This is a genomic window from Aurantibrevibacter litoralis (genome assembly GCF_034651555.1).
GTDB lineage: Bacteria > Bacteroidota > Bacteroidia > Flavobacteriales > Flavobacteriaceae > Aurantibrevibacter > Aurantibrevibacter litoralis.
On the sequence record NZ_JAYEEQ010000012.1, the window covers coordinates 1 to 57,671 of the forward strand.

General features: G+C 40.2%; 45 protein-coding genes and 1 pseudogene. 24 read left to right on the forward strand and 22 right to left on the reverse strand.

Annotation, left to right across the window (positions count from 1 at the left end):
• Positions 1 to 230, forward strand: a pseudogene (locus U1E44_RS10745) (hypothetical protein); the annotation flags it as partial.
• A 225-nt stretch (positions 231 to 455) separates the two neighbouring features.
• Here U1E44_RS10745 and U1E44_RS10750 read toward each other — a convergent pair.
• From U1E44_RS10750 to U1E44_RS10760, 3 genes are all read right to left on the reverse strand, one after another.
• The gene (locus tag U1E44_RS10750; protein ID WP_322931088.1) at positions 456 to 698 is read right to left on the reverse strand and encodes a hypothetical protein; all 243 of its coding nucleotides are present in this window, start codon (positions 696 to 698) and stop codon (positions 456 to 458) included.
• Positions 699 to 793: 95 nt separating this feature from the next.
• Positions 794 to 3,208: an outer membrane beta-barrel family protein gene (locus U1E44_RS10755; RefSeq protein WP_322931089.1), complete on the reverse strand. Its 2,415-nt coding sequence runs from the start codon at positions 3,206 to 3,208 to the stop codon at positions 794 to 796.
• Between the two features lie 96 nt (positions 3,209 to 3,304).
• Positions 3,305 to 5,707 carry a TonB-dependent receptor gene (locus U1E44_RS10760; RefSeq protein ID WP_322931090.1) on the reverse strand — a complete coding sequence of 801 codons (2,403 nt, stop codon included), beginning with the start codon at positions 5,705 to 5,707 and terminating at the stop codon, positions 3,305 to 3,307.
• 197 nt (positions 5,708 to 5,904) lie between these two features.
• Between U1E44_RS10760 and lepA the strand changes: the two genes are divergently transcribed.
• Positions 5,905 to 7,701 carry a translation elongation factor 4 gene (gene lepA / locus U1E44_RS10765; protein ID WP_322931091.1) on the forward strand — a complete coding sequence of 599 codons (1,797 nt, stop codon included), beginning with the start codon at positions 5,905 to 5,907 and terminating at the stop codon, positions 7,699 to 7,701.
• A 114-nt stretch (positions 7,702 to 7,815) separates the two neighbouring features.
• Complete coding sequence (locus U1E44_RS10770) at positions 7,816 to 8,049, forward strand: hypothetical protein (protein WP_322931092.1); 234 nt, start codon at positions 7,816 to 7,818, stop codon at positions 8,047 to 8,049.
• 33 nt (positions 8,050 to 8,082) lie between these two features.
• Here U1E44_RS10770 and U1E44_RS10775 read toward each other — a convergent pair whose 3' ends face one another.
• Entirely contained in the window at positions 8,083 to 10,233 is a 2,151-nt protein-coding gene (locus U1E44_RS10775) for a cation:proton antiporter (RefSeq protein WP_322931093.1), read from the reverse strand.
• Positions 10,234 to 10,404: 171 nt separating this feature from the next.
• A complete protein-coding gene (locus U1E44_RS10780) occupies positions 10,405 to 12,279 on the reverse strand; it encodes a cation:proton antiporter (RefSeq protein WP_322931094.1) in 1,875 nt (624 codons plus the stop codon).
• Between the two features lie 161 nt (positions 12,280 to 12,440).
• On the opposite strand from U1E44_RS10780, the gene U1E44_RS10785 reads away from it, so the two are divergent.
• From U1E44_RS10785 to U1E44_RS10805, 5 genes are all read left to right on the forward strand, one after another.
• Complete coding sequence (locus U1E44_RS10785; protein ID WP_322931095.1) at positions 12,441 to 13,301, forward strand: MBL fold metallo-hydrolase; 861 nt, start codon at positions 12,441 to 12,443, stop codon at positions 13,299 to 13,301.
• 78 nt (positions 13,302 to 13,379) lie between these two features.
• On the forward strand, positions 13,380 to 15,014 hold the full coding sequence (locus U1E44_RS10790; protein ID WP_323673882.1) for a S8 family peptidase: 1,635 nt from the start codon (positions 13,380 to 13,382) through the stop codon (positions 15,012 to 15,014).
• Positions 15,015 to 15,017: 3 nt separating this feature from the next.
• On the forward strand, positions 15,018 to 16,904 hold the full coding sequence (locus U1E44_RS10795) for a M1 family metallopeptidase (protein ID WP_322931097.1): 1,887 nt from the start codon (positions 15,018 to 15,020) through the stop codon (positions 16,902 to 16,904).
• Between the two features lie 502 nt (positions 16,905 to 17,406).
• Positions 17,407 to 17,790, forward strand: coding sequence for a ribonuclease P protein component (rnpA, locus tag U1E44_RS10800; protein WP_322931098.1), 384 nt, complete (start codon positions 17,407 to 17,409; stop codon positions 17,788 to 17,790).
• A 107-nt stretch (positions 17,791 to 17,897) separates the two neighbouring features.
• The gene (locus tag U1E44_RS10805; RefSeq protein WP_322931099.1) at positions 17,898 to 19,526 is read left to right on the forward strand and encodes a S41 family peptidase; all 1,629 of its coding nucleotides are present in this window, start codon (positions 17,898 to 17,900) and stop codon (positions 19,524 to 19,526) included.
• A gap of 109 nt (positions 19,527 to 19,635) precedes the next feature.
• Here U1E44_RS10805 and U1E44_RS10810 read toward each other — a convergent pair whose 3' ends face one another.
• Positions 19,636 to 22,191, reverse strand: a complete 2,556-nt coding sequence (locus U1E44_RS10810; RefSeq protein WP_322931100.1) for a TonB-dependent receptor — start codon at positions 22,189 to 22,191, stop codon at positions 19,636 to 19,638.
• Positions 22,192 to 22,455: 264 nt separating this feature from the next.
• The gene (locus U1E44_RS10815; protein ID WP_322931101.1) at positions 22,456 to 23,298 is read right to left on the reverse strand and encodes an N-acetylmuramoyl-L-alanine amidase-like domain-containing protein; all 843 of its coding nucleotides are present in this window, start codon (positions 23,296 to 23,298) and stop codon (positions 22,456 to 22,458) included.
• Between the two features lie 434 nt (positions 23,299 to 23,732).
• Between U1E44_RS10815 and hemH the strand changes: the two genes are divergently transcribed.
• The 5 genes from hemH to U1E44_RS10840 all read left to right on the forward strand — a co-directional run bounded on the left by hemH (position 23,733) and on the right by U1E44_RS10840 (position 29,829).
• Complete coding sequence (hemH, locus tag U1E44_RS10820; RefSeq protein ID WP_322931102.1) at positions 23,733 to 24,764, forward strand: ferrochelatase; 1,032 nt, start codon at positions 23,733 to 23,735, stop codon at positions 24,762 to 24,764.
• Positions 24,764 to 26,140, forward strand: a complete 1,377-nt coding sequence (locus U1E44_RS10825; protein WP_322931103.1) for an MATE family efflux transporter — start codon at positions 24,764 to 24,766, stop codon at positions 26,138 to 26,140. The genes hemH and U1E44_RS10825 overlap by 1 nt, the downstream gene beginning before the upstream one ends.
• A 544-nt stretch (positions 26,141 to 26,684) precedes the next feature.
• On the forward strand, positions 26,685 to 27,236 hold the full coding sequence (locus U1E44_RS10830; protein WP_322931104.1) for a CopD family protein: 552 nt from the start codon (positions 26,685 to 26,687) through the stop codon (positions 27,234 to 27,236).
• Between the two features lie 152 nt (positions 27,237 to 27,388).
• Positions 27,389 to 28,813, forward strand: a complete 1,425-nt coding sequence (locus U1E44_RS10835; RefSeq protein WP_323673883.1) for a sensor histidine kinase — start codon at positions 27,389 to 27,391, stop codon at positions 28,811 to 28,813.
• 233 nt (positions 28,814 to 29,046) lie between these two features.
• Complete coding sequence (locus U1E44_RS10840) at positions 29,047 to 29,829, forward strand: enoyl-CoA hydratase/isomerase family protein (RefSeq protein ID WP_323673884.1); 783 nt, start codon at positions 29,047 to 29,049, stop codon at positions 29,827 to 29,829.
• Between the two features lie 397 nt (positions 29,830 to 30,226).
• Here U1E44_RS10840 and U1E44_RS10845 read toward each other — a convergent pair whose 3' ends face one another.
• From U1E44_RS10845 to U1E44_RS10860, 4 genes are all read right to left on the reverse strand, one after another.
• Entirely contained in the window at positions 30,227 to 31,363 is a 1,137-nt protein-coding gene (locus U1E44_RS10845) for a Gfo/Idh/MocA family protein (RefSeq protein WP_322931107.1), read from the reverse strand.
• A 95-nt stretch (positions 31,364 to 31,458) separates the two neighbouring features.
• Positions 31,459 to 32,688, reverse strand: coding sequence for a nucleoside permease (locus U1E44_RS10850; protein ID WP_322931108.1), 1,230 nt, complete (start codon positions 32,686 to 32,688; stop codon positions 31,459 to 31,461).
• Positions 32,689 to 32,704: 16 nt separating this feature from the next.
• Complete coding sequence (locus U1E44_RS10855; RefSeq protein ID WP_322931109.1) at positions 32,705 to 32,962, reverse strand: DinB family protein; 258 nt, start codon at positions 32,960 to 32,962, stop codon at positions 32,705 to 32,707.
• A 286-nt stretch (positions 32,963 to 33,248) separates the two neighbouring features.
• Positions 33,249 to 34,247 carry a sugar phosphate isomerase/epimerase family protein gene (locus U1E44_RS10860; protein WP_322931110.1) on the reverse strand — a complete coding sequence of 333 codons (999 nt, stop codon included), beginning with the start codon at positions 34,245 to 34,247 and terminating at the stop codon, positions 33,249 to 33,251.
• Between the two features lie 136 nt (positions 34,248 to 34,383).
• Between U1E44_RS10860 and U1E44_RS10865 the strand changes: the two genes are divergently transcribed.
• The 3 genes from U1E44_RS10865 to U1E44_RS10875 are packed head-to-tail and all read left to right on the forward strand — an operon-like array spanning position 34,384 to position 37,660.
• A complete protein-coding gene (locus tag U1E44_RS10865; protein ID WP_322931111.1) occupies positions 34,384 to 36,096 on the forward strand; it encodes a GMC family oxidoreductase in 1,713 nt (570 codons plus the stop codon).
• Positions 36,096 to 36,746: a gluconate 2-dehydrogenase subunit 3 family protein gene (locus U1E44_RS10870; protein ID WP_322931112.1), complete on the forward strand. Its 651-nt coding sequence runs from the start codon at positions 36,096 to 36,098 to the stop codon at positions 36,744 to 36,746. The genes U1E44_RS10865 and U1E44_RS10870 overlap by 1 nt, the downstream gene beginning before the upstream one ends.
• Positions 36,743 to 37,660 (forward strand): hydroxypyruvate isomerase family protein, encoded by a 918-nt coding sequence (locus U1E44_RS10875; protein ID WP_322931113.1) that lies wholly within the window; start codon positions 36,743 to 36,745, stop codon positions 37,658 to 37,660. The genes U1E44_RS10870 and U1E44_RS10875 overlap by 4 nt, the downstream gene beginning before the upstream one ends.
• 1,768 nt (positions 37,661 to 39,428) lie before the next feature.
• Here U1E44_RS10875 and U1E44_RS10880 read toward each other — a convergent pair.
• The 4 genes from U1E44_RS10880 to U1E44_RS10895 all read right to left on the reverse strand — a co-directional run bounded on the left by U1E44_RS10880 (position 39,429) and on the right by U1E44_RS10895 (position 44,313).
• Positions 39,429 to 41,903, reverse strand: a complete 2,475-nt coding sequence (locus U1E44_RS10880; RefSeq protein ID WP_322931114.1) for a ribonucleoside-diphosphate reductase subunit alpha — start codon at positions 41,901 to 41,903, stop codon at positions 39,429 to 39,431.
• A 119-nt stretch (positions 41,904 to 42,022) separates the two neighbouring features.
• A complete protein-coding gene (locus U1E44_RS10885; protein WP_322931115.1) occupies positions 42,023 to 43,009 on the reverse strand; it encodes a ribonucleotide-diphosphate reductase subunit beta in 987 nt (328 codons plus the stop codon).
• Between the two features lie 549 nt (positions 43,010 to 43,558).
• On the reverse strand, positions 43,559 to 44,116 hold the full coding sequence (locus U1E44_RS10890; protein WP_322931116.1) for a hypothetical protein: 558 nt from the start codon (positions 44,114 to 44,116) through the stop codon (positions 43,559 to 43,561).
• Entirely contained in the window at positions 44,113 to 44,313 is a 201-nt protein-coding gene (locus tag U1E44_RS10895) for a hypothetical protein (RefSeq protein WP_322931117.1), read from the reverse strand. Before U1E44_RS10895 ends, U1E44_RS10890 begins: the two co-directional genes overlap by 4 nt.
• Positions 44,314 to 44,876: 563 nt before the next feature.
• On the opposite strand from U1E44_RS10895, the gene U1E44_RS10900 reads away from it, so the two are divergent.
• Positions 44,877 to 45,611 carry a LytR/AlgR family response regulator transcription factor gene (locus U1E44_RS10900; RefSeq protein ID WP_322931118.1) on the forward strand — a complete coding sequence of 245 codons (735 nt, stop codon included), beginning with the start codon at positions 44,877 to 44,879 and terminating at the stop codon, positions 45,609 to 45,611.
• 9 nt (positions 45,612 to 45,620) lie between these two features.
• Entirely contained in the window at positions 45,621 to 47,588 is a 1,968-nt protein-coding gene (locus tag U1E44_RS10905; RefSeq protein ID WP_322931119.1) for a tetratricopeptide repeat-containing sensor histidine kinase, read from the forward strand.
• Here U1E44_RS10905 and U1E44_RS10910 read toward each other — a convergent pair.
• Positions 47,578 to 48,150 (reverse strand): DUF3109 family protein, encoded by a 573-nt coding sequence (locus U1E44_RS10910; RefSeq protein ID WP_322931120.1) that lies wholly within the window; start codon positions 48,148 to 48,150, stop codon positions 47,578 to 47,580. The two genes, U1E44_RS10905 and U1E44_RS10910, sit on opposite strands and share 11 nt — an antisense overlap.
• 118 nt (positions 48,151 to 48,268) lie before the next feature.
• Here U1E44_RS10910 and U1E44_RS10915 point away from each other — a divergent pair, with 118 nt between their 5' ends.
• On the forward strand, positions 48,269 to 48,844 hold the full coding sequence (locus tag U1E44_RS10915; RefSeq protein WP_323673885.1) for a MarC family protein: 576 nt from the start codon (positions 48,269 to 48,271) through the stop codon (positions 48,842 to 48,844).
• Between the two features lie 31 nt (positions 48,845 to 48,875).
• Entirely contained in the window at positions 48,876 to 49,082 is a 207-nt protein-coding gene (locus U1E44_RS10920) for a hypothetical protein (RefSeq protein WP_322931122.1), read from the forward strand.
• Between the two features lie 8 nt (positions 49,083 to 49,090).
• Here the strand turns inward: U1E44_RS10920 and U1E44_RS10925 are convergent, their stop codons facing one another.
• From U1E44_RS10925 to U1E44_RS10940, 4 genes are all read right to left on the reverse strand, one after another.
• A complete protein-coding gene (locus U1E44_RS10925; protein WP_322931123.1) occupies positions 49,091 to 50,701 on the reverse strand; it encodes a S41 family peptidase in 1,611 nt (536 codons plus the stop codon).
• A 15-nt stretch (positions 50,702 to 50,716) separates the two neighbouring features.
• Positions 50,717 to 51,154, reverse strand: a complete 438-nt coding sequence (locus U1E44_RS10930; RefSeq protein ID WP_322931124.1) for a deoxycytidylate deaminase — start codon at positions 51,152 to 51,154, stop codon at positions 50,717 to 50,719.
• Between the two features lie 138 nt (positions 51,155 to 51,292).
• Positions 51,293 to 51,877 carry a HupE/UreJ family protein gene (locus U1E44_RS10935; protein ID WP_322931125.1) on the reverse strand — a complete coding sequence of 195 codons (585 nt, stop codon included), beginning with the start codon at positions 51,875 to 51,877 and terminating at the stop codon, positions 51,293 to 51,295.
• Positions 51,878 to 51,913: 36 nt separating this feature from the next.
• Positions 51,914 to 52,648: a TerB family tellurite resistance protein gene (locus U1E44_RS10940; RefSeq protein WP_322931126.1), complete on the reverse strand. Its 735-nt coding sequence runs from the start codon at positions 52,646 to 52,648 to the stop codon at positions 51,914 to 51,916.
• A 125-nt stretch (positions 52,649 to 52,773) separates the two neighbouring features.
• Here U1E44_RS10940 and U1E44_RS10945 point away from each other — a divergent pair, with 125 nt between their 5' ends.
• The 4 genes from U1E44_RS10945 (at position 52,774) to U1E44_RS10960 (ending at position 56,230) form a co-directional block, all read left to right on the forward strand.
• A complete protein-coding gene (locus tag U1E44_RS10945) occupies positions 52,774 to 53,184 on the forward strand; it encodes a BrxA/BrxB family bacilliredoxin (protein WP_322931127.1) in 411 nt (136 codons plus the stop codon).
• 75 nt (positions 53,185 to 53,259) lie between these two features.
• Positions 53,260 to 53,997 carry a lysophospholipid acyltransferase family protein gene (locus U1E44_RS10950; RefSeq protein WP_322931128.1) on the forward strand — a complete coding sequence of 246 codons (738 nt, stop codon included), beginning with the start codon at positions 53,260 to 53,262 and terminating at the stop codon, positions 53,995 to 53,997.
• On the forward strand, positions 53,994 to 54,653 hold the full coding sequence (locus U1E44_RS10955) for an HD domain-containing protein (protein WP_322931129.1): 660 nt from the start codon (positions 53,994 to 53,996) through the stop codon (positions 54,651 to 54,653). The genes U1E44_RS10950 and U1E44_RS10955 overlap by 4 nt, the downstream gene beginning before the upstream one ends.
• A gap of 152 nt (positions 54,654 to 54,805) precedes the next feature.
• Entirely contained in the window at positions 54,806 to 56,230 is a 1,425-nt protein-coding gene (locus U1E44_RS10960) for a Gfo/Idh/MocA family protein (protein ID WP_322931130.1), read from the forward strand.
• Between the two features lie 374 nt (positions 56,231 to 56,604).
• Here the strand turns inward: U1E44_RS10960 and U1E44_RS10965 are convergent, their stop codons facing one another.
• Both U1E44_RS10965 and U1E44_RS10970 read right to left on the reverse strand, forming a co-directional pair.
• A complete protein-coding gene (locus U1E44_RS10965) occupies positions 56,605 to 56,796 on the reverse strand; it encodes a cold-shock protein (protein ID WP_322931131.1) in 192 nt (63 codons plus the stop codon).
• 93 nt (positions 56,797 to 56,889) lie between these two features.
• Positions 56,890 to 57,141: a hypothetical protein gene (locus U1E44_RS10970; RefSeq protein ID WP_322931132.1), complete on the reverse strand. Its 252-nt coding sequence runs from the start codon at positions 57,139 to 57,141 to the stop codon at positions 56,890 to 56,892.
• Positions 57,142 to 57,671 lie beyond the last annotated feature (530 nt).

A 57,671-nucleotide genomic window follows, 5' to 3' on the forward strand; every position in this document is an offset into this window, starting at 1 on the left:
ATTTTAATGAAAAAATTAACCGCTTAATTAATAATCGAAATTTAAAAGATCACTCTTGTTTTATAGGGGTCAAAACAAAAGGCTACGAAGTTGAAATAATTGACCAATCTGAAAATGAATTAATTAAAGAGTTACTCGAAGCAGAGAATGATTTAATTAATTTAAATTTAGAATTAAAAACCTTTATGTCGTTTGACAAAAATTTAGACATTAAATTATTAATTTATTAAAAACACTATTGCCAACAATGGCTATAAGTAATTGCTTGTTCTCGCCTACTTCTGAAAATCCTCGCGGATTTTCAGTTTGGTGTGTACTTGCTAAATTAGTAACTTTAATACGCAACTACTCATAGCCGAGACCGTTGCCCACAAGTTAACCAAACCCGAACGCAAGTTATTTGACATCATAATTATCGGCTGATTAAGAATAAAAACCAATCAAAAAAGGGAAGCCTACAAGTCAATAATTGCTTTTTTAGCATCTTCAATGCCTCTCCATTCTACACTGGTTAGATAATGACAAACAAAATCTGAAGTTAATATAGTATTTAAATTGTCTATTTCACCTTCATTCCAAACCTTATGATATTCCAAAACAACTTCTTTGTTTTTCTCTAAAATCGAATTCTTATCAGTTAATTGGCAACCATAGAATAGTAATATTGTAGTTAGAAATAATGAAAATGCTTTATTCATTTGTCTCTAATTTGAAAGGTTATTCTTTTTTATACTTCTGACTAACGTGGCAATCTTTGCTAATGTCATGAATATGAAGCGCCAACGTTAGCTGCTTACTGCGCCAACCGATCCCTTTCTTTGTTGTCAATACGCCTTTGGTTGTCTTGCAATCTAAAGTTGCCAAAATTATAGGTAAAACCAAAGCGGACAAACCTTGTTTCCGGCTGCGAAAAATAGGCATTGTCCTGATTAAGATATCGGGCGGTTTGCCGGGAAACGGCCTTTTTCAACAAATCTTCTGCCGCTACCGAAATTACAGCCCGTTTATTCCACAGCGATTTGCGTAACCCCAGTGTAAGGTCTGTAGACGAACCCAATACATAGTTCCCTTGTAAAAATCGAGAGAAATAGGTAAATGCTACCTCGCCGGTAAAGGTGCCGTCTTTGGAAAGGGTGAGGTAGTTATTTAGGGAAACATAATATCCCTCCACCTTATTGGTGTAGGGCTGGTTGCCGCTTTCTTCGGCCAAAAACGTTTCATCTTCGGCAAACAAAGACATATAACTGTACAAATACCAAAAATTAGTAAGCGATTTACTGTAGGTAAAGTCCAAACCGTAAGAAGTGCTCTCTAACACATTTTGTCGAATTTGGCGCAGTGTAAGGTTTTGATTGTCCTGAAAACTGAGGTCGCTAATATAATTGCCATTGTCTCTGTAGTAGATATCAAAAAAATAAGTGCCTTTAAGGCTATAATTAAGGTTGAAATTATGACTAAACGTGGGCTGCAAGGTAGGATTCCCCACAAAAAAATCGTTTTCATTTACAAAATAGCGAAAAGGGTTTAGGTCCTGATACTTGGGCCGCTGTAATCTGCGGCTATAATCAAAAGAAAAGCTATGAATGTCCGATGGGCTATGCAAGAGATAAATTGTGGGGAAAAGTTTAAAGAAATTCTGAATATTTTCGGTGTCTAGGGTAAGCGATTTTCCTTCCACGTCCGTATATTCACCGCGTACACCACCTTTAATTGACCATTTTTCCCAATCTTTGGACATACTGATATACCCGGCCCACACATTTTCATTGTAAATAAAGTCATCTGAAAATTCCGGATTAAAAACCTGATTACCACCCTGAACATTAAAAAAATCGATGCCGCTTCTGGAACGAATCGAAGAAAATTTAGCTCCGGTTTCCCAAGTAGCACCCTCCAAAGGAGTAACGTAATCCAGTTGTCCCGTAGCTATATCTACATTTTGTCTGGCATTCGTAAAAAACGAAAAATTTCGTATAAAATCACCGGAAGGGTTAAAATAATCTGATGAAACGCGTTGCTTCTGATCTTCAGTAAACGCTGTATAATGGGCATTTATGGTAAGCATACTGACTTCTCGTTTAGGAAGGTATTTATAAGATAGATCCACAGCAATATTGGTGTTATCGTTATCCAATCTGCTATTGGTAGTCAGTGTAGAATCGAGTAGATTTTGTCCATTTCTTATTTCGGTTTGTAGGTTGTTTTGAAACGATTTATCGGGCGAAAAAACCAAATTAGAGGTTACATTAAGGCTATTTCTATCATTAAAAGCATAATCTAAAATAACATTTGCATTTTGAGCTGCCGATCGGGTTAGCTTGTTAAAATCGGTTGTCCATCTCGAAAAAATGGTATTGCTTTCATCTATAAAATTGATGGGGTATTCGTCTTCTTTAAATTCTTTTTTTGGACTTATGGTATAATTGGCAAACACATTTAGCTTATCCGATTTAAAGTAGTGACTGGTTCCTAGCGCATACTTTGGAAAAATAGCCTGTGTAAAAGTACCGGTAACACCACCTTTATAGCCGGCAGCCACATTTCTGGTGGTAATGATATTGAGAATAGGACCGCCCTCGGCTTCATATCGGGCAGGAGGATTAGGTATTACTTCAACAGACTTTATGGCACTACCCGATAATCCTTCGAGCAAATCTTTAACCTCCGACGAAGATAATTGCACTTTTCGGTCATTAAGGTAAATGGTGGCGTTCTGATTGCGTATGAGAAACTCATCTTGCATGGAAATTACCCCCGGTGTATTCTTTAAAATTTGCCATGAACTGCCTTCGGAAACCACTGTATTTTCTACATTAAATACAATTCTATCGGCTTTTCGTTCCATGGTTGGTTGTTTGGCGGTTACCACAACCTCATCTAACATTTCTGCCTCAATAGTGATAATTAGAGTGCCTACATGGGTGTCTTTAGAAATATCTAAGGGAATGCGTGGAGAGAATTTACCCATATAACTTGCCTGCATAAAATAGAGATCGGACACTACATTCTCTATCTGAAAAAATCCATTTTCATCTGTAGAAACTCCTTTAATCATAGTAGTATCCGCAATCCGAAGCAGGTACACATTAGCAAATGGAATAGGTTCATTGGTTTGGTCCTTGACCCATCCGGACAACGTAAATTCTTGCCCTATGAGCACCATAGGCATCAAAAAAAAACATAGCCCTAACGGTATTAGATACTTCACTTCGGTTTGGGGTTATCCTTCAAATCTAACTAAAAAAAATGAGGTGTTTTTAATACTGATGCTATAATCTAATTCTGTTACCTACTGTAAGAGGCATTATAATCGTTTTCTTTCCTCTAAATTTTTTGATTTATAATTGTCTTTAATTCGAGTATTTCCAAATTTGTAACGAAGCCCAAAGGTAAATAATCGATTCTCGGGACGGTATAAGGTACTGTTATCTTGATTTAAAAATTGGCGGGTATTCAGTAGATTTCCTTGGTTAAAGATATCTTGAAGCCCCATGGAGATTACAAAATTATTATTCCAGAACGATTTTCGAAAGGTGATGCCTAATTCGCTATAGCTGTCCTGCACAGAATTTCCGATGGCTAAGGGTGAAAAATACGTAAATCCCACATCGGCCATAAGACTTTTGTTTGATAAAAAAGTAAAGCTGTTATACGTTTGTAAAAACCAAGTAAACTGTTGGTTATCAACAAAAAGTCCGGAATCGGCATCCTGAAATTTAAACCGGTTTTGATAAAAACTGGTCAACATATACACATCCCAAAATGGAGTTAGCATTCTGTTCACTACCGCATCTACACCATACGAAATTTGATGTTCCATATTTAAATTAATGAAACGCAATATGCGCGAATCGTTGTCTTGAAACATAAGAGGCGTAAAAGGATCTTGTTCATTTCTATAAAAGAATTCTAGCGTATATTTTTTATCATAGGTATAGCCTAAAGCCACATAATTTCGAGTGGCAGGCAACAGTTCCGGATTGCCCTCTACCACCACATTGTTGCTTTGAAACAATTGAAAAGGATTGATGCTATTATAACGCGGCCGTGTAATTCTACGGTAATAATACAGATTAAGATCGTGCTTGTCTGCCATGGTATACAATGCCGAAAAGTTTGGAAAAACCTCAAAATAATCAATCTCATTGGCCGTGGCTGCGATATCTAAATTACCCGTAGCTTCGGTATATTCGGCACGTAACCCCAAGGTAAGGCTTAATTTTTCCCACTTTCCCTTGGCTCCTATATACGCGGCGTAGATCGTTTCATCATAATCAAATGTGCCTGCTTCGGTAGGATTAATTCCGGGCTGGTTTCTATCAAAACCTTCTTGGGTAATGGTGCTGGTAGAGGTAATGCCTGTATACCGAAGACCGGATTCAAACGTAGTCTTCTCACCCCAAGGGGTAACATAATCGGCTTGAACACTAAACAAATTAATGATTTGATTGGATGTAGTACTAAAGTCATTGTTTCCGACACTGTTGCCATCGACATCAAAAAAATCGGTATCCAAATTTTGATCCAATTCGTAGTCGTAATAGGTATAATGCCCCCCAACAGTTATAGACGCTCCTTCTTTTTTTAATTGATGTATAAAATCCATATAAAAGGAAAGGTTTGCAAAAGGCGCATCGGCATTAATTTGGGTGGTAAAAAAGGAGTCCGGATTGCCCAATGCGTCCACAATATCGGTTCTAGTGTTGTAATTTCTGCTCCGCCAAGGATTGATGGCATTTATGGAAGAAAGACTTATACTGCTCTTTTCATTAAGTTCCCAATCAAAAAAAGCACTGAGATTGTGAATAATTTGCCGTTCAATATTGGTTTGATTGGCCGTCCAGATGGCGGCTTCCGTATCAAAAAATTGGGTAATATCGGTATACTTGGTGAGGTCTTTTTTGCTGCCAAGGCTGTAATTTATAGAAAAATCGGTCTTTGCGCTTTTAAAATACTGATCGGTACCTAGCGTATGTTTAGCAAACACGCCTTGGGTATAGCGGTTATATACCGCCCCATTGTAACCGGCAAGCAATCCTTTTTTCATTTTAATATTGATGATCATGCCCCCTTCGGCACTAAATTTGGCGGGCGGACTGGTAATGACTTCTATCGCTTCAATGCTTCCTGCTGAAGTGCCGGACAATAGGTTGATGATATCTTCCTTGGGAAGGTTTACTCTTCGCTCGTTTATCATCACCTGTATATCGCTATTGCCCTTTATGGTGAGCTCATTATTAGCGATGACCACACCCGGTGTGCGTTTTAAGGCATCCCACATATTCGATTCCGAGATTGGCGTATTCTCTATATGAAACACCAAACGATCTGCCTTTCGCTCTAGCGTAGGGTTTTTGAACGTTACAACGGCTTCATTGAGCGCAAAAGTCGTCTCAGAAATTTGTAACACACCCAAATCTTCATCCGCATTAACTATAATCCCTAAAGGATTAGAACGATTGCCCAAATAACTGGCGGTAACTAAGTACCTTCCTTTAGGCACATCTGCCATCACATACACACCAAACTCATCACTAGAAGTGCCCTTTATAAACACAGAATCTTTTTCGGAAAGTAAAAGCACATTGGCAAAAGCGATTTCATTACCCTCAGCATCAGCAACAGATCCGGAGAGGGTATAACCTTGTGCACCGGCGAAAAACACAAAAAACAAGAAGCAATAGGTTACGTATACTGATTTTTTCACCAAATGAATCGGATTTGTTACAAACCTAAATAATTAATATGAATTTACTCACACAAAAAAAGACAAAACCGATACTTGTATGATATTTCTCAATTTTTTAAAAACACACCGCCTTATAAAACACATCCAAATTAAGCTATATTTGCAGTTGCAATATACAGTGCTGAAAGCACCCATGATATTGAAGAATCTAGTATATGAAGAACATTAGAAATTTTTGCATTATTGCACATATAGACCATGGAAAGAGCACCTTGGCCGATCGTCTATTAGACTTTACCGGATCGGTAACCGATAGGGAAAAGCAGGATCAGCTTTTGGATAATATGGATCTTGAAAGAGAGCGCGGGATTACCATAAAAAGCCACGCCATACAAATGGATTACACCTATAAGGGCGAAAAATATATCTTGAACCTTATAGACACTCCCGGCCATGTAGATTTCTCTTATGAAGTGTCTAGAGCCATTGCGGCCTGCGAAGGGGCGCTTTTAGTAGTAGATGCTGCACAAAGCATACAAGCGCAAACAATTTCTAATCTGTACTTAGCCTTAGAAAATGACTTGGAAATTATTCCGGTTCTTAATAAAGTAGATCTGCCAAGCGCCAATCCGGAAGAAGTTACTGATGACATTGTAGATCTTTTAGGATGTCAAGCCGAGGAAGTAATTCCCGCAAGTGCCAAAACTGGCTTGGGTATAGATGCCATTCTAAGTGCTATTATTGAACGAATACCACCTCCCAAAGGCAAAGAGAACGACCCGCTACAGGCGTTGGTGTTCGACTCGGTCTATAATCCCTTTAGAGGTGTTGAAACCTATTTTAGAGTAATTCATGGGGAAATTAAAAAAGGGCAAAAGATAAAATTTGTAGCTACCGGAAAAAACTATTATGCCGATGAAATTGGAACCTTAAAATTGACCCAATTTCCCAAACAAGTAGTAAAAACAGGCGATGTGGGGTATCTTATTACGGGAATAAAGGATGCCAGAGAGGTAAAAGTGGGCGATACCATAACAGATGCCGAAAACCCAACTAAAAACGCCATAGAGGGCTTTGAAGATGTAAAACCCATGGTTTTTGCCGGCATTTACCCGGTAGATACGGAAGATTTTGAAGAACTACGATCTTCCATGGAAAAATTACAACTCAACGATGCCTCCTTGGTCTTTAGTCCCGAAAGTAGCGCCGCCTTAGGTTTTGGCTTTCGATGTGGATTTTTGGGGATGTTGCACATGGAAATTATCCAAGAACGCTTAGAGCGGGAATTTGATATGACCGTGATTACCACGGTACCCAATGTAAGTTACCACGCCTTTACACGCAAATATCCCGAAACCGCAATAACTGTAAACAACCCTACCGATTTGCCCAATCCTTCTACACTAGACCGTGTAGAGGAACCTTATATAAAGGCTACCATTATCACAAAATCAGACTTTGTAGGGAACGTGATGTCGCTATGTATCGAAAAAAGAGGCTTAATCACCAATCAAACCTACCTCACTACGGAACGCGTAGAACTTACCTTTGATATGCCTTTGGCAGAAATTGTGTTCGACTTTTATGACCGCCTAAAAACAGTATCCAAAGGATATGCTTCCTTTGATTATGCCCCTATTGGTATGCGGGTTTCTAAATTGGTTCGTGTTGATATCTTACTGAATTCTCAGCCTGTAGACGCTTTATCTGCGCTTATACATATGGACAACGCACAAAACATCGGTAAAAAAATGTGCGAAAAATTAAAGGAACTTATTCCGCGTCAGCAATTTGATATTCCCATCCAAGCAGCAATAGGCGCAAAAATTATCTCAAGAGAAACCATAAAAGCGCTCCGAAAAGACGTTACTGCAAAATGTTATGGAGGCGATATTTCGCGAAAACGAAAATTACTCGAAAAACAGAAAAAAGGCAAAAAGCGCATGCGTCAGGTGGGTAATGTAGAAATACCACAAGAGGCATTTATGGCAGTGCTTAAATTGAATGATTAAAAGTAAGGCCGTCTTACTTTGTGTTTTTAACATTCGTTGCCTAGGGGTACTGCGTTTTTTTCCTACATTTGCTGAGAAAAAATCCAAGGTCAGCGGTGAGCTGCGTTATCTAAAATGAATACGTATATAGCCCGATTTTCTGCTACACATAACATTGTGATTGTAGAGCAACATTCCATATTTATCTGGCAGCAAGAAAGTGGCGAAGTAGATATAGACATGCTTAAAGGAAAAATTGCCAGAGAATCGGCGGTACATTTTTTCCGTTTGCTTATTGGTGATAATTACCAAATCTCCCCGCAAGACATTCAAGTTAAAATTTTAAAAACAGAAGCTTTTAGGGGGTAGTAAAAAATAATGGCCGGTGGTACAGGACGCTACTTATACGGAAATGTCCTTTCCTTTCTTAAAAATACCTGCTATGGTTTTCCCTATGACATCGATACCCGCTATGGCCTTTAATAGCGAGGGGTTGGTCAAATCTACTTTTCCATCTGTCGTGAACATCGACTGCGACGGATAGATCAGCAAAAAGTTACGACCCCGAAAATGCCTGTTGAGATAGGTAGGTATTTCTTCCATATTTTCTTTATACGAGAGGAGGTTTTTTCTACTAAGTACAATAACCAAGTTATCGTCTATACCAACTTCTTTGGAAAATTCAGGGAAATGATCCCAATTGTTAAAATGGACATACGCTAAGTCTATAGGATGTTTTATTTGAATAGCTTTAACGAGGTCTATGGTTTGTTTATTGGCGTAAATAAGGATTTTAGCTCCGGTATGTAGGGCTAAATTCCAGATTTTAGAGAGCCAAAACGAAAAGCCGCTTTCATATTCGGCTTTATCCGGAATTACGACCAAGTGTCGTTTTATGGTAGCAATAGGTTGTTGCGAATTGTAGATAAACGTGGTAATGTTGGTTTTCTCTAAAATTCCGCTGGTAAGATCGCCCAAAAAAGAGTCAGAATCGCCTCTTTTCAAATGCAGCCCTAACACCAAATCTGTACTATTCTCCTCCATAATCACATTGGTTAAACCTTGGATTAGATTGGTATCATACCGTAAGGTGGTTTTCATTTTGGTGTCTGTGGCTGCGGCAATACGCTTCGCTCTATCCAATAATTTCCTTGCCGATTTCTCCGCCTCAACCGAAATAATATCATTCCGTATAATGTTAATGGCGTGTAATCCTTTGACATTGTGTTTCGATTTAATAAGAATACTCAAGTTTACTAAAGCGTCAATAGTGTCTGGATTACTAAGGGGCAGTAATATTCTTTCCTCGTTCCGCTCCGCCCTTTGGTCGGCCGACTGTACTTTGAGTGCAATACGATTGGCTCCTTTTTGAGTGGCAAATGAAGCTATGGTACACGTTGCCAAAATCATGATGATGGTTCCGTTAAGTATACTGTCATTTAATAACCGTATCGGCGCTCCGCTTTCTGTGTGCCCCAAAACAATATTGTAGCCCACTAAAACTGCCGCCAAAGTGGCCGCAGCTTGTGCATTAGTAAGTCCAAAAATCAAAAGGCGTTCGTCTGCACTAAATTTAAAATTTTTCTGGATTATCCAAGCCGCCAAAAACTTAGACACCGTAGCAATTACAGACATCACTACAGCCACTTTAAGCGTTTCCAAACTGCTAAATGCCCGGTAATCTATTAGCATCCCTACCCCTATTAAAAAAAAAGGGATAAAAATGGCATTCCCCACAAAATCGATTCTATTCATGAGTGGCGAGGTAAGCGGAATAAGTCGGTTTAATGCCAATCCTGCCATGAACGCCCCTATAATAGCTTCTATGCCTGCCAATTGAGAAAGTACTGCACCCAAAAAAACCATGACTAACACAAAAATGTATTGGGAGACATTGTCTTTAAATCTTTTAAAAAACCAGCGGGCGATAATCGGAAATAGATACGTAATAATTAAGGTAAATACGATAAAAGATACCGACAGTATTATCCAGAAGTTTTTGTCCATTTCTCCGGAGGTCATGCCCACCACTATAGCTAACACCAAAAGGGATAGCACATTAGTAATTAAGGTGCTGCCAACGGATAGGTTAACCGCCAAATTTTTGGCAATTCCCAGTTTACTCACAATAGGGTAGGTAATGAGCGTATGCGAGGCAAACATACTGGCCAAAAGCACCGATGTAATCCATGTAAAGTTTAACACATACATGCCTGCCAATATGCCCAATAGCATTGGAATTAGAAAACCGTAGAGCCCTAAAAGCGTACTTTTCCCTGCGTTGGTCTTAAAATCGTTCATGTCTATTTCTAGACCCGCGAGGAACATTATGTAGAGCAGACCCGCCGTGCCAGACAAAATAATACTGCTGTCGCGAGCCAAGAGATGTAGTCCGTGCGGCCCAATGATAACCCCGGCAATAATCATCCCCAAAAGGTGGGGTAGCTTCAGTTTATCTGAAAGTATAGGAATCCCCAAAATAATAAGAAGAATAACCAGAAATTTTAAAACCGGCTCTTCTATAGGAAGTTCTATGGCTGTGGCTAGTGTCATTCAACAGATTATACATTGAAACGAATATAAGCATATTGCCTCATATTCTCGTACCCCGCAAAATCTTTAAAGCTATAGGTCTCAATATCAAACTACAAAAACCGATGACGGAGACAAGAAGCACCTTCGCCTTCATAAGCACACTTTAAGAACTGTAATGTAGCGTTGTACCTAGGTAACCCCTTCTTCGCTTTCAGTAGCCTCAAGGGCTGCCTCTTCACCGCTACCCTCTAACTGCTTCCCAAGATATACCAATTTATATCCTTTGGTAATATCCATAAAATCTTTACTGTAAGACGATATAATTAGGAGTTCGCCTTCTGGTGTCTTTAAAAAAATGGGAACCACATCGCCATCGGCTTTGGTGATTTCGATAAGTCCCTCGTAATGCTCCTTATCATTTAAGTCAATTTCATGAATTGTTGGATTTTTCCGTGCGGCTTCGGTAAGCTTTATAAAGTCGTCGGTATGAGAAAACAGCCCTTCTTTTGGGTTTTTCTCAGGATCGCCCATCTCGTCTGAAGTAACCAACCGAAAAGAACCATTTTCTCCAAATTCATCTTTATACGTGTCTATGGCATATTGATTAATATCTGAATTTCCCGTGAGTGCCATAAGATAACCTACATCATTCAATTCTATATTATCGGTTAGTGTATCGGCATAAATGTTGGAATTAATGGCTTCCAAGCCCAAATTTTTCGCCTTTTCCACATTGGTTTGGTTATTGTCTATCAATACCACATGCCTGCCGTTTTCCTGCAAATAGGCGCCAATGAGCCTAGAAGCCAACGAGGATCCGATAATGACAATGCCTTCGGACTTCTTTAAAAAAACACCTATTATTTTGGCAAATATGCGTGCCGTGGTGGCGTTTAATAAGACCGTTCCTAGCACAATCATAAATACCAAAGGTGTAATGTATTCGGCACCCGTTTCACCTCTTGCCAATAGTTTAGACCCAAATAGCGACGCAATACCGGCAGCAACAATTCCCCTTGGACCTACCCAACTAATAAAAATTCTTTCATTCCATTTTAGGCTAGATCCTTGCGTGCATAAGAGCACCCCAATGGGTCGGATTAAAAAAACAATAATTGCAAAAAGTGCTATCGTTTGCCAAGTTAGCAAAAGCTGTAGGTCTGCGATGTTGATGTTGGCCGATAGCAAAATAAACAGAATAGAGATCAAAAGTACACTAAGCGATTCTTTAAAATAGAGGAGTTCTTTGATGTTTGGAAGATTAATGTTACCCATAACCATTCCCATCACCACGACCGCTAATAGCCCCGACTCGTGGGCGAATACTTCCGATTCTACAAAAACCAGCAACACGGCAGAAAGAGAAACCACATTTAACAAATAATGCGGAATAAAATTCTTTTTAATCACAAAGACCAAGGCATGCGCAAAAGTGAATCCAAAAGAGAACCCGAAAAGCAAAATTTTTCCAAACTCCGTCAATGCTTTTAAAGTATAGCCTTCTACCTCGCCAACGCTTATAAACTCGAATACCAAAACGGCTGCTAAAGCCCCTATGGGATCAATCAAAATGCCTTCCCATTTAAGAACGGTAGATACATCCTTTTTTAGTGGAATGTTTCGCAAAATGGGGGTTATTACCGTAGGTCCGGTAACAATTATCAATGCAGAAAATAAAAAGGAAATTTGCCAACTCAGGCCAAAAATAAAATGTGCTGCCGCTCCCGCCGCAAAGAAGGTAACTAAACTGCCCAGCGTAATAAGCTTTGTTATTACAGGGCCCACATTTTTTATCTCGGATCGTTTTAAGGTAAGACCTCCCTCAAAAAGAATGATACTAATAGCCAACGATACAAAGTAATACAGGCTTTCACCGGGGAATAAGCCTTTACTGCCATTCCATATAGGTTCTATTAATTTGCTTCCATCTTGGGTATAAAGTGTTGCTATAGGACCTACAATAAGACCAATTAAGATTAAAGGTAAAATGGCGGGTAATTTTAGCCTCCAAGCTACCCACTGCGCTATAATTCCCAAGATAATAATTCCTGCCAGTTCTATCATGCAACGATATTTTTTGAAAAATAACCATTTTATTTAATTTTTCAAGGATTATCTTTAGATATGAAGCCATTTAGATTTCGTTAAAAATTAGCGAAATAGAACGCACTGCAACGTGTAACTAAACTGCTTTTAGTATTTTGCAGCATATTAGAATTTTTTTCATGACCTTATATCCTGTTGAAACGGGTAATTTTAAATTAGATGGTGGTGCCATGTTTGGGGTAGTTCCTAAATCCCTTTGGCAAAAAACCAACCCGGCAGATGCCCGTAATATGATTGATATTGCCGCCCGCAGTCTTCTAATTGAGGATGGCAACCGGCTTATTTTGATAGATACAGGTATGGGTACAAAACAATCTGAAACTTTTTTTAGTTATTATTACCGCTGGGGCAATTTTACTTTAGAGAAATCCTTACACCAAATCGGGTTTCATCCCAACGACATAACCGATGTGTTTCTGACGCACCTCCACTTTGACCATTGCGGGGGCAGTGTGCAATGGAACCCTGCCCGAACCGGATTGGTTCCTTCGTTTAAAAATGCCACCTACTGGAGTAATGAAGCCCATTGGCAATGGGCTACACAACCAAATGCGCGTGAAAAAGCATCTTTCCTGACCGAAAATATTATCCCATTACAAGAAAGTGGCCAACTAAAATTTATACCAACACCGCAAACAGATTACTTAAAAAATTCGGAACTTAATTTTGATGTGCTCTTTATCGATGGGCATACCGAAAAGCAAATGATACCGCACCTACAGTATAAAGGAAAAACAATAGTGTTTATGGCAGACCTCATCCCCACGGCAGGGCACATTCCGCTACCCTATGTTATGGGATACGACACAAGACCCTTACAAACACTTGCTGAAAAAGAAACCTTTTTACAGAACGCCGTAAAGGAAAAGTACTATTTGTTTTTTGAACACGATGCTCATAATGAAATTTGTACCCTTCAACGTACTGAAAAAGGTGTACGCCTTGATAAAATTTTTACTTTTGACGAGATTTTTGCCTAAAACAAAAAAATGGCTGTTTCATCATGGCCAGACAGCTATTGTATTTTATAACGCAAACACTAATTTTATACCTATATGATGAATTTTAAATTTTACAAACTTTGTATGCTGCCCGGTGCTTTGGCTCTTTTGCTTATGGGTTGCGGCGCTACGCAATTAATATCAACGCCTATAGCGAATATTGATACCATTCCGCTTAAAATATCGGAACTTACGGAAACCGAGAAAAAAAATTGGGGCCATTTGGATCTATTTACAGACACCATACCCGGAATGAGTATTAACAGAGCCTACACCGAAATAATAGGAACTAAAAAAGGCGAAAAGGTCATTGTGGCCGTTTTAGATTCGGGAATGGATTTAACCCATGAAGACCTAAAAAATGTGCTTTGGAAGAATCCCAAAGAAATACCGGGAAACAATAAAGATGATGATGGCAATGGGTATATAGACGATATTCACGGTTATAATTTTTTGGGCGAATCTTACAACGAACAGTTGGAATATGCCAGAATCCTTCGGTTAAAAATAGGAGATGCTGCCCTCCAAGCCAAGGCCAAAGCTAAGTTAGACAAAGAATACCCCGAAACGTTGCAAAATAAAGAACGTTATGAGCAAATTCTACAAGCAGTGCAAGCCGCCGATGAAGCGGTAAAAAAACATTTAGAAAAGGAAAATTATACCAAAGCGGATGTGCTGGCGATTAAAACCCAAGATGCCGCATTACAGCAGCAGGTGGGTATCCTCTCTCAAATGTTCAGCTTTAAAGACAGTATTCCGGAGGTTCTTTCCGAACTTAAGGATGGCATTACCTATTTCTCAGATCGTCTCAATTACAATCTAAATGTTGATTTTGATGGTCGCAAAGTGGTAGGAGATAACCCCTACGATCTTAATTCTTTGGGCTATGGTAACGGAAACCCGCAAAGCCGTACCGAAGACGAAAGTCATGGTACCCATGTAGCCGGTATTATTGCGGCACAGCGCAATAATGGCAAAGGCATAGATGGTGTGGCAAATAATGTGGCGCTAATGAGTATTAGAGCGGTGCCAAATGGGGACGAATACGACAAAGACATCGCACTAGGCATACGATATGCCGTAGATAACGGTGCAAAAATAATCAATGCAAGTTTTGGAAAATCATTCTCACCCAATGCCGATTGGGTGTACGATGCGCTAAAGTATGCCGCCGAAAAGGACGTGCTTTTTGTGCATGCCGCCGGTAATGAGGGTGCAAATTTAGACGATCCTTCCAATCCTAATTATCCTAACGACCAAATTAACAATGGTGCCGAATTTGCCGATAATGTGATTACAGTAGGAGCCTTGTCTTCCAAATACGGATCCGAAATGGTTGCTACATTTTCTAACTACGGAGCCATTAACGTAGATATTTTTGCGCCGGGCGATGCCATATATTCCAGTATGCCCAACAATAGCTATGATTTTCAGGGGGGCACTTCCATGGCGGCGCCGGCGGTAGCGGGAATTGCGGCTCTAATTCGCTCGTATTACCCTAAACTAACAGCTGCCGAGGTTAAAAAAGTGCTCATGCAATCTGGTCTTTCTTCTAAATCATCGGTACTATTGTCTGGGGATGCAGCCAAAAGCGCATTATTTAATACCATTTCTAAATCGGGAAAAATGGTGAACGCCTACAATGCGTTGATCATGGCCGAAAATCTATCTTCGGGTAAAATTAAATTATAGTCTATGCTATTTTCCTCACATCATTTACGAGGGCTATTTGTTGCCCTCTACTTTAGCGCTAGCTTCATTAATGCGCAAAACAATACGTCCTATTGGCAACAGCATGTGGATTATACCATGGAAGTAGATGTAGATGTTAACACTTATACCTATAAAGGCACCCAAAAATTAGTCTACACCAATAATTCGCCGGATGTTCTTAACAGGGTGTTTTATCACCTTTATTTCAATGCCTTTCAGCCGGGCAGTGAAATGGATGCCCGATTACAAGACATTGCCGATCCGGACAGTCGCATGTTTACAGAGGGTAAAAGCAGGATTGCCGCTTTAACGCCCGAAGAAATTGGGTATCTCCGCATTTCTTCCCTTGCGCAAGACGGGCAAAGCCTATCCTTTAAAGAAGAGGGAACCATTTTAGTGGTAGATTTGGCCAAACCCATCGCTCCGGGTGAAAAATCAACTTTAGATATGGATTTTCAAGGTCAAATACCGGTACAAATACGACGATCTGGACGAAATAATGACGAGAATGTGGCACTATCTATGAGTCAATGGTATCCGAAACTAGCGGAGTACGATTTTGAAGGCTGGCATGCAGACCCCTATATTGCAAGGGAATTTCATGGTGTGTGGGGCAATTTTGATGTAAAAATTACCATTGATCAAAAATACGTTGTAGGCGGAAGCGGTTATCTACAAAACCCGCAGGAAATTGGGCATGGTTATGACACTTCGGGTGCCGAGGGCACTGTCAAAAAAGACAAAAACAAGAAATCAAAAGCAAAAAAAACACTTACCTGGCATTTTAAAGCCCCAATGGTTCACGATTTTATGTGGGCTGCCGATCCGGATTATATCCATGATACGTTGCAGGTTCCTAATGGCCCCATGCTTCACTTCTTTTATAAAAATAAGCCTGAAATTAGGGATAACTGGAAAAATCTACAGCCCAAAACGGCCGAAGCGATGACGTTCTTTAGTAAGAATATTGGGCCTTATCCGTACGATCAATATTCGGTTATTCAAGGCGGAGACGGGGGCATGGAATATGCCATGGCTACTTTAATTACCGGTGAACGAACCTTTGGAAGTTTGGTGGGCGTTATGGTACACGAATTGGCGCACAGCTGGTTTCAGCATGTATTAGCCACCAATGAAGCAAAACATGAGTGGATGGATGAAGGATTTACTTCCTTTATTTCGGCATTGGCCATGAACGAAATTATGACCCCGAAAAAAGAGAATCCTTTTGAAGCTACCTATAACAGCTACTACCGATTGGTGGAGTCCGGAAAAGAACAACCACAGACCACACATGCGGATCGGTATGCCCTAAATTTTGCTTATGGCATTAGTGCCTATAGCAAAGGTGCCCTATTCTTATCGCAATTAGGCTATATTATTGGGCAAGATAAATTGATGGAAAGCGTACGCAACTATTACGAGAATTTTAAATTTAAACACCCTACACCTAACGATGTCAAAAGAACCGCCGAAAAAGTGTCGGGTATGCACTTAGACTGGTATCTTACCGATTGGACGCAGACCACCAACACCATAGATTATGGCATTAAGGAAGTTAGTGCGGCCAATGAAAAAACCAAGATTACGCTAGAGCGAATTGGGCTCATGCCCATGCCTATAGATGTGTTGGTTGTGTACAATGATGGCTCGCAAGAAACGTTTTATGCCCCATTACGAATGATGTATGGCGAAAAAGATAATCCGTATCCCGGTTTGGAAAGGACTGTGTTGCCAAATTGGGCGTGGGCCTATTCAACTTACGATTTTAGTATAGATAAGCCCCTTAGCAGCATACAAGCGGTAGTTATAGATCCTTCCCAGCTCATGGCCGATGTAAACGCCGAAAACAATATTTGGCAACCCTAAAAAACTCTTAGATTAGCAGCGCATGCCCTAAAACTTCTAGTATAGGAGTAGGCGCATTAATTCCATTATGCACAATGAGGCGATCGTGATTTCTGTGGGAAGGCTTAGAGCCTTTTCATAAGTACCTCACAGACGCAACGTAATTAGCGTAAAGAGGAATGATGCCTTCATTTTGCAAAAAATTAGTATCGTAGGAATAAAAAATTTCTTGAAACTGACTATCCCCGAGGCAAGCCATAGGGGTATTTCGCCAGTTTCATTTTGGCCTTTGGGCCAAAAACCGAAATTTTGTATTTCACCTCACCCGGAACTGCAAAAGCCAGTTCCGACCTCTCCAAAGGAGCGATAAATAGGAAACCCCGACCCAAGGGTCGGGGAATCTTTAGATTAAAATGTGTCCATTGAAAAAAATACAGCGTAAATTAGCTTTTTAGTCATTAAAACTTACGTTTAACGCATTGATGGTGTGCACTGCGGCTCATAAATAACCAAATGGTATTCCATGCCTAAAAGATGTACGTTTCCCAAGGAAGAAAAACTGAAAAGTAAAAAAGGTATTGAGCTCCTTTTTTCGGAAGGGAAAAGTATCTCCAGTTTTCCCCTGAAACTTATATATATCCCTACAACCACACCCCAAAAAGCACCGGTGCAAACGGGAGTAGCCGTTTCCAAAAAAAGATTTAAGAGTGCTGTTACGCGCAACCGGATAAAACGCCTTTTAAGAGAAAGCTACCGATTGCACAAACACATTATTTTTAACAACATTGAGGGAAAATTTGCGTTCCTATTTTTATATCTTGGGAAAGAATTACCAACGCAACAACTAGTAACGCAACATATGATAAGACTGTTACAGCAATTTTTGGCGAAACACAAGGATGACTAAACGTCAACCTAGAGCCGCTCAGCGCACTGTAGCATAAGTGCAGCACATATTTTGACGGTTACAACTAAAATGCAATCCCATCGAAACCAAAAAAAAATAAATGCCAAATGCGTACCTCTATTAAAAAAGCAATTGTAATACCCGCAGTAGCCTTAGTGTTATTTGTGGTAAGCAGCAGTTTTAAAAGCGACTTTTTTGAGATTGCAAAACAAATTGAAATTTTCACGACCCTCTTCAAGGAACTCAACATGAATTATGTGGACGAGACCAATCCGGCAGAACTCATGGATTCGGCTATCAAACATATGCTAGACGATTTGGATCCCTACACCAAGTTTATGAACGAACAAGATGTAGAAGCCTATAAAATAAATAATGCCGGCGAATATTCCGGAATAGGGGCAGTAGTACGATCCTATAAGGATAAGTTAGTGGTTGTAGAACCGTATAAAGATTATCCCGCAGATAAAGCCGGATTAAAGGCTGGCGATGAAATTATCAAAATTGGTGATATTACCATCGCAGATTTTAAAGAAGATGCCAGTGAACTGCTAAAAGGTGCCAACCAAACAGACGTAAATCTTACGTTCAAAAGACAGGGACAACTTCAAACAGCAACACTTAAAAGAGATGCTATAGAAGTAGACGCCGTTCCCTATTATAACATGGTAAACGATAATGTGGGCTACATTGTCTTATCCAAATTTAACGAAAAGGCTACCGCACAGACCAAAGCCGCTCTTTTAGACTTGAAAGGCAAAGGTGCCGAAAAATTAATTTTAGATCTAAGAGACAATCCGGGCGGACTCTTATCGGAGGCTATAAATATTACCAATCTCTTCGTAGAAAAAGGGGAACTTATAGTAACGACCAAATCCAAAGTCAAAAAATTTAATAGCGAATACCGCACTAGAAATGCCGCCATAGATACCAAAATGCCGCTGGTAGTACTCATTAATGGAGGAAGTGCTTCGGCCAGCGAAATTGTTTCCGGTAGCCTTCAAGATCTAGACAGAGCGGTGATTGTAGGCGGGCGAAGTTTTGGTAAAGGGTTGGTACAACGACCGCTAAAACTCACCTATGGCACGCAACTTAAGGTGACTATTTCCAGGTACTTTACGCCTTCAGGGCGCAGTATTCAGTCCTTAGACTATTGGCATCGCGATGAAAACGGAAATGCGATACGAAACACCAAATTCACTAATTTTACGACCAAAAACGGACGTATCGTACAAGATGGAGGTGGCGTGCTTCCAGACGTACAAATTGCAACATTAAAAACCAACACCCTTACCAAGTCCTTGAACCAAAACCATATTATTTTTGATTACGCTACGCAATTTTATTACAAAAACAAAATAGCCCATATTGATGAATTCAAATTTGCCGATAGCGAATTTGCCGATTTTAAAAACTATATTGAAAAAAGTAATTTTAGCTTTGAAACGAGTACAGAAAAAGCATTAAAGACAGCTATGACAGAGGAAGATAAGGTTATTTTTGGTTCTGATATTGAAGAAAATTACAGATCGCTCTTGGCGCAAATCAACAAAAGTAAAATGGAAGCGATTGAACGATCGCGCAGGGAGCTTCAAAAGAATCTTAAAGATGAAATATTGAAACGCTATTTTTATAGAGAGGGTCTTTTTGCGTATAATCTAACCCATGACGAGGCCATTTTAACCGCTACAGCGCTTTTAAAAAATGAGACCAAGTACTCAGGGATCTTAAAATAAATCGAATAGAAGCCCCGGATTTTGTATTAATGCTACAGATAAAATGGGAAACCGTCATTACGGATAGGATCGGTAATGACGGTTTTTTTACAAAAAGCGCGTGCAACCGCTATAAGGAATACCGTAGCGTAATACCAACGGTTCGTTGGTCTCCCAATACCGCCGCAAAATGTCCCGCGCTGCCACCGGCAGGCAACAACTGTTCAAAATAATCCTTATCAAATAAATTACGTGCCCATACATTTACTGAAAATCCGTCGGCACCCCTAAAACCCAACCGGCTATTAACCAAGGCATATCCATCAATATTTAAAAATTGAGAAGGCGAAGCACTAGAGGAAAACGAGGATCGGAAAAAATTATCTACCGCCAAAAAATAGGTGCCCTTTAAACCAAAAAACCTTCCTGCTGTGGTATATTCACCGCCCAAGGATCCGGCCCAATCCGAAATACCGGGCAAATCGCCACCGGAAATATCCTTAAAAGCCACCGGGCCACCCACTTCTTCCAGAGGTACAGGAGCATTCGTAAAGGAGACATATTCACCATCGGTGTAGGCCAATCCACCGTACAATGAAAAACTTTGGTTAAACCTAATATTTCCCTCTAATTCTGCACCGCGGACACGCACTTCTTCGGCATTTGCCAAAAATCCTCTGTTTACCCCGAGTTCGGGTGTTTGTACCTGGGTTTGAAAATCATCAATAGAGGTATTATATAGGGTAAGGTTTAAAGTGGAATTTGCGGTCGGATTTGTTTTTATCCCAATTTCAAAATGACGAACCGATTCCGGTTTAATTTCTGCCAACTCCAAAAGTGGTTCTCCTCCGCTTGTAGGCAAGCCGCCTAGGTTAATCCCTACCGACTTAAAGCTGGTCGCAAAGGTCGCAAAAGCGTTAACACTTTTATTGGCTTTATACGAAGCAGTTATTTGTCCCGAAACATTAGTGTCGTCCACATCGGCTGTAAAGGCCTGATCGCTTAAAACTGCCCGTTTAATGGCTAATAAATCGGGATCATCCGTTTGCAAGCCCCCGAACGTTTCCCTGCTGAAATCTACATCTTTTTCATCATAATTAAAACGTATCCCCGGGAGAATATGAAACCCTTCAGCGATTTCCCAGTCGAGTTGCCCAAAAATGGCACCACTAAAAGTATTCAGCTTAGATCTCGTATTAATGCCAAACCCTTCTAAAAGCCCGGGAGTTTGCCATAATTCACTGGTAGAATTCTGAGAAAAACGCCATTGTGCCGCTCCAGATTCTTGCGTCTGCACCGGATCCGATTTTAAATCTTGACCCATAGCAAAAACGCCAAAAACGCCACTTAATTTGGGGGTAAATGTCCCCGCATATCGAATTTCCTGAGACCACTGATCGTGTCGGGAAGGCGCCTGAGAAAGGGTTAACACAGGTAACCCGGTAAAATCGCGGTCGTTAGAGGGATCCCAGTTCCAATACCGCCATGCTGTAGTAGCGGTAAGCGTGCCCGGTCCCCAATCTATGTCTACATTCAGCGAAATACCGCCAAGATCCTGATTGGAACGCCATGGGGTATCGTGATCTATAACCCTGTCGAACGGATTTCGGCTCGGCAGCGTATAATTCAGATCTGCTATGATCTGCTCAAACTGCCGAAAAGCAGGACGTTGTGTCTGTACCACCCCGGCAAATACCTGGGCATAGCCTTCGGGTCGCTGTCGTGTAATATCGGCAGCCAAAAGTACATTTACCCTCTCTGTTGGAGTATATAACAATTGGCCTCTAAGCCCAAGATTATTGAGGTCGTTTACCGAATTACCCGTAGCTACGTTGTCTAGTAAACCATCGCGCTGCGTGCCCGAAAAGGAAGCTCTCGCGGCAAGATTCTTTGCAATAGGTCCTGTAAATGATGCCTTGGCTTGAACATAGCCGAAATTACCGTAACTAACCTCAAAATCGGCTCCGGGGGTAAAGCTGGGTCTTTTGGTGGTTACATTAAAGGCACCGGCGGTTGTATTTTTTCCAAAAAGAGTGCCTTGAGGTCCCCGGAGTACTTCAATCTGTTCTATATCGATAAAATCTAATGTGGTAGCAGCGGGACGTGCATAGAATACGCCATCCACATAAAAACCAACCCCGGGCTCTATCCCATCATTAGTAAGTCCGAAAGGTAGCCCAAGACCACGAATATTTAAAGCCGTATTCCGTGGATTGGAAGAGTACAATTGTACCGATGGCACCAATTCCTTTACTCTGTTTACGTTAAAGGCACCGGCTTCTTGCACCAAAGCACCGCTTACTACCGTAATTGGGATTGGCACCGTCTGTGCGGTTTCTTTACGCCTTCGAGACGTTACAATAACCTCATCCAAAACATTATCGCTAGACAATGTAATTTGTAATCGGGTATCGCTAAGTTCGTAAATATCCAATTCTTGTGTTTTATATCCTACAGAACTTATGACAAGGGTAAAAGGCAATTCCTTTGGGGATTCTAAACTAAATAAGCCGTCAAAATCGGCAACGGCATACACAGAAGATTGTCCTTTTAAAACTACCGTTGCGCCGGCTACCGGTAATCCTGTGCCGTCCTTAATAATTCCATCGACTGTATTTTGTGCGTAAGTTACGGTAGCCCCTAGTAGTAGGGGAAGTATAAATAGTGATTTTAAAATGTGTTTCATAAGTTAAAATTTGTTTGTTTTTAATAGAAATGCTTCAATATGTACCCTCATAGGAATCTATTTTATGGATCCTTAAGGCATCTTGTTGTTTGCTTTAGAAACGAAATGGCGGCAACAATAAGGTCGTAAAAAGAGGATGTTTAAATTCATATTAACTAAATTTTTCGGCAAATATAAAAGTATTATCCATATATCCTATGGATTTAATAGATTTAATGCATAATTTTTTTTTTATAATCCGTCAGCGTACGAATTTTTGTGCCCTTAAAGTGGTCGGGCTACGATAATTCCAGTATTGCTTTTTACCTTCTGTAAGTAGTCTGTAAGCGGTAATTTGGAAACTTCTACGGCACCGGTAGTAGAAGCATGTAACAAATGGATACGGCCGTCATCTTCACGGGATAGAATTCCGGTATGGGTTACATCCAATCCTTTAATAGAAGTACTTAGCGCAATAATATCTCCTGATTGCAGCAGATGTTCGTTAGCGGCTATTTGGTCCTGCGGTAAAATACATATAGACTGTCCCGTGAGATCGGTCTCTGCAGCTACTATTTTTTTAAAGTTATCCTCATCTGAGAGAAAAGGATATAAATCGCGATGCGTGCTCATAAAATTAATGATCTTTGGCGCGTGCTGCCCGCCGATGTCAGAAGTAATGTCTCGCAGTAATCCTTTTTTTTCATTGTCCGAGATCCATTCCGTAAAATAGTGCAATCGCGACGCATAACCGTCTAATTGTCCATTTTTATACCGAATAGTTTCTAGGTTTTGTACGAATTGATCAAAGGCGTTTACTCCATTTTTAAGCATCAGACTAAAGGCCAGCACATTTTCAACAAACGTAGTACAATCCAATCCTTGAAGATTAACTACCAATGCTTCTGCTTCTCCAATTTCCAGTGTTTGAGCCACATAAGGTGTCCCTAAAAACGTTTTTCCAACCGCAGTAAGGGTACGTCCAAAATCTTTTGGATTATGTAAATTCGCAATTTGACTCATTTTGGTTTCAAAAGCAGCCCTATCTGCTACCGAACAAACAACTTCCTGACTTAGAACAAGTTGCGTTATCAAACCGAAAAAGAAAGAAAAAAATCTGATTTTCATTAGCCAAGGTTTTTGCAAATTTAGATATTATATTGCAATATGCCTTGTATTGGCAGCATAACACTTTCCATAATACGCTCGACGCTCTTTTAATTTTGCAGACCATGTGACTCTCGAAAAAATAGTGCGCTGCCAACAGAATTAACTATTTTTTAAAACAAAGGATCACTGAGGCCGTCCCTTTAAAATACCTAGGCAACCCCTGAGGCTTATCCTTGGTGCCTTTTCATGGCACGTTTTGCATGTTTTATTTTGATGATTAGATAAAAAAAACCAGAATTCTTCTTTTAACTGGAAAAAGGCGGTATCGACATTACGGATCGGAATATCTTTAAATGAAACACCTAAATAACATAAAGAATGCTAAAGTATTTTTATCTTATAGGGCATACTCGATACACAAGTATTATTTTTGTGGTAAAAATAATTGGCATATGAAAGGAGTTTTGTTAGTAAATTTGGGCTCACCGGATAGCCCTACGCCCAAGGACGTAAAACCCTATCTGGATGAGTTTTTAATGGATCCTCGGGTTATTGATACCCCAAAATGGTTGCGAAATATCATTGTAAGAGGCATTATTCTACAGACGAGACCAAAAAAATCTGCAGAAGCGTACAAAAAAATTTGGTGGGATGAAGGGTCTCCCCTAATTGTATTTTCCGAACGTTTTACGGCCAAGCTGCGCCAACGCACCAAAATGCCTGTGGCACTCGGAATGCGCTATGGCTCTATGACCATAAAAAAAGGCCTGCAAGAGTTAAAAGATAAAAAGGCAGATGAGGTATTGTTAGTGCCCCTATATCCACATTATGCCATGTCTTCTTATGAAACAGTGGTCGTGAAGGCCTTGGAAGAAGCCACAACATATTTTCCTGAAATGCACATTTCCACTTTGCCCCCATTTTATAAGAATGACGCCTATATTAAAGTGCTCTCGGAAAGCATTGCCGATGGGTTGGCTAATTTCGAATACGATCATGTCCTATTTTCGTACCATGGCATCCCGGAACGGCACATTAGAAAATCGGATCCTACCAAGTTTCATTGCAAGATCGATGGCTCTTGTTGCAGTATAAATTCCGTTGCCCACACCACGTGCTACCGGCATCAGGTATATGAAACCACCAAGCGCGTAATAGCTTATTTGCGACTGCCTGAACATAAGGTAAGTGTTTCTTTTCAGTCTCGTTTGGCAGGTGATCCTTGGTTAAAGCCCTATACCGATTTTGAATTTGAGCGATTGGCTAAGGAGGGCAAACAACACCTAGCAGTAATTACCCCTGCCTTCGTGGCCGATTGTCTGGAAACCTTAGAAGAAATCGCAATGGAAGGCAAGCATCAGTTTGAAGAAGCGGGCGGAAAGACCTACAAACATATTGCGTGCTTAAACGACAGTGATCCGTGGGTTCAAGTGATGGCCGAATGGATTACCCAGTGGGAGACTAAGGAAGTTTTGCTACAGTAATGGGGCATATATCGTCCGATCAATTGGGCTCGGAATCTATTGGAAAACTCCTTATAAAACAAGCGGTTCCGGCATCCATTGGCATTTTGGTAATGTCGCTCAATGTGTTGGTCGATTCTATTTTTGTGGGGAATTGGATCGGTTCCATAGCCATTGCTGCTATTAATGTAGTCTTACCTGTTTCCTTTTTTATCGCAGCCTTAGGTATGGCTATCGGTATTGGAGGGTCTAGTATCATCTCCAGAGCCTTGGGTGCTAGCCATTTACAGAAAGCCCAACAAACCTTTGGAAATCAAGTTTCCTTAACACTCTTGGTCACTATTTCAATGGCCTTTTTAGGGTTGCGCTATGTAGATACCCTTATTCCCTTATTTGGCGGTATGGGGGCTATTTTTGACCCGGCAAAAACGTATTACACCATTGTACTGTACGGCGTTCCCTTTTTGGGACTTTGTATGATGGGTAATACTGTAATCCGCGCTGAAGGAAAGCCTAAATTTGCCATGATAGCCATGATCATTCCTTCGGTAGGCAATTTGTTCATGGATTATCTTTTTATTTACGTATTTCAATGGGGCATGGAAGGCGCAGCATGGGCTACTACGCTAAGCTACGGGCTTTGTTTTGGCTATATTTTATATTTTTTTCTTTCGGGTCATTCCGAGTTACGCATAGGAACGTCGCATTTACGCTTTAGTAAGCCTATATTAAAAGAAATTGGATCATTAGGATTTGTAACATTAGCGCGCCAAGCCGTAATAAGCCTCATCTACCTCATCATGAATAATGTCCTGTTTGGACTAGGAGGCGAGGCTTTGGTGGCCGTATACGCCATTATAGGGCGCATGCTCATGTTTGCACTCTTCCCTGTTTTTGGAGTTACTCAAGGATTTTTACCCATAGCCGGCTTTAACTATGGCGCCGGTAAATACGAAAGGGTTTTAGAATCCATACAATTGGCAATAGGGTATGCCGCTATTTTAGCCACTGCAGTTTTCATAGGGCTAATGGTGTTTCCGGCAGAAATTACCTCCTTATTTTTAAGCAATAAAACCTATATGTCGGCCACCGATTTGGCTACCAATGCTTTTGTTTTGCACCATGCACCGAGCGCCATGCGATGGGTTTTTGCGGCCACACCTATAATAGCATTACAGTTAATTGGCGCAGCATATTTTCAAGCAATAGGTAAAGCTGTTCCTGCCCTATTGCTTACCTTAACAAGACAAGGCTTTTTCTTTATACCTCTAGTTTTGACACTACCCTCTTTTTTGGGAGAATTAGGCGTGTGGATTTCCTTCCCCATTTCCGATGTTTTGGCGACTCTTGTTACAGGGTATTATTTGCGAAAGGAAGTGCAAAAAAAACTAAAATAAAAATTCTTAAAATGGTTTCATAAGTTAACGTAGGAACTATTTCATTTTAAACCAACGCATATATCAGCCTATGGATTACATTGCAAAACGAGAAATATGTAATCGGCAATGGATTTTAGAACACATCGCAGCAAAGGAAAGGAAAACGCCGTAGCGTGCTCCTGAGCATAGGGAAAATCAATTGTTTGGGATTTTTAAGTGCGTGGTTCTATAGGTTTTCAAAATAAAAAATTTCTTGAAACTGACTATCCCCGAGGCAAGCCATAGGGGTATTTCGCCAGTTTCATTTTGGCCTTTGGGCCAAAATCCGAAATTTTGTATTTTACCTCACCCGGAACTGCAAAAAGGCAGTTCCGACCTCTCCAAAGGAGAGGTAAATAGGAAACTCCTACCCCAAGGGTCGGGGAATCTTTAGATTAAAATCTATACCTATTTAGCTGCGCAACGCACTTTTATAGTTATTTTTAAGCAAAAATTCCGTTGCACTGCATTATATGCAGTTACACATACCAGTGCCATTAAAAAACTTAGTTCACCACCCAACATGAGCGAATATTACAATTACATCAAAGCCTTGCATCTTATCTTTGTAACCACCTGGTTTGCCGGGCTGTTCTATATTCCACGATTATTTATCTATCATATTGAAGCTTCTCAGAAACCCTCTCCGGAAAAGGAGATATTAACGCAGCAACTTAAATTAATGACCAAACGGCTTTGGGTTATCATTACCTGGCCATCGTTTATTCTGGCTACTGTGTTTGCCATTTGGCTCATGATTATACTACCAGGCTGGCTTCAACAACCTTGGATGCAGGTAAAACTGGGCTTTGTTGTGCTTTTAATATTATATCACCTCAAGAACCACCAAATGTTTGCGCAGTTACAAAAAGATGAGGTTAACTACTCCTCTCAATTTATGCGCATTTGGAACGAAGGTGCTACCATCCTCCTTTTCGCTATCGTTTTTTTAGTGATCTTAAAAAATACCATTGGATGGGTTTTTGGAGTTATAGGAATTATAACACTCGGTATTTTGTTAATGATAGGGATTAAAATCTATAAAGGGTATCGAAAAAGAAATCCGAATGCCTGATGATTTCGGAGGTCATGGAAGGATCTATACGGTCTCGGAAAAGCAACGCATTTATAGGCTACAGCTATGGCTCAATAATTGCTATAGGTAACATTTAAAAAGAATATCACGTGCTTAAGAAATTTTCACTTCGGTTTCGAATCTTTATTTCCATGATCTTTTTAGTGTTTCTTGCGTCGATCCTTATTGCAGGTGTCACCATTTATCAGTACGATGAGCAGTCCAATGAATATCACGACGAGCGTATGGGTCGTAAGGAAGAGCAATTAAAACTAAACATTGCTTATGTGTTACAAAAAACCACCTATCCGGTAACAACAGAAAATCTCGGATATATATTTAGAGACGAAATCTATCACATTGCCGATATTCATAACATCAATTTTAACATTTATGACCTAGCCGGGCAACTTATAAAGGGTTCCCGACCCAAATTTGACAATGATTCCATAGCGATTTGTCTTCCGGCAGAAATCTTAAACAATCTAGCTAGTAGCGCTACCAAGCGCTTTGTTGAAGAAAAAACAGCTTTGGGCGACAAATATCAGGCCTCCTATACGTACATCACCGATCTTAAATTTAAACCTATCGGTATATTAAACGTTCCCTATTTTCAGGATAATTCCTATAACGACATGGAGTTGAAAGCGTTTTTATGGCGATTGTCCGGGGTTTATGTATTAATGTTTATTATAGCCATTATTCTCGCTTATCTTATTTCAAAATACATAACGCGTTCGTTACAAGCCGTATCCGAAAAGTTGGAAATGACCGATCTGACGAAGCGAAACGAAAAAATTATTGTAGAAAATCCAACCAGCGAAATAGGAAGATTAATAGATTCGTATAACGGGATGATTGATGAATTGGAACAAAGTGCCTTAAAATTGGCCAGCAGCGAACGCGAACGCGCTTGGCGTGAAATGGCCAAACAAGTAGCGCATGAAATTAAAAACCCGCTAACCCCAATGCGCTTAACCGTTCAGAGTTTTGAGCGAAAATTCGATGCTTCAGACCCCAATATAAAAACAAAAATCGCAGAATTTTCCCAAACCCTAATTCAACAAATAGATACGATGAGCAGTATTGCCTCTGCTTTTTCTAATTTCGCCAATATGCCTGCACAGCAAAATGAGACCTTAAATGTGGTGGCCGTTGTAAAATTGGCTCTAGAAATTTTTAATGAAGAGTATATCTACTTCATGGCTGAAGAAAAAGAGATTATCGCGAAATTTGATAAAACCCAACTTATACGCGTCATTACCAATTTGGTTAAGAATGCCATACAAGCCGTTCCTGAAACCGACGCACCAAAAATTTTGGTGACGGTCATTTCTGAAGGTGATTTGGTAAAAATTATGGTGGCCGACAATGGTATGGGCATTGATGCCGCGTTAAAGGACAAAATTTTTGAACCAAAGTTCACTACTAAGTCCAGCGGCATGGGTCTTGGCTTAGGAATGGTAAAAAATATTGTAGAAACTTATAAGGGAAGCATTTCTTTTACGTCTCAAAAGAATAAGGGCACCGTTTTTACTCTTAAATTTCCTAAAGCAACCACTATGGCGCAGCAATAAAAAATTTCATGAAACTGACTATCCCCGAGGCAAGCCATGGGGGTATACTTCTACTGCGCTCAGTACGGGTTTCGCCAGTTTCATTTTGGCCTTTGGACCAAAAACCGAAATTTTGTATTTTACCTCACCCGGAACTGCCAAAAGGCAGTTCCGACCTCTCCAAAGGAGAGGTAAATAGGAAACCCCAACCCAAGGGTCGGGGAATCTTTAGAATGAAACTAAAAATAAACATTATGGTATACACTAACATTAGTCTAAAAAAAGAAGATCCTATTGCGGTCGTGACCATAGAACGGCCAAACAAGTTAAACGCACTCAACAAGGCTACGATAGAGGAACTACATCAGGTGTTCTTGGCCTTAAAAGACAGCAAGACAACGAAAGTGATTATTCTTACTGGCAGCGGAGAAAAGGCTTTTATAGCAGGAGCAGACATCGCTGAGTTTGCCGATTTTTCCGTACAAGAGGGTACTTTTTTAGCTGCGGAAGGACAGGAGCTTTTATTCAATTTCGTCGAAAATTTTCCAAAACCGGTGATCGCAGCTGTTAATGGGTATGCCCTTGGCGGCGGTCTGGAACTGGCCATGGCCTGCCATTTCAGAATTGCAAGCCATAATGCAAAAATGGGATTGCCAGAAGTCTCTTTGGGGGTTATCCCGGGCTATGGTGGCACACAGCGCTTACCCCAACTTATTGGGAAAGGCAGGGCCATGGAACTCATTATGTCTGCCACCATGATTGATGCGGAAAAGGCGCTGGAGTACGGGTTGGTAAACCATTTTACGGCTCAGGAAGAATTGCTTCCGTATTGTAAAAAACTAGCATCCAAAATTGCACAGCACTCCACTGTAGCCATTGCACAGGCCATAAAAGCCATAAATGCAGGATTTAACAAAGAGAGCAACGGATATAAAACCGAAATAGAAGCTTTTGGAAATTGTTTTGGAACACGTGATTTTAAAGAAGGTACTTCTGCCTTTCTAGAAAAGCGAAAACCCAATTTCCCGGGGTCATAAATGTAGGTTGCCTAAGGTTTGGCGCCATGAAATCGTTATGGATTCAAACTAGTTTCCTGTCCAATGATACCCAACTTGATGCGTAGCAAAAAATCCATGCAAGCACCTAAAATCCAATATTTTATACCGCGTTTTATGGTCAATTGGTTTCTCCTCTAATTGTAGAATTCATAGTATACGTCTCCTAGTGTATCGTGAAAACCCCAACCAATTCCCCTTGTGTCGTCAACTATTTTTTTTGCACGGTCAGCAAATGTATCAAGTAGGCCTTCTTTATGCACTCCACTTACATAAACCGTTTTGAAACAGGCAGATGCGGTATTGTAGCGATCCTTTAAACACAAAAAAAGAGCACCTTTAACAGATGCTCTTTTTTAGCTTTTGGATTAATGATGTGCTATTCCATAGCTACCCATACATTCCCATTTCTATGGGAGGCCACCGTAGCTTCAATAAAATTCATACCGCGAACGCCATCGGTCATGGTCGGGAACTCACCGTCGTTATAGTTCTCTCCGCGAATGGCTCTTGCTGCACCCAAATAGATATTGGCCATAGAGTCGAAAATGCCTTCGGGATGTCCGGGAGGTAATTTGGTGCCTCCAAGAGACAATGCACTATTATACCCATGCCCCGGTTTATATACTTGTGTGGGTTCGGTATCGCTTAGTTTGTACAAAAAGTTAGGGCGTTCTTGTTCCCATCGAAAGGCCGCTTTTTCACCATATATGGAAATCGCCAAGCCATTTTCTTCTCCGGTAGCCACCTGACTGCTTCGAATAACACCTTTAACATAATCGGATACCCGAAGGAGTACGGTGCCATCCAAGTCCATCTGGTTGCCATCATACATTACATTAAAATCGGCCAGAAGCGATTGTATTTGCAAGCCCGTGGTATATTCAATAAGATTAAAAGCATGCACGCCAATATCGCCCATACAAGAACTTATCCCTGCCTTTTTCGGATCTAAACGCCACACAGAAGCTCTTTTTTCAGCATCGTGAATCACCGGGTTTAACCATCCCTGATAGTATCTGGCATCTACCTTATGTATTTTTCCTAGCGCTCCGGCCTTGATCATCTCGCGCATTTGGCGTACCATGGGGTATCCGGTATAGGTATGGGTTAAGGCAAATACAGTACCTGCTTTTTTATGGGCTTCTTGTAAAATTTTGGCTTCTTCTAAAGTAGTGGTCATTGGTTTTTCGCAAATCACATGAAAGCCGTTTTCCAAAAGCGTTTTTGCCATGGGAAAATGTAGAAAATTAGGCGTTAATACGGAACACACCTGTATGCGTTCCTCTTTGGGGAGCTTCATTTCTTCGGTAATGAAGGTATCAAAATCTTTATAAATCCGATCTGTGGGCACATCAATCTCTTTGGCAAATGCCAAATTAGCCTCAAAGTCCGGATTAAAAACCGCTCCGGTAATCTGATAATTATCATTAATGTGCGACGCAACACGGTGCAGCACTCCAATAAGGGAATCTCCACCGCCTCCAAGAATTCCTAATCTGATTTTTTTACTCATTGTTATTTCTATTTTGATTTAAAAATTTACTGTTTTATCATGATGTAGCACCATAATCATAAGGATCATAGCACTTTCAAATTTATATAAAATTGCTAAGCTTTATAGGCTATTTTTTCCTTTTTGAAAAATAGGGCAAAGTAAAGCAGGACCAGTAAGGCAAAAACGGCAGGAAATAACCAGATATTTTGCCATGTATGGGTGCCGTCTTGATTGAGATATATATCTGCAATGCGACCGGCTACCCAAAAACCGATCAACATTCCTACACCGTAGGTTGCCAAGGTGATTAATCCCTGAGCGGCGCTCTTATATTTAGATCCGGCCTTACTATCGGTATAAATTTGCCCCGAGACAAAGAAAAAATCATAACAAATTCCGTGAAGGGCAATCCCAATGATGAGCATAAAGGTAAGTTCTCCGGTATTGCCAAATGCAAAAAGCACATATCTTATGGTCCAGGCTAGCATGGCAATTAAAATGGTGTTTTTGAAACCAAATTTGGTGAAAAAATAGGGTAATAGCAGCATAAAAACAATTTCGGAACCTTGCCCAATGGTCATTTTGGCAGTTGGGTTCTGCAAGCCAACTTCTACCAAAAATGGATTGGCATTTTGATAATAAAAGGCCAAGGGAATACAGATTAGGATTGATGCGATAAAGAAGATTAAAAAATTTTGATCTTTTAGTAACTTTAAGGCATCTAAACCTAAAATTTCTGCCAAAGAAACCTTTTTCGTTTGGTCTGCTCTTGGAGGTGTTTTGGGTAAGGTAAAACTGAAAACCCCTAAAAGACCCGAAGCTATTGCGGTCATCAAAAATGTATTTTTAAGCAAACCTTTCCGAATACCAATATCGGAATCCCATTGAAAGGCATAACTTATAACAAGTCCGGCCACAATCCACCCCGTGGTACCAAAAACCCGTACAAAGGAAAATTCCTTGGCAGGATCCTTCATTTGATTGAAAGAAATAGAATTTACCAAAGCCAGAGTTGGCATGTACAAAATCATGTATCCTAAAACATAGGGATAGAAAAGGTCAAATTGGGTAGTTGTGTACATCAAATATAAAAGTCCGGCACCTAAAAGATGCAGCACTCCTAATATCCGTTCGGCATTAAAATACCGATCGGCGATTAGCCCAATAACAAAAGGAGCGATGATAGCCCCCCAAGATTGGGTAGAGAAGGCCATCGCAATTTCTCCGTCGTTCGCTTTAATGTTATTGCTTAAAAAAGTGCCCAGGGTAACGAACCAACCGCCCCAGATAAAAAACTCCAAAAACATCATCAAGGAAAGTTGAAAGCGTATTTTAGTATTCATAGGAATATTTGCTTGCTTATCTCTTATACAGGGTGTAGTCTAAAACCAGAGGAGGTATGTTGTTCATTCTAAAATCGGCTGCTATTTGCCCCCTATGGTAGGTAGAATGGTTAATGATATGAAATAACATATCCTGAAGGGTGTTTGTAAAAAGACGACCTTCCAGATTTTCATAATCAATCCGCTGTTCAAAATTATCGGCATGGGTAACGATGTCAAAAGAACAGCGTTGGTTTTCGTAATGAATATCGGCCCAATCTTTAGTAGCGTGCATTTGAAAGGTGCTATAATCGCTTTTTTTTTTAATATGCGACTATTCCAAATATGATGGGCGTTAAGAATATGATTAAAAAGTAAGGCACTTTTTTCGGGTACCGAGACAAGCCCTGTACACGCTTCAATAAGTTGCTTGTTGCAATAAAAGTTGTAATCAAATAGCTGATTAAAAAATAGTTTCATCTGTACAAAAAATCGGAAGCCATTTATCTGGCTTAGTTGATATCCTTTGGAGTTTTCTTTTGATTTAATAGCCTCTAAGCGCTTTCTTAGCAATGTGCTTGTTAGCTTAAGGCCGCTGCTGCTTTCAACATAAGGTTTTTTGTAGCCAAAATACCGGCTTCTTCATCCAAGTCACTACCCTCGTATTCTACGCCTATATATCCGGTATAACCTGCGTCTTTTACAATTTGGAGCATTTTCACATAATCAATTTCGGTCTCGTTGCCCTCGGCGTCAAAGTCGTGACTTTTGGCACTAACGGCCTTGGCGTGAACCATCAGTTCTTTTACCCCCTTGTAAATATCATATTTTTCGGCACAACCAGAAGCCCAATCTGCCGGATCGTTTCTGCGGATACAAAAATTACCAAAATCGGGCAAGGTACCACAATTGTCCATGCCAACAGCATCCATAACGGCGGCCAGCATTTCGGCATTTGAAGACAATCCGCCGTGATTTTCTACAGTTATATTGATCTGCTTATCTTTTGCATAGGTAGCCAATTGGGTTAGACCGTCTACAGCACTTGCTTTCCATTCGTCCGGTACATTACTCCCGGATAAATTTACGCGAATGGCATGGCATCCCATTTTGGCAGCGGCATCTACCCATTTGTAATGATTTTCTACCGCCTTATTTCGCTCTTTGGTGTCTACGGTTGCCAAATCACCTTGGCCATCAATCATAATCAGCACATTTTGTAATCCGTGTTTTTTGGCCTCTGCGTTCGACTTTTCTACAAATGCAGCCATAGCTTCTTCAGAATACCCTAAAGGTTCTAATTCCTTGTCGTATAACTGACTCACATATTCTAAGCCGGAAAAACCCCAGTTTTTGGCCAACTCGGCAAAGGTGTAGGGATCGCGACCTTCCCAAATCATATTGTGAATAGACCACTGCGCTAGTGATAGCTTAAAAAAGGGTTCTTTTACCATGTCGGTTTCCGAAGGAGCGACCAATTCGCTTTCGTGCTTCTTGGTTACCTTACATGCATAAAGCCCCATGAGGGAAACGGCTATTCCTAATTGTGAGCTGTGGGTAATAAATTTTCTTCGTTGCATAAATGGTTTTGTGCTGGTTTTTAAACATATACTAATAGCGATAACGTTTTCGTATGACTTTAATAGTATTTATAGTGTTTAAATGTAAAAAATTAATTTTATATTTAATAAATTTATAGAATAAACAAATCAATACATGGCTAAATTTTATTACAATGAAGAACAAGATTCCTATGATGCTATAGTTGTAGGAACGGGTATTAGCGGCGGCATGGCTGCTAAAGAATTATGCGAAAAAGGATTGAAAACTCTGGTCTTAGAAAGAGGCCGGATGGTGAAGCATATTGAAGATTATGAAACTGCCAATTTGGATCCTTGGGATTTTCCCAATGGAGGACAACCCACCCAAGAGGATATTGCAAAGCAGGAAAAACAACACAGAACGGGGTACACCACAAATGCCGCCAGTAAAATGTGGTTTGTGAATGATTTGGAGCACCCTTATAACGAAATACGTCGGTTTGATTGGATGCGCGGGTATCACGTTGGGGGTCGTTCCTTACAATGGGGGCGTCAAAGTTACCGTTGGAGTGATGTTGATTTTCAGGCCAACCTCAAAGATCGCATTGCGGTAGATTGGCCGGTACGTTATAAGGATATTGCCCCATGGTATGCCAAGGTAGAAGACTTTATTGGTGTTAGTGGAGAGGCTTTAAACCTACCGTACTTGCCGGATAGTAATTTTTTGCCCGCAATGGAGTTAAATTGTGTAGAAGATCATTTTAAGGGGAAAGTACAGGAAAGTTTTGATGGTCGCCCGGTTACCGTAGGAAGGGTAGCTCATATTACCGGTACCAAAAATTTTGATGGGCGTTCCAAATGCCAATATAGAAACCGCTGTATTCGCGGCTGTCCTTTCGGCGCTTATTTTAGTAGCTTGTCTTCTACATTGCCCGCAGCTGAAGCCACAGGCAACATGACCTTGAGACCCGATTCTATCGTTCATGAAGTGATGTACGATCCCAACACAAAAAAAGCTACAGGAGTAAAGGTTATAGATCGTGTTACTAAAGAAACCTTTGAGTTTAAAGCCAAGGTAATCTTTTTATGTGCTTCGGCCATTGCATCCACTTCGATACTAATGCAATCGAAATCTGACCGTTTCCCTAATGGGATGGGGAACGATTCGGACCAGTTAGGGCGAAATATTATGGACCATCATTTAGGTGTAGGTGCTTCTGGTAAATTTGAAGGATTTGACGATAAATATTACAAGGGAAGAAGGCCCAATGGAGTATATATCCCTCGATTTAGAAATTTGGGTGGCGCAACAGACAGAAAGGACTACAAACGAGGATTTGGTTACCAAGGAGGTGCCAGTAGAGGCGATTGGGAAGATACGGTGGCAGAGCTGTCCTATGGCAAGAACCTTAAAGAGGCTATCCTAAAACCAGGCGGATGGACTATGGGCATAGGCGGTTTTGGCGAGGTGTTGCCTTATGAAGATAACCGAATGACTTTAGATTACGACAAACTTGATGGCTGGGGGCTACCCACAGTTACTTTTGATGCAGATTTACAGGAAAATGAATTCAACATGCGCAAAGACATGCAAGAATCTGCTGTAGATATGTTAGAAAAGGCTGGTTTTAAAGATGTGAAAGGCCATGATGGACCAACCGGATTAGGTTTAGGAATTCATGAAATGGGTACGGCACGCATGGGACGAGATCCGAAGACTTCGGTTTTAAATGGAAACAACCAAATACACGCCGTACCTAATGTGTATGTTACCGATGGGGCTTTTATGACCTCAGCAAGTTGTGTAAACCCATCTTTAACCTATATGGCTTTTACAGCAAGAGCCGCAGCACACGCTGCCCAAGAACTTAAAAAAGGAAATATATAATGGAAAGAAGAATTGCATTAAAAAACATGGGGCTGTCGCTAGGCTACATCGTGGCTACCCCCACAATTATAGGACTTGTACAAAGTTGTAAAAATGAAAAAGTGTTGGAATGGACCCCCGATTTTTTCTCTCAAGAAGAAGGTGCCATGCTAACGCATTTAGTAGATATTATATTGCCAAAAACGGATACTCCAGCCGCCTCAGAGCTACAAGTACACCTCTTTATAGATCGTTTTGCAAATGAAGTCTTAGACCAAAATCAACAAGACTTATTGCGTTTATCTACTTCTAAATTTGTAGAAAAAGCCCTAAAGGATTCAGGAAAAACAAAAGTGGCAGATTTAGAAGTTGCTGATTTAGAACCGGTACTGGCGGCTACCCTAAAGGTCACCAAGGAAGATGAAAAAGTCTACCTAGAAACAATCAACACCTATAACAAGGCGGTTAAAAATGGCGAATCGGCTCAATTAAATGATGTGGTTTCGCAATTTGCCTTCGCCAATGACCTGAGAAAATTAGCCATTTGGGGCTATAAAACGTCGGAATTTGTGGGTGAAGAAGTTCTGGCTTATTTACCCGTACCGGGCGAATTTGTAGCCTGTGGAGATCTTCAGGAGCTTACAGCAGGCAAAGCATGGTCTCTGGGATGAAGCGACGTAGTTTTATACAGAAAACGGCACTTTCCGGCGGTGCAATATCGCTGGGAAGTGCTTTGTCATTTGCAGGAGATGTTAAAAATTCAGGTGCCTCACATACGTTTAATCTAAAGTATGCCCCACATTTTGGCATGTTTAAACATCATGCCGGCGATAATGTGATTGACCAGCTCAATTTCATGGCCGATCAAGGCTTTACCGCACTCGAAGACAATGGGATGATGGCACGGGATACAGCCCTTCAGACTAAAATAGGAGAGACCCTTGCCAAGCGAAACATGACTATGGGGGTTTTTGTAATTGATAAGGGGGGCAATATGGCCAATACCCTAGCTGCCGGAAAACCTGAGCATGTCGCCATTTTTTTAGATGGATGCCGAAAAGCGGTGGAAGTGGCCAAGCGGGTCAATGCCAAATGGATGACCGTGGTACCGGGGGGCTATGAGCGAAACCTTCCGCTGGGAGTACAGGATGGTCATGTGATTGAAGCCCTGAGAAGGGGTGCTGAGATTTTAGAACCGCACGGACTCGTAATGGTGCTCGAGCCCCTATCAGACTCACCGGATTTGTACCTTCAGACTTCGGATCAAACCTATATGCTTTGCAAAGCGGTGAACAGTCCTTCATGTAAAATTTTATATGACATTTACCATATGCAAAAAAATGAGGGACATTTAGTACGCCATATGGAACTTACATGGCCCGAAATAGCGTATATCCAAATTGGAGATAATCCGGGACGGAATGAGCCTACTACTGGTGAGATTAACTATCAAACTATTTTCAAATTTATCCATGACAAGGAGTTTAAGGGTATTCTGGGTATGGAACACGGCAATTCAAAATCGGGCAAGGTGGGAGAACAGGCCGTGATCGATGCCTATAAAAAAGTGGATGCCTTTTTGTAAGCCTTAGCTTATTAAAGACAATGTTTTCTTACCGTCGCGGGTTACGTGTGCAGTTGTAATAGGGTTTAGATTATCTTCTACAAGTTTTGGAAGCTACCACGTTTTTCTAAATCTTCCGGAGTTTGAGTTTTACTAAAAAATACGTATTCAGCCTGCGTCATTCCCGTAAATAAAAAAATTCTTGAAACCGACTATCCCCGAGGCAAGCCATAGGGGTATACTTCTACTGTGCTCAGTACGGGTTTCGCCAGTTTCATTTGAGCCTTTGAGTCAAAAACAGAAATTTTGTATTTTTCCTCACCCGGAACTGCAAAAAGGCAGTTCCGGCCTCTCCATAGGAGCGATAAATAGGAAACCCCGACCCAAGGGTCGGGGTTTTTTTAGATTGAAGTATAACAAATACCAAGGGGTTGCCCGAAAGGAGGGTTTTTTTTGGGTGCACTTCCTAGCCGTTTTTTGGCATTCTGTGTTGCCATAAAATGTTGACTTTTTTCTTTTTTTAACGGAATTCCGAAGAATTGTTGTCATTTATGTAAGAAAAAACTTTCTTATACGTTATTCTATATATGGATGCATATTACATACTAATTTTTTATGTGGTTCTCATGATAGGAGGTAAAGTAGCCTTTGCGCTCTATCAACGGAAAACATACCGACCGTTTGCAAAATGGTTTTCTTTAAAACTACCATTTCGGAAAAATGCATTTATAAACGATCGACTACCCGACAAAAAAGAATCCCTACCTATTTAACGTTCCGTTTAGAAAGTTTTTAGGGCTGCGTATCGTCCAATCCCTTGAGGAAGCCTTAGGTTGCTCTTAGGTACTTTATGTTGTCTTTAAGACACTAGATGGGAAAAACCTACCGTATTTATATGGGGAACATATGTGGGTTTGTAGTGTGAGACACAGGAATCGCCAATTTTTTATAGTAGGCAACAACTTTTTTTACCCTTTATTACGTATTTAACAGAAGGTACACATAATGGATCACTATTTTACCATATTATTTATCTACACAGCGCTATTTATTTGTGCTTCAGTGTTACGACCCTATTTTAAAAAGTAAGGGGTACACCATTTTGATGCCTTAAATTTGAGTTGTGCAATTTTGTATGGATTCTTGTTGTTCTTTAGTGTGCTACACCTCCCCATTTTAATGTATTTCTGACCGTATTTCTCGATGTATATTACCAGTAGGGTATATCATTTCAGAATGCTTCGAAGCAAATCCTTATGCATGCATGCAATACACTAAGGCTGATCCATCTGAAAGATGTCAGTTTGATCGCGCGCTCGGAATTGTAGTTGGCAGCCAAATAAGATGCGAACAATCAACCAAGTGGTTCAGATGCATATTTATAAATTAATATGATGCATTAAATGTTTCCAAATGTTATTAATAGCCCAAAGTTTGAGCCGTGTGCTAGGAGAAAATATAATGCTTACGTTTAAAATATAACGGTGAGGTAAAACACAGAATTTCGTTTTTAGGCCCAAAGGTTAAAAATGCGATGTATGGAGTTGGTCAAAATAAAACCGGAGAAACCCGCGCTGTGCATTTCGATACACTTAGTATGGCATTTATTGAAAAGATACGCTATGGCCTGCCCACCCTATTCCTGTTGGAAGGGTCTCGGGATAGTCGGCTTTAAAAAATATTTTGGTTGCGATGAAAAAAATAAGAAATCCGGCAAAATCCATTATGAGATATGATTTTGCCGGAGGAACTATAGAATAATAAACACTACAAAAATTGTACTACGCCATTACGAACCGCACATTAAACAATCATCATCGGCCTGTCCTTCTTTAGATTGCGCAATTAATTGTTTCATCTCTTCAGCCGAGAGGGGTTCTATGTCAAGAGGCTTACTTTCTACGTTAGTGGCTTTTACTTCAATGGCAACAGCTTCACGTTTATCGGTAATCACAGGAGCTACAACCAACTCCTCGGGGAGTTCCTTTTCTGTTTTTCTATTGTCTAATGTAAATTTAATGGCATCTACGGCTGCTTTTGTCCTCAGGTAATACATGCCCGTTTTAAGGCCACTTTTCCAGGCATAAAAGTGCATGGACGTAAGTTTGGAGTAGTTTGCATTTTCCATAAAAAGATTCAACGACTGACTCTGATCAATGAAATAACCCCGTTGTCTAGACATGTCAATAATATCCTTCATGCTCAATTCCCAGACGGTCTTATAAAGTTCCTTAATTTCTAAAGGAATAGTATCTATATGCTGTACAGAGCCATTGGCTCGCATTAAATCTTGCTTCATTTTTTCATTCCAAAGACCTAAGCGCACTAAATCTTCAAGCAAATGTTTGTTAACCACAATAAATTCTCCGGATAGGACACGGCGCGTATATATATTAGAAGTGTAGGGTTCAAAACATTCATTATTGCCTAAAATTTGAGACGTAGATGCGGTGGGCATCGGTGCCACTAATAAGGAGTTGCGAACCCCATGTTTGCTTACGTCTTTTCGCAATTTATCCCAATCCCATCGACCGGAAAGGTCTTCATCTTTAACACCCCAAAGGTTGTGTTGAAATTCTCCTTTGGAAATGGGAGAACCTTCATACGAGGAATAGGTGCCTTCTTCTTTCGCCAATTCCATTGATGCGGTTACTGCCCCATAATACAATGTTTCAAAAATATCCTGATTCAGTTTTTTGGCTTCATCGGAGGTAAATGGTAACCTGAGTAAAATAAATGCATCGGCCAAGCCTTGTACGCCTAAGCCAATGGGTCGATGTCTTAAATTAGAATTTTCGGCTTCTACTACGGGGTAATAATTGCGATCTATAACCCGATTCAGGTTTTTGGTAACCCTTTTGGTTACTTTAAATAATTCTTTATGATCAAACTCCCCATTCTTAATAAACATGGGTAGCGCAATAGAGGCTAAATTACAGACCGCTACTTCATCCGGTGCCGTGTATTCTATAATCTCGGTACATAAATTTGAGGAGCGAATGGTGCCCAAATTTCGTTGGTTACTCTTCCTATTGGCCGCATCTTTATATAGCATATAAGGTGTGCCTGTTTCAATTTGAGATTCCAATATTTTTTCCCAAAGTTCTCTTGCTTTTACCGTTTTGCGACCCTTGTTTTGGGCTTCATACCCCATGTAAAGTGCTTCAAACGCTTCACTGTGATTATTGAAAAGCTCTGGGCATTCGTTAGGACACATAAGTGTCCAGTCCTCGTTAGCTTCTACGCGTTTCATGAATAAATCGGGAATCCACATGGCATAGAACAAATCTCTGGCCCGCAATTCTTCTTTGCCATGATTCTTTTTTAAATCCAAAAAATCATAGATATCGGCATGCCATGGTTCTACATAAATGGCAAAACTACCCTTTCGTTTTCCGCCGCCCTGATCTACATATCTGGCTGTGTCGTTAAATACTTGTAACATGGGAACAATACCGTTTGAGGTGCCATTAGTGCCTGCAATATAGGATCCGGTGGCTCGTACGTTGTGTATAGATAAACCAATACCTCCGGCAGATTGGGAAATTTTTGCAGTTTGTTTTAAGGTGTCGTAAATACCATCGATACTATCGTCTTTCATGGCCAAGAGAAAGCAAGACGACATTTGCGGTTTTGGCGTGCCCGAGTTAAAAAGCGTTGGAGTGGCATGTGTAAAATATTTTTTAGACATCAACTCATACGTTTCTACTGCCGCCTCTAAATCGTTCAGATGAATGCCAATTGCTACCCGCATCAACATGTGCTGGGGGCGTTCTACAATCTTTCCGTTGAGTTTTAAGAGATAGGATCTTTCCAAGGTTTTAAAACCAAAATAATCGTATCCAAAATCGCGGTTATAAATGATGGTTGAGTCTAATTGTTCGGCATTATCTTTAATTACCTGATACACTTCATCCGAAAGTAAGGGAGCTTTTTTTCCGGTTCTGGGATTAATGTACTCATATAAATCCGTCATCGTATCCGAAAAGGATTTTTTGGTGTTTTTGTGCAGGTTAGACACGGAAATACGCGCGGCTAACTTGGCGTAATCAGGATGGTGCGTAGTCATCGTAGCCGCAATTTCAGCTGCTAAATTATCGAGTTCAGAGGTGGTCACATTGTCATACAAACCCTCTATAACTCTAACAGCGACTTTTACAGGATCTACAAGTTCATTTAGTCCGTAACATAACTTGCGTACTCTAGCGGTTATCTTGTCGAACATCATTGGCTCTTTGCGGCCATCTCTTTTAACTACAAACATAAGGTTACAATTTTTTTAATGATGGGATGGTTGGCTAAAACTGGTTCATTTACTACAACATACTTCTGTTTTAAGGAAGTATTTAAAGCGTTATTTTAAAGGGATGCTATGCGCTTGGCTTAAAAATCGGCGTCAAAACTAATCTTCTGGGCATCCTGATCTTTATCTTTGTTTAGCACTCCTGCTTTCTGATATTCTGAAACTCTTTTTTCGAAGAAGTTGGTTTTGCCCTGTAAAGAGATCATATCCATAAAATCAAATGGGTTGGTTGCATTATACACACGAGCGCATCCTAATTCTACCAAAAGCCTGTCTGTAACAAACTCCAAATACTGCGTCATGAGTTTGGCGTTCATTCCGATTAAACTAACAGGAAGGGATTCTGTTATAAATTCCCTTTCTATATTTAACGCATCTACTAAGATGTCGGTAATGCGTTGTTTGGGTACTTTGTTTATTAAATGATGGTTGTGCAAATGCACGGCGTAATCACAATGCATGCCTTCATCTCTTGATATAAGTTCGTTAGAAAATGTTAACCCAGGCATTAAGCCTCGTTTCTTTAACCAAAATATGGAACAGAACGCCCCGGAAAAGAAGATGCCTTCTACGGCAGCAAAGGCAATTAAGCGTTCTGCAAAGCTGGGAGATTCTATCCACTTTAATGCCCAATCTGCCTTTTTCTTAATGGCGGGAAAATTTTCTATCGCATTAAATAAAATTGCTTTCTCCTTTTCATCTTTTACATAAGTGTCTATCAAAAGCGAATAGGTTTCAGAGTGAATATTCTCCATCATGATTTGAAATCCGTAAAAGAACTTAGCTTCGGCATATTGCACTTCGCTCACAAAATTTTCGGCTAAATTTTCATTTACTATCCCATCAGAAGCGGCAAAGAATGCCAAAATGTGTTTTATAAAATACTGCTCTTCTGCATTGAGTTTGTTATTCCAATCGGTAAGATCTTGGTGTAGGTCTATTTCTTCTGCTGTCCAAAAACACGCCTCACATTTCTTATACCATTCCCAAAGGTCATGGTGTTTTATAGGAAAAATAACGAATCGGTCACTGTTCTCGGCCAATATGGGTTCTATTGCTGCAGCCATCTTATTAATTGTATTTTTTGGTTTTGTAAATAAGGTAATTGTACCTTGCTCTAGGGGTTAACAAAGATTGAAAAATGAAGTGGATTTCTAAAGGGCGCAGGCCTTTTTAATTACAAAGTTTTTAACACGTTATGTTGAAATGTAGTCTGGCAAGCGGTGTTTGTTATGTTTGTACAAGGATATTAAATTTAGAGTAATTATGGACGAACACTTTAAACCAAAAAGTATAAAAACAACATACTCTTTGGTTTATAAAAAGAACGAAATTAAATGATGTTTAGTGGTGGTTTTCCATACTACTGCATGGCCTCAGAGGCACTGTCTTATCGATGGAAAAAATGAATTCATCTTTGGAGGCTAGGCCTAAGGTAGTTCCCCCGAAACCTTAGGCCTTCACAAATTCCCGGACTGTAAAAGTAGAGAATCTCCAATATGCGATAATTAAGTAAGGTCTGCCGTGCTATGCTACAAAGCCATACCCTAGCGGTTTATAAGTTTTCCATTCCTATGTATACCCATTTTGGGCTTTCATACTGCTAATTTCATGCCCTATCTCTTATTGGCATCAAAATTACCCGAAACATAAATTGTCTTTCCTGCTGCATTTTTAAGATATACTGCTATCTTACCGCTAAGATCATCAGAACTCACCTGCTTAAGGGTAATCCTTCCTTTAGTAGTAAAAAATGGCACCTCTCCAAATTCATTGATATTCGCAAAACCGAATGCGCCGTCAAAACAATTTAAGAATCCGTTAATATCCTTAGCAATACCATATGATCCGGGTGAAATTTTAATTTCGTTATAGGGTTTTGATATTAAAAACTCCAATGCATTTCGTTGGGTGTCATGCGGATATTTAAAATTTAATTTTACTGTGGTAAATACAGCTCCACTTACGCCTTTTTCCAAAAAAGTTTCAAAATCAACGATTCCAGACAACTCGTTGGAGAAATCGCCTGTCGCTTTTAGGGTATAGCGGCTCTTGGAAGGCCCATCGGCATTTGTTGCTACACCACCGGAGACAAAGATAAAAGGGACAATAGCCCAAAAAAATAATTGAAACCTATTCTGTAGAAAGGGAGCTATAGCCAGATCATGTTTCATTTGGCACCTCTATATTTTACACTACTATCCTTAGTGGCGTTCACTTGCAATGTAGCTCTAAGGGTTTTGTCATTTACTTTAGAAAAATCTCCCGTCCATCGGCTATTGTCTGATGGAGGTTGCAGATGTTTTTCTGAAAATACGGCGAACCACAAGGTCAAGAGTAGAAGTACGAAAAATGTAAAACACTTTTTCATGGGTTTAGGTTATTTATACAAATACGGAGTTTTTCCACATTTGCGCACCGAAAATAGTGTAAAAAAAATCCTTTCAAATTGGCTTTTGTATAGTTGGTGCTGTATGTTGTATGAATGGTACGACCACCTAGACGCAATTCTACTGCACATGGGTTTCCCTAAACAGGGCATTAAAATAGTGCTATATCTCTCTTATAGTGACGTAAAAAAGAGACGCCAAACCCCTAAACAGGGCTGCATTTATGCCACCCATACGCCAAACGATTCCATCGGCACATTTTTAAGGGTAAACCTTTGTCTTTCATTCTATTTTTATTTAATTTTTCTCTTGTAATTTTAATTCTGAAACCATACCTATGTATTCTAGTAAAGCCTACTGCACGAGAACTTAGGATGCGTGTATTTTAAGGTTAGCAACATAGGCTAGTGTAGCCTTGTTATACCACCAGAGGAAAAGGAGATTTGATAGTGGAATGTATTACGGCACTGGGCTTTTACATAACCTTAAGCGTAATACAGATATTTTGATAACACCCATGAAGCGCATAAAAACACAAAAGACTATGTTAGAAGCCGTACTTGTTGATGATGAACTAAAAGCACTACAAAGTCTTTCGTGGGAGCTCACCAATTTTAGTGACGAAATAAAGGTGATCGCTTCTTTTACAGATCCTCTCGAGGCTTTGCAGTATTTGGAAATTCACACTCCCGATTGTCTATTTCTAGATATTGAAATGCCCACTATGGATGGGTTTCAGTTTATACAAAAACTGAAAAATAAGGCATTTCCGGTGATCATCACTACAGCGTATAATCAATACGCCATTAAAGCCATAAAAAATGAAGCCATAGATTATTTATTGAAACCCATTGATTCGGATGATTTGCATGACACCATTGTTAAAATTAGAAAATTTAACGCTAAAAACTTTACAGCCGACAAGTTAGAGAAGGTACTGATGAACTTAAATTTTACCTCGGTACAAAAGAGAATCACCATAAATACAGACGGCAAACTTGTTTTTCTAAGCAGTGATGACATTCTTTATGTAGAATCGGACGGAAATTATAGTACGCTGTTTTTAGCAGATGGGCAAAAAATGGTGCTGACAAAAAAATTGAAAGAAGTTAATGAACTTCTTCCACCAGATATATTTTTTAGGATTCACAATTCATACATTATCAACATTAACAAAGTAAAGGAATTTCTAAAAACAGATGGATACGTCGTGTTGCAAACCAACCATAAAATACCGGTATCTCGACAGAAAAAATCTGATTTTCTAGACCTGCTATAACCACGGTTCATGAAATTTCTAAACACAAAAAACGGGATACATGCAACGGCAAGAGGGATAAGGAACAGCCTATTTCTTTTATGCCTTTTAAGTGTGTTTCAGGGCACTTCTCAAGAAGTTTCATCCCTATTTAAAAGCAGAGTAGACAGCCTTATTGCCGCTGCACCAAACACCTATATGGAAATTGATGCGGTCTGTAGAGCGGTTCGTAGAGACACCATCTACATGCGCTATTTTAACGAAATCTCGGCCGAAAGAAGCTATAGGGCGGGGCAGGCCTATGCACTGAATCAGATGGGAACCAAATATCGGGATATTTCACAGTATGCCAAGGCCGGAGCACTTCACAGACAGGCCTTGGAAATTGCCATTGAAGCGGACAATGTCGAATTCCGGGTGTTTAGCCTCAATATGTTGGGTGTGGTGTATCGGAGAAGTGATGCTATCAAAATAGCATTAGATTATAGTCAGGAAGCATTGGAGCTTGCCGAATCTGTAGAAAACCCTACCGAAGGCATTAAAAGAAGCATTAATGTAGCACTTAACAGTATTGGTAATATATACCAAACCCTAGAGCAATACGATTTAGCGATTGCACAGTTCACAAAATCCATGAAATTGGAAGAAGAACTTGGTAATACCTTGGGCTTGGCCATAAACCACCAAAATGTAGGAGAATGTTTTGAAGCGAAGGGACTTTTGGAAGATGCTCTTGAGAATTACCGTATTTCATTGGCCTATAACGAAGAAATTAATTCTGATAAGGGAAAGATTATTTGCAAGAATAGTATCGCCAAAGTGTATATTAAACAAAATAAGCTGGAAGATGCCTTGGAGATTCTAGAACCCGCCTTGCTATCTGCCGAACTATTGGGCGATATGCAAATTGCCGCTGCGGTTCAAATTAATTTAGGTTGGGTGCTCATGCGTCTAGGGCGTTTTTCTGAAGCCGACAAAGAACTTGAAGCAGGTCTGGCACTCGCAAAAAAATACAACTTGCCCACGTTTATTTCCGAGGCGTATAGCTTACTTTCCAATTTGGCTTCCGAACAAAATGCCTATAAAGAAGCATTGGATTATTACCGAGAATCAATAAAAATAAATCAATCTATTAGTAACGATCGCAATCTGCGGTATGTTAACGATATGATTATCCGGTACGATTCCGAAAAAAAAAACAATCAGATTGCGGTTTTAGCCAAGGAAAACGAAATAGTGAAACTTAAACTACGCCGAAACCAAAATACCTTCCTCGTGGCAGGTCTTGCCCTTTGTTTGGTTGGATTTATTCTTTACATCCTTTATCGCCAAGCACAATTAGGGAATGAAAAAAAATTACTCACCTTGGAACAAACCATGTTGCGAAGCCAAATGAATCCTCATTTTCTGTTTAATTCTTTAAATTCCATAAAACTGTATATCATCAATAATGAACAGAAAAATGCGGTACACTACCTAAACAAGTTCTCTAAATTGGTACGTAAGATTCTAGAGGCGTCCTCGATGCGTGAAATACCTTTGGCAGAGGAATTAGAAACCGTAACCTTATATATGAATATTGAAAATATTCGGTTCAATAATGAAATAAATTTTAACGTCGCTGTAGATGACGATATTCAGGTGCACCAAATAAAGATTCCGTCCCTTATTTTGCAGCCCTTTTTGGAGAATGCTTTATGGCACGGACTTTCGTCTAAAGAAGGAGAAAAAAAAATAGAGCTCCATATATACCGAAGTAAAAACGGATTTATCACCATTGCAATAACCGATAACGGTATTGGAAGGGCTTGTGCAGAGAAGATTAAAGAAGGCAAGGTGCTAAAACGAAAATCGATGGGTATTGACATCACCAAAGAACGATTGGCCAATTTTTCAAAAGATTTTCAAAATTCGTTTCAGGTAGCGATTATGGACAATTTTGACGACCACCAAGTACCCTCCGGAACCACAGTGCTATTGCACATCCCTACCTTTTAGCATGAGCGGAAGCAACCAACTCCAGATCGGCATACCATTTTTTCCCAAATTTCCGAATTAGGGCATCTTTTACAAAGCGATATACAGGTACTTCAAGTGAGGCACCCAAGCTGCAAGCGGCATCGCAAATCTGCCATTTGTGGTAATTTACGGCAGTAAACGCCGAATATTGTTGTACTCTAATAGGATATAAATGGCAAGAAACCGGCTTTTTCCATTTTGTAGCGCCATTGTTATAAGCTTCCTCCAAGCCACATTTGGCCACCCCTGTTTCGGAAAAAACCACATACGCGCACTCACTACCGTGCACCAACGGCGTTTCCCATTCCCCATCGTCGCCTTTTATAAATGCGCCTTGTTCCTCAATAGCGGCTATGCCTTCGGGTCGTAAAAAGGGTTTTACTTTAGCGTAGATAGCTACCAGTATTTCGGTCTCCTTTTCTTCCAGGGGCGCTCCGGCATTGCCGTCTATACAACATGCACCTTTACAGGCGGTTAGGTTGCACACAAAATCTTTTTCAAGGATTTCTTCAGAAACGATAGTTTTTCCAAGTTCGAACATAGCTCTAGATTAGGGAACAAAGATACTTTTTTCAAAAGGCATCCTCATTAAATTTTAGTTTGAATAAAGAAAACCTTCTTTTTAAATGTAAATTTGCATAAATTTTATACGCTTGGAAATCAATTTTAATTTTAGGGAAATTGCAACGGCCAGCATGATTCTTTTTGCCGTTATCGATATTGTAGGGAGTATTCCTATTATTATAAATCTGCGCACTAAAGTGGGTCATATACAATCTGAAAAAGCATCGATTGTTTCGGCCTGTATAATGATTGCCTTTTTGTTTGTGGGTGAAGAAATTCTCAATTTAATTGGTATTGATGTCAATTCTTTTGCTGTAGCAGGTTCTTTTATTCTCTTTTTTCTTGCTCTAGAAATGATCTTGGGCATTACCTTGTATAAAGATGATGAACCCGAAAGTGCTTCCATTGTACCCATTGCATTCCCATTAATTGCCGGAGCCGGCACCATGACTGCCTTGTTGTCGCTACGGGCGGAGTATCATGTGGCCAATATTATTGTTGCCATTATCATAAATATCATCTTTGTGTATCTTGTACTTAAATCCTCCAAAAGAATTGAAAAGGTTTTGGGCAAAGCCGGTATTGGTATTATCCGAAAAGTTTTCGGGGTCATTTTATTGGCTATTGCGGTGAAGTTATTTGCTACCAATATAAATCAACTGTTTTTGTGAAGTTCTCACAGGTATTTTTAAAATAAAAGACATGAAAAAAAACATCCCCTATTTTGGTATCATTGTAATTGCACTTTTATTAATTGCCTACAATACCACATTAATTGATTTTAATACGCCTTTGGAGGGGAATAGCATTATTGCCCTTATTGGTATTTTTGCTGCACTGTGTGCCATTGTGTTGTTGCTTATTTTTATGACTTCCAAAAAAATAAAGAACCGCATGGACAAGCGCTAGCCTTTATACTAGTTGCTTTTCATTGGGGGTGCTATTTCCGGGGCTGCTAACCGCAGAACAGTTTGAAGCATACTGTCTTCATCACTTTTAATTTCGGCAGCGGTATTGGCATCATACAGTTGTTCGGCTAAAGCGGCTTTAATAAATAATTTTATTTTATCCTCGTATGCGTAAAAATCTATTTTTACGTTTCTTTCTATAAAATAATCGATGAAGTTTTCAAAAAGAATATCATCTACCCTATAGTCATTTAAAAATTCATCGCGACTGTATTCGGAATAGGCCGCTCGGTGTGTATCTAAGTACCCGAAAACAAAATAGGACAAATAACCCAAATTGTCCATGCTCTCTATGGCTTCGGCCTCGTTGTTGCCAATGGGGACAAACACATCGGGGATGATGCCTCCGCCTCCGTACACTACTTTACCATTTGGTGTAGTATACTTAAGGGAGTCGGCCACTTTAATGCTGTCTACCGATTGTAACTCTCCGTTTTGGAGTCTTTGAGAAAATTGTTGGTAATAATCTCTGTTTCCGTTTTCGTATGATCGTTGTATAGATCGGCCTGTAGGCGTGTAATAGCGAGATACGGTAAGGCGTACTGCGGAGCCGTCGCCCAAATCCATTTCTCTTTGCACTAGGCCTTTACCAAAGGATCGCCTGCCCACAATAGTGCCTATATCGTTATCTTGTAGGGCACCGGCTATGATTTCGCTAGCTGAAGCGGATCGTTCGTTAATAAGCACATACACAGGTTTACCCTCAAAATCGCCCTTTTTAGACGCGTAAATTTTATCTACATCTCCTTTTTTGTTTTTGGTAAACAAAATGAGTTTGCCATCGGCCAAAAACTCATCGGCCATCTGCTCTGCAACGCCCAGATACCCGCCGGGATTATCCCTAAGATCTAAGGCTAATTTGGTGGCACCCTTCTGTTTTAATTTTCTTAGTGCCTCGCTAAATTCCTTAAAGGTAGATTCGGCAAATCGATTTACTTTAATATAGCCCATGTCGTGGGTTAGCATAAAATAGGCATCTACACTTTTTATGGGAATAACATCTCTTTTTATGGGTACTGTAAAGGTTTCGTTGGTTTGTTTTCTGTAAACTGTGAGGTCTACAATAGATCCTTTTTTACCTTTTAATTTTTCTACGATACTTTCATTGGGTAATCTTTTGCCAAATAAGGTATCGGAATCTGACATCAAGATACGATCTCCCGGCTTAACACCCTTTAAAAAACTTGGGCCGTTTTCAATGGTTCTAATGACCGAAATGGTATCCTTATACATATAAAAATTAACACCGATGCCCACAAAGTCTCCTTTCATATTTTCGGATACTTTGGTCATTTCTCGTTTGGGAATATAGACCGAATGTGGGTCTAATTTGTCTAAAATATTGTTCACGGTAACATCTACAATGCTATCGGTATTGATCTCGTCTACATATTCGTAATCGATGTAATCGATAAGACGATTGAGTTTGTCCTTCTTAGAATTGGTTGTAAAGAGTTTTTCCGGCGAATCGCTAAAGTTCAATTTTCCGCCAACAAGAACCCCTAGAGCAAGTGCTGCTGCAAGAAGCGCGGGCCAGATGTAAAAATATTTTTTGTTCATGAATTAGGGCTTGTGTTAAAGGGCACTATCTATTTGAGGCATGTGTACCAAGGCTATGCCAGCCTTGGTTAAGAACTCGAGTCCGGAAGCATCCTTATATGCCGTTTGATATACTACACGTTTTATGCCAGATTGATGAATGAGTTTGCTACATTCTCTACAGGGCGATAAAGTAAGGTACAACGTGGCACCACCACAAGATTGCGTAGACGAAGCCACTTTGGAAATAGCATTGGCTTCAGCATGTAAAACATACCACTTGGTATAACCGTCTTCGTCCTCACAGTGGTTTTCAAAACCGGTGGGCGTTCCGTTGTACCCATCGGAAATAATCATTCGATCTCTAACAATAATAGCACCTACCTGCTTTCTTTTACAATAGGATAGCTTTCCCCATTCGCTCGCCATCCGAAGATATGCTCTATCGTATTTTTCCTGTTTGTTTTTTTTCATAGAAACAGTTCATGGAACGTTATAAGTAAAGGTGAAATGAAAACAAAAATAATGGCTTTGTCTATGCCATAATGAAAAGCTAAGATACTGGCTTTGCCATTGCGCTACAACCCCAAATGGTTAATTTTTAGTGAAACCTTACCATGGAAACGTATTAATGAGTAGCGGTATTGTAATTACAAGGATTAAAACAGACCATAGGGTTACAAATAGTGTGCGAGGTATCTTTAAAAATGATTGCACAACATAAGCCAAAAGCAACACAACACCTATAATAAGCACTTGCGAAAGCTCTATTCCGGAAGCAAATGCCAACAAGGGAATACTCTTACTGTCTTCTTCTGCCATAAGCATTCTAAAATAATTTGAGAAACCAAAACCATGAATAAGTCCAAAAAAAGTGGTAGATACCCCCAACACACTCATGCTATGGGTTTGCGCTGTTTTACGGATGTAGACTAAGTTAAACACAGCAGTAGCCATAATGGTTACCGGAATAAGAAATTCTATGAGTGCCACATTTATAGTAAGGGTGTCAAAAGCAGAAAGCGCCAGAGAAGTACAATGGGCTATGGTAAAAATGGTGGCTAAAAGCAGTATCTGCTTCCAACGGCTTAAGGTAAATGGAGCAGCCAATGCAGCCAAAAATAAAATATGGTCATAGGCTCCTAAATCTAATACATGATGGAAACCCAACTGTACATAAAACCAAAAATCTTCCATACGTCACTTATTATTTTAGGCCTCGTAATACAAGAGTTAGGCCATACCACGCTCTTGCTGTATTTCCTCGTAGGCCTTTTGTACTTCTTTAAACTTTTCTTCGGCTCCTTTCTTTATGGCTTCATTTTCTGTGTTTACCCTATCGGGGTGGTATTTTTTTGCCATGGTGCGGTAGGCCTTTTTTACTTCCTCATTGGTGGCCGCTTTTTCTATTTCTAAAATTTTATAGGCATTATCTACCGATTTGACGAACATGGCCTGGATGCTTTCAAAATCGCGTCGGCCCAGTTGTAAAAAGCGGGCAATATCGTATATTTTATCAATTTCGGCGGCACTTACGCTGCCGTCGGCCTGGGCAATTCCAAATAAAAAGTGTACTAATTGTAGCCGTACTTCGTATCGGGTTCTTTGCCTTAGCGTTTCACATATACGCTCTACAGAAAGCTCCTTTTTTTTATTTATTTCATTAAAAGTTCTAAAAATAGCGTTGGCCTTTTCCTTTCCATAGGTACTTACAAAGTAGCGTTGTACGTAGTCCATTTCGCGTTGACTCACGGTGCCATCGGCCTTTATCACAATAGAACATAGTGAAATAAGATGAAGTTCAAAATCGGCGGGCGATACTTGCGCACGACCCACATCTCCAAAAAGACTCCCGCCACTTTTCTTGTTTCCTAAGCTATCGATAAGGCTTCCCACAAAAAATCCCAATATGGCACCGGGAAATTTAAACACAACAAACCCAAGGATGGCTGCAACCCACTTAATCATCGTATTTCAAAATTTTGTCAAAGATATAATTTTCGAAAGGAATCAAAAGCCAAATGAAAAGTTAAGGTGTGCGGATTAAGTGTCTCAAAATACCTATCTTTGAATGTATTTTAAATCTTGTAAATATGTACCCTCCAGAATTAGTAAAGCCGATGCGGCAAGATCTTACCGCTGCCGGCTTTGAAGAATTATATACAGCCGATGCTGTAGAACAAGCGATTCATAAAAATGGCACTACCTTAGTAGTGGTAAATTCGGTTTGTGGTTGTGCAGCGGCGAATGCGCGACCTGCAGCCAAGTTAAGCCTTCAAAGCGAAAAGAAACCCGATCATTTGGTAACTGTTTTTGCCGGCATGGATATTGAAGCCGTAAATGCAGCCAGAAATCTCATGGTTCCCTTTCCTCCTTCTTCGCCGAGTATGGCTTTGTTTAAGGACGGCGAACTTGTGCATATGATAGAACGCCATCATATTGAAGGACGCCCGGCGGAGATTATTGCCGAAAATCTTATGGAAGCTTATAATGAGTTTTGTTAAACCTTAGAAGATTCCGCATCATTAAAAATAGGTATTAAAAACCGTTCGAAACGAACGGTTTTTTATTTTTGTGTCATGCAAAAAGTACTTTCATACCCACTTACTGCGGTATATTTCCTTTTTTTTGGACTTACGCTGTTGGTGTTTCATCCTATACAATGGATTTGCTTTCGATTTTTTGGGTACGATGCCCATAAGCGAAGTGTAAGCCTGCTCAATGCTACACTGCTGCGATGCACCCACATCTTAGGAACCCGTTATACGTTTACCAATACCCATAGCCTTCCTACCAACAGGCCGCTTATTATAGTGGCCAACCATCAAAGCATGCACGATATTCCGCCACTAATATGGTTTTTACGAGCACATCACCCTAAATTTGTGAGTAAGATAGAATTGGGCAAAGGCATTCCGAGTGTTTCTTTTAATTTGCGCCACGGTGGTGCGGCGCTAATTGATCGTAATGACAGTAAACAGGCCGTAGCAGAAATCACCAAACTGGGTCAATATATAGAAACCCATAACCGAAGTGCCGTTATTTTTCCTGAAGGCACCCGAAGCCGAACGGGACATCCCAAAAATTTTCAACCAACAGGGCTTAAGATTTTACTGAAAAATGCGCCCTCTGCCTTAATTGTACCTATAACTATAAATAATTCGTGGAAGATGTTGCGGTACGGCAAATTTCCCTATGGTTTAGGAAACCATCTTTCATTTGAAATACATGAACCCATAGAAAATAGGGGTAATGCAGATGATTTAATTGAAAGAACCAAACAGCGTATTATCGCTAGTATAACTTCTTTTGCATGACACATTCTGAATGTATAGAGGCAACCATCCTTTTTGTAAAGGAGACCTTACGCGGTGCTGAGGGTGGGCACGATTGGTTTCACATTCAACGGGTATTTAACAATGCGCTTTTAATTGCCCGAGGCGAAAAAGTGAACCTCTTGGTAGTAGGTCTTGGGGCATTACTTCACGACATTGCCGACGCCAAATTTCATGACGGCGACGAAACGGTAGGCCCAAAATGGGCTAGCGCATTTCTTGAGTCGATTGCTGTAGCGCCCTCAGTAATAGACCAAGTGGTATATATCATTGAAAATAGTTCTTTTAAAACGAGTCTTGATCCCAATGCAGAAAAAACTACTTCTATAGAATTGCAGGTGGTACAGGATGCCGATCGGTTAGATGCCATAGGTGCTATAGGCATTGCCAGAGCTTTTAATTATGGCGGCTTTAAGAACCGAGAACTTTATAATCCGGATATTGCACCTAACCTAAAAATGACCAAAGAAGCGTATCAACATTCTAACGCGCCTACCATAAATCATTTTTATGAAAAACTACTGCTCTTAAAGGACAAGATGAATACAAGTACCGGTAAAAAATTAGCTGAAGAACGACACCAGTTTATGCTAAATTACCTACAGCAGTTTTATAAAGAATGGAACGGTGACTTTTAGCCTTAATGCAGTCCCCTCTTGGAGAATATAGACTTACCCCTATTTTGAGCCTTATTTCCTTTTTTTTGATCCTTAGTAAAATCCAAAGCATTCGTTATATTTGTGGGAATACCTTTTTACGTAATGCCCATTAGGGCTTTTAAACCGATATCATGCAAAGACGAAAATTCATTAAAAATGCAGCGGCTTCCTCAGCCGTTTTTTCCATTGTGCCCAGTTTTGTTTTGGGCAAAAACCATGTTGCCCCTAGCGATACCTTGTACATTGGTGCATTTGGTGTGGGCGGAAGGGGTGCCGGGGTTATGAACGGACTGGACGAAACCGCCAAGGTGAAATTTGTAACCCTTTGCGATGTAGATGATCGCAGGGCGGCCGAAACCTATGCAAAATTTCCTAAAGCAAAGCGATATACCGATTTCAGAAAGGTGTATGACAAACATCTAGACGAAATGGATGCCATTATGGTGGCTACTCCGGATCATACACATGCCACAATTGCGCTTCCTTTTATGAGAGCTAAAAAACATGCGTACGTAGAAAAGCCGCTCACCCATAACATTAAAGAAGCACGATTAATGACCCAAGTGGCTAAGGAACAGCAAATCGTAACCCAAATGGGCAATCAGGGTGCCTCTAGCGATGGTAGCCGGCAAGCCAAAGAATGGATACAATCCGGAATTATAGGAAAAGTACATAAAGTAGATTGTTGGACAAACCGCCCTGTGTGGCCACAAGGCGTTGCTATTCCTAGTGGTAAAATGCCGGTTCCTAAGGAGTTGGACTGGGACTTGTGGTTGGGCCCTGCCGCAAAACGCGACTATCACGAAGCCTACCTCCCTTTTAAGTGGCGAGGTTGGTGGGATTTTGGTACCGGAGCCCTAGGAGATATGGGCTGCCACATCATGGAAACTCCTTTTGGCGTGTTAGATTTGGGGTATCCTACCGAAGCGGAAGCCAGTTGCACCACGGTGTGGGTTGGCGATTTTGTGGAAGCCGATTACAGCGCCTCCTGTCCGCCATCTTCTGTAGTACGATTAAAGTTTACTACCGAAACCCATGGCGACATTGCCTTAAATTGGTACGATGGCGGCATTAAACCCGATTTACCTGATGAATTACAAGACGGCGAAACTATTGGCGATACAGGTGGCGGTAGCGTCTTTTACGGCAGCAAAGGTATTTTAGTGTGTGATACCTATTCGCAAAACGCCCGATTATTTCCTTCTACGGATATGGCCCTATTTAATCCTCCGCAACCTTCCCTTACACGAATTGAAGGTTCTGTTTCCGGCCACCAACGAAATTTTGTGGAAGCTTGCCTAAACGGGGTGGCTACTTCTTCCGATTTTTCCAGATCGGGACCTCTTACCGAGGCGGTTCTTATGGGAAATTTGGCTATTAAGGCCTATCAATATAAGGAACTAAAGCCTGGGAAAAAAGTGGGCGATTGGGATCCGTATGATACACCGGGAAGACGTAAAATACTTTGGGACGGGGAAAATATGCGAGTTACTAATTATGACAAGGCCAACGAATGGGTCAATGGCAGCTACCGTAAAGGTTGGGAAATTCTGTAATATGGGCACACCGGCCTCTAGTAACTACTGACAGCGGTCGGGTGGGTATGCTTCGTTTAATTGCACTTGCACCAGTTGTTTTTTGGAGCCTGTTTTGGCATAGAACAAGATAATGAGGTTATATTGACGATGTGTTGGCTACCATTAGAAAAAGCCTAACGCTCCCAGACGGTTATAGGTTGGAAGCGTAAAATCATTGAATTACCGAAATGACCAATTATATTGGACAATTAAAAACCATATTTCTTTCCGAAGATAATTTTTTTTAGTTTTAAACACAACTATGGGATTTGACTTGTCTTTCGGGAAGTGAAATTTCAATAAAAAAACACCTGCACTTACAGGTGTTACGTGTGCTTCAAAATAAATACCTGCTATATTTTGCGAACTGCCGCCGCAACTACGCCTTTTCTACCTTCTTCTTCTTGATATTCTACTTTGTCACCTTCGTGTAATTCCAGCCCGTTCAATGCAGTAGCATGAACAAAGATGTCCTTTCCTGTGTCGTCGTTGGTAATGAATCCATATCCCTTGGATCCATTAAAAAATTTTACTGTTCCAGTCATTTAAATAAAAATTAAAATAATATAAAGTTTGTCTTGCTAATTTATGTTTTTTTGTTTATACCTCTTTGAAATGTGGTCTAAATCTTAGAAAAATTATGGATTGTTCCCCTTTTTTTCTTTTTTTCCTTGCATTTTTCTAATATTTTCTTCGGTAAGCATGTAATCTTTCACGTTTTTTCCCTTGCCCGCTTTAATCAAAAATAACGGCATCGCAATCAAAAAAAGACCTACGGTACCAAAGCCAATACACTTATGCGCCAAAGCATTAGCATCTTCTTTTATGCTAAAACCATAAATAATAAGTACAAGAGAAGCGAGCACAACGGTTATTATAATATATTTCATGTGTTTCTATTTTTTGATTTTAAGCGGACAGGTGGAAGGCCTTACAACCATCATACTCCTATGTGTCACTATTTTTACATGGGCGTTTCATATGTTAGTATTTTTTTTGTTAAATCGGTAATGCTTGGACTGCGCTCAGCACAGGAATGTAACTCGACAAGAATCATTCTCTTGCGTGTTATACTTTGTCGCATGCCTAGTTTCATATAAAACAATTAAGTACCCCTTTTATTTTGCGTATTTTGCCTCATGGCAAAACGAATGGCTATGACTTTAACAGGTATGTATTTCCTATAGGTGTTACTATACCCGAGCACTACAAAATTATTGCAAGAAGGTTTTATGATAACAAGACTAAGGTAACCATTTTTTGAAGAAACAAAACTTTCAACCTTAGTTTAAGAACATACAGCCGAATGAATCACATAGGAAAAACGGAAATAAAACCTTGACTTCTGAAGCGAATAGCACAAACCCTGATGCTACTTTTAATTTGAGCGAATCAGATCCAAATCTTTGTACAATTAGGG

What these genes read in the sequence shown, in the direction of transcription:
- U1E44_RS10750 (WP_322931088.1), bottom strand. Translation starts at nt 698, where the DNA reads ATGAATAAAGCATTTTCATTATTTCTAACTACAATATTACTATTCTAT.
- lepA (WP_322931091.1), top strand. Translation starts at nt 5,905, where the DNA reads ATGAAGAACATTAGAAATTTTTGCATTATTGCACATATAGACCATGGA.
- U1E44_RS10770 (WP_322931092.1), top strand. Translation starts at nt 7,816, where the DNA reads ATGAATACGTATATAGCCCGATTTTCTGCTACACATAACATTGTGATT.
- U1E44_RS10775 (WP_322931093.1), bottom strand. Translation starts at nt 10,233, where the DNA reads ATGACACTAGCCACAGCCATAGAACTTCCTATAGAAGAGCCGGTTTTA.
- U1E44_RS10780 (WP_322931094.1), bottom strand. Translation starts at nt 12,279, where the DNA reads ATGATAGAACTGGCAGGAATTATTATCTTGGGAATTATAGCGCAGTGG.
- U1E44_RS10785 (WP_322931095.1), top strand. Translation starts at nt 12,441, where the DNA reads ATGACCTTATATCCTGTTGAAACGGGTAATTTTAAATTAGATGGTGGT.
- U1E44_RS10790 (WP_323673882.1), top strand. Translation starts at nt 13,380, where the DNA reads ATGAATTTTAAATTTTACAAACTTTGTATGCTGCCCGGTGCTTTGGCT.
- U1E44_RS10795 (WP_322931097.1), top strand. Translation starts at nt 15,018, where the DNA reads ATGCTATTTTCCTCACATCATTTACGAGGGCTATTTGTTGCCCTCTAC.
- rnpA (WP_322931098.1), top strand. Translation starts at nt 17,407, where the DNA reads ATGCCTAAAAGATGTACGTTTCCCAAGGAAGAAAAACTGAAAAGTAAA.
- U1E44_RS10805 (WP_322931099.1), top strand. Translation starts at nt 17,898, where the DNA reads ATGCGTACCTCTATTAAAAAAGCAATTGTAATACCCGCAGTAGCCTTA.
- U1E44_RS10810 (WP_322931100.1), bottom strand. Translation starts at nt 22,191, where the DNA reads ATGAAACACATTTTAAAATCACTATTTATACTTCCCCTACTACTAGGG.
- U1E44_RS10815 (WP_322931101.1), bottom strand. Translation starts at nt 23,298, where the DNA reads ATGAAAATCAGATTTTTTTCTTTCTTTTTCGGTTTGATAACGCAACTT.
- hemH (WP_322931102.1), top strand. Translation starts at nt 23,733, where the DNA reads ATGAAAGGAGTTTTGTTAGTAAATTTGGGCTCACCGGATAGCCCTACG.
- U1E44_RS10825 (WP_322931103.1), top strand. Translation starts at nt 24,764, where the DNA reads ATGGGGCATATATCGTCCGATCAATTGGGCTCGGAATCTATTGGAAAA.
- U1E44_RS10830 (WP_322931104.1), top strand. Translation starts at nt 26,685, where the DNA reads ATGAGCGAATATTACAATTACATCAAAGCCTTGCATCTTATCTTTGTA.
- U1E44_RS10835 (WP_323673883.1), top strand. Translation starts at nt 27,389, where the DNA reads ATGATCTTTTTAGTGTTTCTTGCGTCGATCCTTATTGCAGGTGTCACC.
- U1E44_RS10840 (WP_323673884.1), top strand. Translation starts at nt 29,047, where the DNA reads ATGGTATACACTAACATTAGTCTAAAAAAAGAAGATCCTATTGCGGTC.
- U1E44_RS10845 (WP_322931107.1), bottom strand. Translation starts at nt 31,363, where the DNA reads ATGAGTAAAAAAATCAGATTAGGAATTCTTGGAGGCGGTGGAGATTCC.
- U1E44_RS10850 (WP_322931108.1), bottom strand. Translation starts at nt 32,688, where the DNA reads ATGAATACTAAAATACGCTTTCAACTTTCCTTGATGATGTTTTTGGAG.
- U1E44_RS10855 (WP_322931109.1), bottom strand. Translation starts at nt 32,962, where the DNA reads ATGCACGCTACTAAAGATTGGGCCGATATTCATTACGAAAACCAACGC.
- U1E44_RS10860 (WP_322931110.1), bottom strand. Translation starts at nt 34,247, where the DNA reads ATGCAACGAAGAAAATTTATTACCCACAGCTCACAATTAGGAATAGCC.
- U1E44_RS10865 (WP_322931111.1), top strand. Translation starts at nt 34,384, where the DNA reads ATGGCTAAATTTTATTACAATGAAGAACAAGATTCCTATGATGCTATA.
- U1E44_RS10870 (WP_322931112.1), top strand. Translation starts at nt 36,096, where the DNA reads ATGGAAAGAAGAATTGCATTAAAAAACATGGGGCTGTCGCTAGGCTAC.
- U1E44_RS10875 (WP_322931113.1), top strand. Translation starts at nt 36,743, where the DNA reads ATGAAGCGACGTAGTTTTATACAGAAAACGGCACTTTCCGGCGGTGCA.
- U1E44_RS10880 (WP_322931114.1), bottom strand. Translation starts at nt 41,903, where the DNA reads ATGTTTGTAGTTAAAAGAGATGGCCGCAAAGAGCCAATGATGTTCGAC.
- U1E44_RS10885 (WP_322931115.1), bottom strand. Translation starts at nt 43,009, where the DNA reads ATGGCTGCAGCAATAGAACCCATATTGGCCGAGAACAGTGACCGATTC.
- U1E44_RS10890 (WP_322931116.1), bottom strand. Translation starts at nt 44,116, where the DNA reads ATGAAACATGATCTGGCTATAGCTCCCTTTCTACAGAATAGGTTTCAA.
- U1E44_RS10895 (WP_322931117.1), bottom strand. Translation starts at nt 44,313, where the DNA reads ATGAAAAAGTGTTTTACATTTTTCGTACTTCTACTCTTGACCTTGTGG.
- U1E44_RS10900 (WP_322931118.1), top strand. Translation starts at nt 44,877, where the DNA reads ATGTTAGAAGCCGTACTTGTTGATGATGAACTAAAAGCACTACAAAGT.
- U1E44_RS10905 (WP_322931119.1), top strand. Translation starts at nt 45,621, where the DNA reads ATGAAATTTCTAAACACAAAAAACGGGATACATGCAACGGCAAGAGGG.
- U1E44_RS10910 (WP_322931120.1), bottom strand. Translation starts at nt 48,150, where the DNA reads ATGTTCGAACTTGGAAAAACTATCGTTTCTGAAGAAATCCTTGAAAAA.
- U1E44_RS10920 (WP_322931122.1), top strand. Translation starts at nt 48,876, where the DNA reads ATGAAAAAAAACATCCCCTATTTTGGTATCATTGTAATTGCACTTTTA.
- U1E44_RS10925 (WP_322931123.1), bottom strand. Translation starts at nt 50,701, where the DNA reads ATGAACAAAAAATATTTTTACATCTGGCCCGCGCTTCTTGCAGCAGCA.
- U1E44_RS10930 (WP_322931124.1), bottom strand. Translation starts at nt 51,154, where the DNA reads ATGAAAAAAAACAAACAGGAAAAATACGATAGAGCATATCTTCGGATG.
- U1E44_RS10935 (WP_322931125.1), bottom strand. Translation starts at nt 51,877, where the DNA reads ATGGAAGATTTTTGGTTTTATGTACAGTTGGGTTTCCATCATGTATTA.
- U1E44_RS10940 (WP_322931126.1), bottom strand. Translation starts at nt 52,648, where the DNA reads ATGATTAAGTGGGTTGCAGCCATCCTTGGGTTTGTTGTGTTTAAATTT.
- U1E44_RS10945 (WP_322931127.1), top strand. Translation starts at nt 52,774, where the DNA reads ATGTACCCTCCAGAATTAGTAAAGCCGATGCGGCAAGATCTTACCGCT.
- U1E44_RS10950 (WP_322931128.1), top strand. Translation starts at nt 53,260, where the DNA reads ATGCAAAAAGTACTTTCATACCCACTTACTGCGGTATATTTCCTTTTT.
- U1E44_RS10955 (WP_322931129.1), top strand. Translation starts at nt 53,994, where the DNA reads ATGACACATTCTGAATGTATAGAGGCAACCATCCTTTTTGTAAAGGAG.
- U1E44_RS10960 (WP_322931130.1), top strand. Translation starts at nt 54,806, where the DNA reads ATGCAAAGACGAAAATTCATTAAAAATGCAGCGGCTTCCTCAGCCGTT.
- U1E44_RS10965 (WP_322931131.1), bottom strand. Translation starts at nt 56,796, where the DNA reads ATGACTGGAACAGTAAAATTTTTTAATGGATCCAAGGGATATGGATTC.
- U1E44_RS10970 (WP_322931132.1), bottom strand. Translation starts at nt 57,141, where the DNA reads ATGAAATATATTATAATAACCGTTGTGCTCGCTTCTCTTGTACTTATT.